The 57,671-nt window shown below is 59.6% G+C and carries 46 protein-coding genes and 3 pseudogenes (2 of these 49 cut by a window edge); 22 read left to right on the forward strand and 27 right to left on the reverse strand.

Annotation, left to right across the window (positions count from 1 at the left end; translation table 11 throughout):
* Nucleotides 1-1,795, reverse strand: the 5' portion of a protein-coding gene (locus tag CFII64_RS07215) for an acylase (RefSeq protein ID WP_020290130.1). 545 nt of this gene lie to the left of the window's left edge; 1,795 of the gene's 2,340 nt are visible here — the first part of the coding sequence; the start codon lies at nt 1,793-1,795; its stop codon lies beyond the left edge, outside the window.
* Nucleotides 1,796-2,018: 223 nt separating this feature from the next.
* Between CFII64_RS07215 and CFII64_RS07220 the strand changes: the two genes are divergently transcribed.
* Nucleotides 2,019-2,405 (forward strand): hypothetical protein, encoded by a 387-nt coding sequence (locus CFII64_RS07220; RefSeq protein ID WP_020290131.1) that lies wholly within the window; start codon nt 2,019-2,021, stop codon nt 2,403-2,405.
* A gap of 24 nt (nt 2,406-2,429) precedes the next feature.
* Here CFII64_RS07220 and CFII64_RS07225 read toward each other — a convergent pair whose 3' ends face one another.
* On the reverse strand, nt 2,430-2,618 hold the full coding sequence (locus CFII64_RS07225) for a hypothetical protein (protein ID WP_020290132.1): 189 nt from the start codon (nt 2,616-2,618) through the stop codon (nt 2,430-2,432).
* 209 nt (nt 2,619-2,827) lie between these two features.
* Here CFII64_RS07225 and CFII64_RS07230 point away from each other — a divergent pair, with 209 nt between their 5' ends.
* Complete coding sequence (locus CFII64_RS07230) at nt 2,828-4,636, forward strand: monovalent cation:proton antiporter-2 (CPA2) family protein (RefSeq protein WP_020290133.1); 1,809 nt, start codon at nt 2,828-2,830, stop codon at nt 4,634-4,636.
* 315 nt (nt 4,637-4,951) lie between these two features.
* Here the strand turns inward: CFII64_RS07230 and glp are convergent, their stop codons facing one another.
* Together glp and moaB are read right to left on the reverse strand one after the other, a co-directional pair.
* Nucleotides 4,952-6,154, reverse strand: coding sequence for a gephyrin-like molybdotransferase Glp (gene glp / locus CFII64_RS07235; protein WP_020290134.1), 1,203 nt, complete (start codon nt 6,152-6,154; stop codon nt 4,952-4,954).
* A gap of 6 nt (nt 6,155-6,160) precedes the next feature.
* Nucleotides 6,161-6,700, reverse strand: a complete 540-nt coding sequence (gene moaB / locus CFII64_RS07240) for a molybdenum cofactor biosynthesis protein B (RefSeq protein WP_020290135.1) — start codon at nt 6,698-6,700, stop codon at nt 6,161-6,163.
* A gap of 78 nt (nt 6,701-6,778) precedes the next feature.
* On the opposite strand from moaB, the gene mobA reads away from it, so the two are divergent.
* Nucleotides 6,779-7,372: a molybdenum cofactor guanylyltransferase MobA gene (mobA, locus tag CFII64_RS07245; RefSeq protein WP_020290136.1), complete on the forward strand. Its 594-nt coding sequence runs from the start codon at nt 6,779-6,781 to the stop codon at nt 7,370-7,372.
* 97 nt (nt 7,373-7,469) lie between these two features.
* Nucleotides 7,470-7,694, forward strand: coding sequence for a YgdI/YgdR family lipoprotein (locus tag CFII64_RS07250; protein WP_020290137.1), 225 nt, complete (start codon nt 7,470-7,472; stop codon nt 7,692-7,694).
* Nucleotides 7,695-7,757: 63 nt separating this feature from the next.
* On the opposite strand, the gene CFII64_RS07255 is transcribed toward CFII64_RS07250, so the two are convergent.
* The 5 genes from CFII64_RS07255 to CFII64_RS07275 form a co-directional block, all read right to left on the reverse strand.
* On the reverse strand, nt 7,758-8,648 hold the full coding sequence (locus CFII64_RS07255) for a pseudouridine synthase (RefSeq protein WP_020290138.1): 891 nt from the start codon (nt 8,646-8,648) through the stop codon (nt 7,758-7,760).
* Between the two features lie 74 nt (nt 8,649-8,722).
* The gene (sodC, locus tag CFII64_RS07260; RefSeq protein WP_020290139.1) at nt 8,723-9,244 is read right to left on the reverse strand and encodes a superoxide dismutase family protein; all 522 of its coding nucleotides are present in this window, start codon (nt 9,242-9,244) and stop codon (nt 8,723-8,725) included.
* 275 nt (nt 9,245-9,519) lie between these two features.
* On the reverse strand, nt 9,520-9,759 hold the full coding sequence (locus CFII64_RS07265; protein ID WP_020290140.1) for a glutaredoxin family protein: 240 nt from the start codon (nt 9,757-9,759) through the stop codon (nt 9,520-9,522).
* An 87-nt stretch (nt 9,760-9,846) separates the two neighbouring features.
* Complete coding sequence (locus CFII64_RS07270) at nt 9,847-10,467, reverse strand: hypothetical protein (RefSeq protein ID WP_020290141.1); 621 nt, start codon at nt 10,465-10,467, stop codon at nt 9,847-9,849.
* A gap of 114 nt (nt 10,468-10,581) precedes the next feature.
* The gene (locus CFII64_RS07275; RefSeq protein ID WP_020290142.1) at nt 10,582-11,790 is read right to left on the reverse strand and encodes an ammonium transporter; all 1,209 of its coding nucleotides are present in this window, start codon (nt 11,788-11,790) and stop codon (nt 10,582-10,584) included.
* 351 nt (nt 11,791-12,141) lie between these two features.
* Between CFII64_RS07275 and CFII64_RS07280 the strand changes: the two genes are divergently transcribed.
* From CFII64_RS07280 to CFII64_RS07315, 8 genes and pseudogenes are all read left to right on the forward strand, one after another.
* Nucleotides 12,142-12,456 (forward strand): YqjD family protein, encoded by a 315-nt coding sequence (locus tag CFII64_RS07280; RefSeq protein WP_020290143.1) that lies wholly within the window; start codon nt 12,142-12,144, stop codon nt 12,454-12,456.
* 5 nt (nt 12,457-12,461) lie between these two features.
* The gene (locus CFII64_RS07285; protein ID WP_020290144.1) at nt 12,462-12,851 is read left to right on the forward strand and encodes a phage holin family protein; all 390 of its coding nucleotides are present in this window, start codon (nt 12,462-12,464) and stop codon (nt 12,849-12,851) included.
* Nucleotides 12,848-13,189: a hypothetical protein gene (locus CFII64_RS07290; RefSeq protein WP_020290145.1), complete on the forward strand. Its 342-nt coding sequence runs from the start codon at nt 12,848-12,850 to the stop codon at nt 13,187-13,189. The genes CFII64_RS07285 and CFII64_RS07290 overlap by 4 nt, the downstream gene beginning before the upstream one ends.
* A 155-nt stretch (nt 13,190-13,344) precedes the next feature.
* Entirely contained in the window at nt 13,345-14,508 is a 1,164-nt protein-coding gene (locus tag CFII64_RS07295; protein ID WP_020290146.1) for an EAL domain-containing protein, read from the forward strand.
* A gap of 77 nt (nt 14,509-14,585) precedes the next feature.
* The gene (locus tag CFII64_RS07300) at nt 14,586-15,917 is read left to right on the forward strand and encodes a deoxyguanosinetriphosphate triphosphohydrolase (RefSeq protein ID WP_020290147.1); all 1,332 of its coding nucleotides are present in this window, start codon (nt 14,586-14,588) and stop codon (nt 15,915-15,917) included.
* A gap of 294 nt (nt 15,918-16,211) precedes the next feature.
* Nucleotides 16,212-16,610, forward strand: coding sequence for a response regulator (locus CFII64_RS07305; RefSeq protein ID WP_020290148.1), 399 nt, complete (start codon nt 16,212-16,214; stop codon nt 16,608-16,610).
* A 328-nt stretch (nt 16,611-16,938) separates the two neighbouring features.
* On the forward strand, nt 16,939-17,565 hold the full coding sequence (locus CFII64_RS07310) for a response regulator transcription factor (RefSeq protein WP_020290149.1): 627 nt from the start codon (nt 16,939-16,941) through the stop codon (nt 17,563-17,565).
* An 8-nt stretch (nt 17,566-17,573) separates the two neighbouring features.
* Nucleotides 17,574-21,256, forward strand: a pseudogene (locus CFII64_RS07315) (transporter substrate-binding domain-containing protein).
* Between the two features lie 72 nt (nt 21,257-21,328).
* Here CFII64_RS07315 and CFII64_RS07320 read toward each other — a convergent pair.
* On the reverse strand, nt 21,329-21,673 hold the full coding sequence (locus CFII64_RS07320; protein ID WP_020290150.1) for a YggL family protein: 345 nt from the start codon (nt 21,671-21,673) through the stop codon (nt 21,329-21,331).
* A 308-nt stretch (nt 21,674-21,981) separates the two neighbouring features.
* Between CFII64_RS07320 and dacB the strand changes: the two genes are divergently transcribed.
* Complete coding sequence (dacB, locus tag CFII64_RS07325) at nt 21,982-23,451, forward strand: D-alanyl-D-alanine carboxypeptidase/D-alanyl-D-alanine-endopeptidase (RefSeq protein WP_020290151.1); 1,470 nt, start codon at nt 21,982-21,984, stop codon at nt 23,449-23,451.
* A gap of 44 nt (nt 23,452-23,495) precedes the next feature.
* Here dacB and CFII64_RS07330 read toward each other — a convergent pair whose 3' ends face one another.
* Nucleotides 23,496-25,499, reverse strand: coding sequence for a diguanylate cyclase (locus tag CFII64_RS07330; RefSeq protein ID WP_020290152.1), 2,004 nt, complete (start codon nt 25,497-25,499; stop codon nt 23,496-23,498).
* 136 nt (nt 25,500-25,635) lie between these two features.
* Nucleotides 25,636-27,906 (reverse strand): bifunctional 23S rRNA (guanine(2069)-N(7))-methyltransferase RlmK/23S rRNA (guanine(2445)-N(2))-methyltransferase RlmL, encoded by a 2,271-nt coding sequence (rlmKL, locus tag CFII64_RS07335; RefSeq protein ID WP_020290153.1) that lies wholly within the window; start codon nt 27,904-27,906, stop codon nt 25,636-25,638.
* Nucleotides 27,907-28,503: 597 nt separating this feature from the next.
* On the opposite strand from rlmKL, the gene rmf reads away from it, so the two are divergent.
* The gene (gene rmf / locus CFII64_RS29250) at nt 28,504-28,719 is read left to right on the forward strand and encodes a ribosome modulation factor (protein WP_002553055.1); all 216 of its coding nucleotides are present in this window, start codon (nt 28,504-28,506) and stop codon (nt 28,717-28,719) included.
* 108 nt (nt 28,720-28,827) lie between these two features.
* Here the strand turns inward: rmf and CFII64_RS07340 are convergent, their stop codons facing one another.
* Nucleotides 28,828-29,859 carry a quinone-dependent dihydroorotate dehydrogenase gene (locus CFII64_RS07340; protein ID WP_020290154.1) on the reverse strand — a complete coding sequence of 344 codons (1,032 nt, stop codon included), beginning with the start codon at nt 29,857-29,859 and terminating at the stop codon, nt 28,828-28,830.
* A 305-nt stretch (nt 29,860-30,164) separates the two neighbouring features.
* On the opposite strand from CFII64_RS07340, the gene CFII64_RS07345 reads away from it, so the two are divergent.
* The 7 genes and pseudogenes from CFII64_RS07345 (at nt 30,165) to cobA (ending at nt 40,182) form a co-directional block, all read left to right on the forward strand.
* Entirely contained in the window at nt 30,165-31,376 is a 1,212-nt protein-coding gene (locus CFII64_RS07345; protein ID WP_020290155.1) for a CmpA/NrtA family ABC transporter substrate-binding protein, read from the forward strand.
* 11 nt (nt 31,377-31,387) lie between these two features.
* A complete protein-coding gene (locus CFII64_RS07350) occupies nt 31,388-31,963 on the forward strand; it encodes an ANTAR domain-containing response regulator (protein WP_020290156.1) in 576 nt (191 codons plus the stop codon).
* Between the two features lie 268 nt (nt 31,964-32,231).
* Complete coding sequence (locus CFII64_RS07355) at nt 32,232-33,443, forward strand: NarK/NasA family nitrate transporter (RefSeq protein WP_020290157.1); 1,212 nt, start codon at nt 32,232-32,234, stop codon at nt 33,441-33,443.
* An 8-nt stretch (nt 33,444-33,451) separates the two neighbouring features.
* Nucleotides 33,452-35,104, forward strand: a complete 1,653-nt coding sequence (locus CFII64_RS07360; protein WP_020290158.1) for a bifunctional protein-serine/threonine kinase/phosphatase — start codon at nt 33,452-33,454, stop codon at nt 35,102-35,104.
* 358 nt (nt 35,105-35,462) lie between these two features.
* Nucleotides 35,463-36,674: pseudogene (locus CFII64_RS07365) on the forward strand (NAD(P)/FAD-dependent oxidoreductase); the annotation flags it as partial.
* Between the two features lie 32 nt (nt 36,675-36,706).
* Nucleotides 36,707-39,439: a nitrate reductase gene (locus tag CFII64_RS07370; protein ID WP_020290160.1), complete on the forward strand. Its 2,733-nt coding sequence runs from the start codon at nt 36,707-36,709 to the stop codon at nt 39,437-39,439.
* A 12-nt stretch (nt 39,440-39,451) separates the two neighbouring features.
* Nucleotides 39,452-40,182 (forward strand): annotated as a pseudogene (gene cobA, locus CFII64_RS07375) (uroporphyrinogen-III C-methyltransferase).
* Between the two features lie 7 nt (nt 40,183-40,189).
* Here the strand turns inward: cobA and CFII64_RS07380 are convergent.
* From CFII64_RS07380 to ppsA, 10 genes are all read right to left on the reverse strand, one after another.
* The gene (locus CFII64_RS07380; protein WP_020290161.1) at nt 40,190-41,128 is read right to left on the reverse strand and encodes an AraC family transcriptional regulator; all 939 of its coding nucleotides are present in this window, start codon (nt 41,126-41,128) and stop codon (nt 40,190-40,192) included.
* Between the two features lie 10 nt (nt 41,129-41,138).
* The gene (locus tag CFII64_RS07385) at nt 41,139-41,972 is read right to left on the reverse strand and encodes an oxidoreductase (RefSeq protein WP_020290162.1); all 834 of its coding nucleotides are present in this window, start codon (nt 41,970-41,972) and stop codon (nt 41,139-41,141) included.
* A 206-nt stretch (nt 41,973-42,178) separates the two neighbouring features.
* Nucleotides 42,179-43,213 (reverse strand): OmpA family protein, encoded by a 1,035-nt coding sequence (locus CFII64_RS07390; protein WP_020290163.1) that lies wholly within the window; start codon nt 43,211-43,213, stop codon nt 42,179-42,181.
* Nucleotides 43,214-43,319: 106 nt separating this feature from the next.
* Nucleotides 43,320-43,910, reverse strand: coding sequence for an RNA polymerase sigma factor SigX (gene sigX, locus CFII64_RS07395; protein WP_080290634.1), 591 nt, complete (start codon nt 43,908-43,910; stop codon nt 43,320-43,322).
* Nucleotides 43,911-43,996: 86 nt separating this feature from the next.
* The gene (locus CFII64_RS07400; RefSeq protein ID WP_020290165.1) at nt 43,997-44,821 is read right to left on the reverse strand and encodes a mechanosensitive ion channel domain-containing protein; all 825 of its coding nucleotides are present in this window, start codon (nt 44,819-44,821) and stop codon (nt 43,997-43,999) included.
* Between the two features lie 2 nt (nt 44,822-44,823).
* Complete coding sequence (locus CFII64_RS07405) at nt 44,824-45,078, reverse strand: hypothetical protein (protein WP_020290166.1); 255 nt, start codon at nt 45,076-45,078, stop codon at nt 44,824-44,826.
* Between the two features lie 89 nt (nt 45,079-45,167).
* The gene (locus tag CFII64_RS07410) at nt 45,168-46,163 is read right to left on the reverse strand and encodes a zinc transporter ZntB (protein WP_020290167.1); all 996 of its coding nucleotides are present in this window, start codon (nt 46,161-46,163) and stop codon (nt 45,168-45,170) included.
* 11 nt (nt 46,164-46,174) lie between these two features.
* Nucleotides 46,175-46,663 carry a ribonuclease E activity regulator RraA gene (gene rraA, locus CFII64_RS07415; RefSeq protein WP_020290168.1) on the reverse strand — a complete coding sequence of 163 codons (489 nt, stop codon included), beginning with the start codon at nt 46,661-46,663 and terminating at the stop codon, nt 46,175-46,177.
* A gap of 95 nt (nt 46,664-46,758) precedes the next feature.
* Nucleotides 46,759-47,751 carry an alpha/beta fold hydrolase gene (locus CFII64_RS07420; RefSeq protein ID WP_020290169.1) on the reverse strand — a complete coding sequence of 331 codons (993 nt, stop codon included), beginning with the start codon at nt 47,749-47,751 and terminating at the stop codon, nt 46,759-46,761.
* Nucleotides 47,752-47,851: 100 nt separating this feature from the next.
* The gene (ppsA, locus tag CFII64_RS07425; protein WP_020290170.1) at nt 47,852-50,227 is read right to left on the reverse strand and encodes a phosphoenolpyruvate synthase; all 2,376 of its coding nucleotides are present in this window, start codon (nt 50,225-50,227) and stop codon (nt 47,852-47,854) included.
* Between the two features lie 180 nt (nt 50,228-50,407).
* On the opposite strand from ppsA, the gene CFII64_RS07435 reads away from it, so the two are divergent.
* Nucleotides 50,408-51,226, forward strand: coding sequence for a pyruvate, water dikinase regulatory protein (locus CFII64_RS07435; protein WP_020290172.1), 819 nt, complete (start codon nt 50,408-50,410; stop codon nt 51,224-51,226).
* 164 nt (nt 51,227-51,390) lie between these two features.
* Here CFII64_RS07435 and prpD read toward each other — a convergent pair whose 3' ends face one another.
* The 4 genes from prpD to prpC all read right to left on the reverse strand — a co-directional run.
* The gene (prpD, locus tag CFII64_RS07440; RefSeq protein WP_020290173.1) at nt 51,391-52,875 is read right to left on the reverse strand and encodes a 2-methylcitrate dehydratase; all 1,485 of its coding nucleotides are present in this window, start codon (nt 52,873-52,875) and stop codon (nt 51,391-51,393) included.
* A 95-nt stretch (nt 52,876-52,970) separates the two neighbouring features.
* Nucleotides 52,971-54,155 (reverse strand): 2-methylaconitate cis-trans isomerase PrpF, encoded by a 1,185-nt coding sequence (gene prpF, locus CFII64_RS07445; RefSeq protein WP_020290174.1) that lies wholly within the window; start codon nt 54,153-54,155, stop codon nt 52,971-52,973.
* A gap of 12 nt (nt 54,156-54,167) precedes the next feature.
* On the reverse strand, nt 54,168-56,759 hold the full coding sequence (gene acnD / locus CFII64_RS07450; RefSeq protein ID WP_020290175.1) for a Fe/S-dependent 2-methylisocitrate dehydratase AcnD: 2,592 nt from the start codon (nt 56,757-56,759) through the stop codon (nt 54,168-54,170).
* A 70-nt stretch (nt 56,760-56,829) separates the two neighbouring features.
* Nucleotides 56,830-57,671 carry the 3' portion of a 2-methylcitrate synthase gene (gene prpC, locus CFII64_RS07455; RefSeq protein WP_020290176.1) on the reverse strand. 286 nt of this gene lie beyond the right edge of the window, so the window shows 842 of its 1,128 coding nt (coding positions 287-1,128); its start codon lies beyond the right edge, outside the window — the gene reads right to left on this strand; the stop codon is at nt 56,830-56,832.

Here is a 57,671-nt window from a genome sequence, read left to right on the forward strand (position 1 = left end):
AGCCGATACCCGCCTCCAGATTGGCGCTGCGATCCCACTGGGCGAGACTGGCGCAAACCGCCTTGATCGTCACGATATCCGCCCCTGAATAACCGGCACAGAATTGCAGTACGTCGTCGAGCAAGGCACCGCCTTCGGCCTCGGCCATGTAAACCCGGTTATCCATGACCATCGCTTGCAGATCGGCAATGCCGACCTTGCCGGCCTGTCGCACCTCGCCCAGACGCGCTACGGCAAAACGGGCGCGCATGCCAAGCGGCACAGCATCACGGCTGATCAGCGGCGAAAAACCCGTCAGCGGTTGCACCGGATTGGTCATCCAGGCCGAGTCATTGGAGTTTTGCAGGTAATCGTTGCGCGCAAGGCTGGGCAATGCCGAGGCCGGGAAGATACCCGCTTGCGCCGCATCCCTGGCGTTGTCCCAGGCGCAAACACTGCGCGAGCCGTCGAGCACGATCATGTCCGGGCCGGCAGCCGGGTCACTGCATTGCGCCAGCTTCTGCGCGGTGACGTTGGGCACCACCGCGTAATTCATGTACAGCGCCTGCCCGCGATCATCCACCGCTACCGTGTTGACCCACGGGATGCCCTGGATTTTCTGCAACGAGGCTTGCAAGGCGGCAAGACTGGTCGCCTGATTCATCGAATACCACTGCTGCAAAACCCGATCATTGGTCTGGTTCGCGTCGCGCAAGCTGTAGGCATATTCGCGATTCCAGTCCAGCTTGCCCGGCCATTGCACGATGGGGCCGAACTCCGAGCGATATTGGTCTCGGGATTGCAGCGACGGTTTGCCGTCCTTGTCAGTCGCCGCCACATTGACTGTGCTCTTGAGCATGGCCCGGGATTGGCCATCCACCAGATAGCGGGTCGGATCCTTGGGATCCAGCTTGAGGCGATACAAGGTGAAATGCTTCGACGCATCCACGGTGTGGGTCCAGGCCAGGTGTTGACTGAAACCGATATTGATCAGCGGCAGGCCAGGCAGCGAGGCGCCCATGACGTCGAGCTTGCCGGGAATGGTCAGGTGCATCTGATAGAAGCGCATGCCGCCAACCCAGGGAAAGTGCGGGTTGGCCAACAGCATGCCGCGACCGTTGGCGGAAAGCTCGCTGCCGATGGCAACCGCATTGCTGCCGCGCTCGAAAGCAAAGCTCTGCATGTTGGCTTCGGCGACCTCGAATTCCTTGCCGGCAATGCTTGCCTGTTTCGCTGCGGCGCTGGGCGGAACCGCGCCAGCTACTGCTTCAGCAAATTGCCCGAGGCCACCTTCGACCAGCAGGCGACGGGTCAGTTTGACCAGATCCTGCGGCGTGATCGGCCGCAACCAGGCCGCCTGCAGACACTGGCCCTGCCCGTTCTGGTCGCGGACCTCAGCGAGATAGCGGTTGTAGCCCGCGACATAACCCTCAACCAACTGACGCACCTGCGGCGTCTGCGCCTGCCAGAAAGCGTCGACTGCCTGCGGGCTGTTCAAGCCTTGGAAAAACACATCGCTGGTCAGGTTATTGCGCTGTTCGAGGGTTTGCTTGTCCGGACCAAAAAAGCGCGAGCGCTCGCCATTGACCGTCACCACTTCATTGGCCAGCAGACACAGATTGTCCTGGGCATAGGCGTAACCAATCCCGAAGCCAAGGCCTCTTTCGTCTTTGGCGCGAATGTGCGGCACGCCAAATGCCGTGCGGCGTATCTCGGCGCTGGCATGCCCTGCGGGCGCCTGGGCATGCACGGTGAAACTCAGGCAGAACAACAGCCCTGAAACGCAAATCGTCGGCATCCGCTTGGAAATGATCACTCTGACTCCTGATGGCTTGGCTGACCGGCAGGCGCGAGCTCGCCGCCGCTTGTCGCTCCCATTAAACGAAGCCGGCCTGGAAAATTTAGCCGGACATGCCTGGGGCAAAGCGTGGCGTCATCTGCATTGCGGAAGTTTTTTGCATTTCAGTTGAGGATTTCTCGCGCTCATTCGTCTTATTAAGGAGATAGATCACAAGAAGGGCCTGAAAAGGATTTTGCGCATGTTTAATCGTCAAGCAACCACTACTCGAACGATGCTTCGCCAATCAGCCATCGCCGCACAGACACCAGTCAGGTCAGACGCAGAGCGGCCAGGCAATGAGCCCATTCGACAGCTGCTTAAAAGTTTCGGCCTGCGCACCAGTCTGGTCCGCCTGAAAGTCCTGGACGCTTTACTGACCGCCACTGGCGAAGGTCAGGCATTGGGCGTACGCGGCGTTCACAGCCAGATGCTGAAGCTGGATATCCCGTTGTCGTTTCTAAGCGTTCGCGAAGTGCTCAAGCGCCTGTGTGATGAAGGCGTCATCCTGCTCAACGCCGACAAAAGCTACAGCCTGCATCCGCGCGCCTGGCAATGGCTGAACGAGCCGGGCAAGCCAGCCGAATGATCGCTGCGCCCGCCCCACATGCCTTTAGCGTTTGACCTTGCGCCGCATGAAGCCATTGAGAACCACCACCATAATGGCGACGAAGATAGCGATGTATTGAAAGGTCTTTTCGGTGATCACGCCAATGGTCTGCAAATGCGACAGACCCAGCATGATCGCCAGCACGCTTAAAGCGATCAAAATGGAATACATCAAACGCTGTTTATTGGTCATTGCGGACTTCCTGAATTCTTCATGGACGTCATTCGTTGCCAAATGCGCGCCCATATTACGCCCATGCGCGCCGCGTTACATCGCCCAGCCACTTCCCTTGACGGATGTCACAGCACATCCAGACAACGAACCGTAGCCTGCACATGGTTTAATGGCGGTCTATTCAAGGTCGATCAGCTGACCTTTCGCTAGATGCCAAGGAGTTCACCATGCCCCATGAAGGCAGCCTGTTACAGGCCGCAGTCGTGTTTTTGCTCGCCGCGGTTTTGACCGTTCCACTGGCCAAACGGCTGCAACTGGGCGCAGTGCTCGGCTACCTGTTCGCCGGCGTCATCATAGGCCCGTCGGTGCTGGGGTTGATCGGCAACCCGGAAAGCGTCAGCCATATTTCCGAGCTCGGCGTGGTGCTGCTGCTGTTCATCATTGGCCTTGAGCTTTCGCCAAAACGTTTATGGGTGATGCGCAAGTCGGTCTTCGGCGTGGGCCTGGCCCAAGTGTTGCTGACTGGCCTGGTGATTGGCGGCGTCTCGTTGCTGGCGTTCGACCAGCCGCTGAATACCGCTGTGGTGCTGGGGCTTGGCCTGGCGCTATCGTCCACCGCATTCGGCCTGCAAAGCCTGGCTGAACGCAAGGAGCTGAATCTGCCCCATGGCCGACTGGCCTTCGCCATCCTGCTGTTTCAGGACATTGCCGCGATTCCCTTGATCGCCATGGTGCCCTTCCTCGCGGGCTCCGATCACAACCTCAGCGCCAGCGAAGGCCTGAATCACGGCCTGCGCGTGTTGGGCAGTATCGCGATTGTCGTGGTTGGCGGCCGCTATCTGCTGCGCCCGGTGTTTCGCATTGTCGCCAAGACCAAAATCCAGGAAGTGTCCACGGCGACCGCCTTGCTGGTGGTGATCGGCACCGCCTGGCTGATGGATCAGGTCGGGGTGTCCATGGCCTTGGGCGCGTTCCTCGCCGGGCTGCTGCTCGCCGACTCGGAATACCGTCACGAACTTGAATCCCAGATCGAGCCCTTCAAAGGTTTGCTGCTGGGGCTGTTTTTCATGAGCGTTGGCATGGGCGCCAACCTCAGCCTGTTGCTCAGCGAGCCTGCCATTGTCCTGGGGCTGACGCTGTTGCTGGTATGCATCAAGCTGCCGCTGCTGTTTCTGGTCGGCCGCCTGGCGGGTGGTCTGGGCAGACAAAGCGCCTTGCGCCTGGGCATTGTGCTTGCTGCTGGCGGTGAGTTCGCTTTCGTCGTGTTCAAGATCGGCAGCGATCAAGGCCTGTTCGATGCGCGGCTGTACGACATTCTGGTGCTGACCATCACCTTGTCCATGGCCATGACACCCTTGTTGCTGCTGGCCATTGCTCGCTGGCTCAAGCCGAAAAAAGTGGTTATCGAAGTTCCGGACGAATACAAGGACATCAATACCGACTCGCCTCGGGTGGTGATCGCCGGCATGGGCCGCATGGGCCAGATCGTGGCGCGTATCCTGCGCGCGCAGAACGTCCCGTTCGTGGCGCTGGATACCGCCGTGGAATCCATCGAATTCTCCCGCAGCTTCGGCAACGTGCCGGTGTTTTATGGCGACCCGCTGCGTCCTGAAATCCTGCGTGCCGCCAAGGTCGATCAGGCGGAATTTTTCGTCATTGCCACCGACGATCCGGACACCAACATCAAGACCGCCGAACTGGTGCGCAAGCTGTATCCGAATATGAAAATCATCGCCAGGGCGCGTAACCGCCAGCATGTGCATCGGCTTATCGATGTGGGCGCCCAGGCCGTTCGGGAAACCTTCTATTCAAGCCTGGAAATGAGCCGCCAGACCTTGCTCGGACTGGGCTTGAGCCAGGCCCAGGCCGACGCGCGCATCAATCGCTTCAAGCGCCATGACGAACAGGTGCTCGCCGCGCAGCATCTGGTGTATGACGATGCAGCCAAAGTGCTGCAAACGGCGCGGGAAGCGCGCAAGGAACTGGAACAATTGTTTGATGCGGATCGACGCGAGGAAGAGTTGGTCAAGGATTGATACCCTACCGCGTTGCGTAGCGTTCGGTAGGACCGGACTTGTCCGGGAAGGCGTCGGCGCAGACACCGGATTGGATCAGGCGAATGATGTCGGCCAATCCGCCGCCTTCGGGGACAAGTCCCCTCCTACCGGTTGGCGCAGATCAGGTAGGACCGGATTTGTCCGGGAAGGCGTCGGGGTTACCAAGGAATATCTTCCGCGCTTGCGCCGGCCTCTTCGGGGACAAGTCCCCTCCTACCGGTTGGCGCAGATCAGGTAGGACCGGACTTGTCCGGGAAGGCGTCGGGGTTGCCAAGGACTATCTTGCGCGCTATCTCAGCCCAAGACTTCACTCAATGGAATGAAATTGACCCACTCGCCTTCGCCAAAGGTGCGCTCTTCCAGGACTTCGATCAGCCCATCGGCCCAGGCGGCGCTGCGCAACACCCCTGAACTCTGGTTGCGATAAAACACCGCCCGGCCTTGCTCAAGACGGCCGCGCAGGTATTCGCGACGGTGACCCGGCCGGGTCCAGGCGAATCCCGCAGGCACGGGGAATTGCAACGGCGTGACATCTTGTACACCCTGGCGCCGCAGCAGGTAAGGCCGCGCCAACAGGGCGAAGGTGACCAGGGTCGAAGCGGGGTTGCCCGGCAGACCGATCACCGGCACACCCCGAAAATGGCCGAATGTCAGCGGTTTGCCGGGTTTGATCGCCAGCTTCCAGAGGGATAATTCGCCCTCCTCGCGCAACGCATGACCGAGAAAATCAGCCTCGCCCACCGAAACGCCACCGGTGGAGAGAATCAGGTCCACATCATTGAGCGCGCCCAGGGCCGTGCGGGTTTTTTCCAGGTCATCCGGAAGAATCCCGGCATCAATGACTTCGCACTCCAGACGTTTGAGCCAGCTGCACAACAGCACGCGATTGCTGTTGTAGATCTGCCCCGGCCCCAGTGGCTGGCCCGGTTCGATCAACTCGTCGCCGGTGGACAACACAGCCACGCGCACCCGACGGATCACATCGACTTCGCCCAAGCCGAGCGAAGCCGTCAGCCCAAGCTCAATAGGGCCAAGACGGGTTCCGGCGGCGAGCACCTTATCGCCCACCCGGGTTTCCTGGCCTTGGGGGCGAATGTTCTGCCCGTCGAGCAACGGTTCAATAAACGAAACCCGCTCATCGGCCTGCACCACTGCGTTTTCCTGCATCTCGACACAATCGGCGCCTTGCGGAACCGGAGCGCCAGTGAAGATCCGCGCACAAGTGCCGGGCGTCAGAGGTTCAGGGGCCTGGCCGGCGAAAATCCGTTGACTGACCTGCAGCGGTTCCCCGCGCCAATCAGCGAGACGCAGCGCGTACCCGTCCATGGCGCTGTTGGGCCATGGCGGCAGATCCAGCGTCGAAATCAGATCCTCCGCCAGCACACGACCCTGCGCGCTGGTCACCGGCACCCGTTCACGTTCAGTAATGGGCGTGGCCGCAGCCATTTCCAGCAGACGCGCAAGCGCGTCTTCGACCGGCATCAAAGGCTTGCTCATGGACGGCTACCCACGCGTAGCGCAGGGCTCGGCCTGCTTGAGGTGCGGCACGAAGTTGCACGGGCGAAAACGCGAATCCAGCTGCTGGGCGAGAATCCCGTCCCAACCGGTGCGCACCGCATTGGTCGAGCCCGGCAGACAGCACACCAACGTGCCATTGGCCAGGCCTGCGAGGGCGCGGGACTGGATCGTCGAAGTGCCGATATCGGGCACGGAAATCTGCCGGAACAGCTCGCCGAAACCGTCGACTTGCTTGTCCAGCAGGCAACCCACGGCTTCTGGTGTGCTGTCGCGACCGGTGAAACCGGTGCCGCCAGTGATCAGTACGACCTGCACCTCGTCATCGGCGATCCAGGTCGCCACCTGGGCGCGGATCTTGTACAGGTCATCCTTGAGCAGGACACGCTCGATCAGGTTGTGACCGGCCTCGGTAAGGCGGTCGACAAACATCTGGCCGGAGGTATCGGTCTCCCGGGAGCGGGTGTCGCTGACGGTCAGCACAGCGATGTTCAAGGGCACGAAAGGTGTGTCAGCCTTGGCTTTCATAGGCTCAATCCAGTTGTCTAGGAAACAGCCCGGTGTTATATCACAGCACTCCTTTTCACTGCCTCGGTTAAGTCTGCCATGTCCGGTTCCGCTCCTCTCCCGCCCTGCTCGATCCTGCTGCTGGCCGGCGGCCAGGGCCAGCGCATGGGCGGCCGCGATAAAGGCCTGGTCGAATGGCGCGGCGAACCACTGATCCAGCATCTTCATCGCCTGACCCGGCCCCTGACCGATGATCTGATCATTTCCTGCAATCGCAACATCGAACAGTACGCCCGCTATGCCGATCAATTAGTGCAAGACAATAACGCTGATTTCAACGGACCACTGGCGGGTATTCGTGCAGCGCTGGCCGTGGCCCGGCATGACGTTCTGCTGGTGCTGCCCTGCGATGTGCCACTGATTGATGGCGAGTTGTTGCGAACGCTGCGTGAGATGGCGTTTGCGCACCCTGATCAACCGGTAATGATTCGTGAAGGTGAACACTGGCAACCGTTGCTGTGTATGATTCCCACCCGTCATGCCGCCGCTTTCGAAGCGGCCTGGCAGGCGGGTGAACGAAGCCCCCGCCGGACCATGGAGCAGTTTCAGCCGGTTGCTGTGCAGTGCGCGGCCGGCGACCCCCGTCTGGCGAACTTCAACACCCCGGATCTGTTGACGCGGATCAGCGTTTAACGTTCTGCAGCCCGCAAGGGTTACTATTCATGGAACTTGCTGGCGGTACATACGTCTGAACGTCAGTTAACTAAAAGAATCCTCTGGAGACACAGTAATGAAACAACGGACCCTTCCCGCTGCCTTTCTGCTCGCATTGAGCCTCGCCTCCCTCGCTGGCTGCGCATCGCCCACTGTGATCACCTTGACTGACGGCCGTGAAATCCAGGCTGTCGATACCCCTAAATACGATGAAGAGTCGGGTTTCTACGAATTCAAGCAACTCGATGGCAAAGAAACCCGCGTCAACAAGGATCAGGTGCGTACCGTCAAAGACCTTTGATGGTGATGTGATCCAGTTGCTGAAAAACCCGCTGTTGCGGGTTTTTTTGCGTCTGGAGTATGGCTACCAGTCCAGCTTGATCTGACTTTCGAACGCCCGCGGCTCACCGCTCAGTGGATCGATGAAATGCAGGCCCTGCGCCAGAAGTTTCAGCGGTCGGGCGTAATCGTCCACGGCATCCTTGATGACCTCGGGATAAAACGGATCGTTGCAGATCCCGGCACCCAGCGCCGCCATGTGCACCCGCAACTGATGCTTCTTGCCGGTCACCGGATAAAGCCCATAGCGCCACAGATCGCCATTTTTCTCGCAGACTTCAATCCGGGTTTCGGTATTGCTGACGCCCGGACCTTCCTGCATGCGGAAGAACGGTTCGCCCTCGATGAGTCGGGTTTTGTGCAGCAAAGGAAAATCCACGCCCGGCAAGGCCGCAGCGATAGCTTCGTAGCGTTTGTCGATCTTGCGGGTGGGAAACAGCGACTGATAAGCCGAGCGCGTCTGTTTGTTGGCGGAAAACAGCACCAGCCCTGCGGTGTGCCGATCAATCCGATGCAGCGGCACCAGATCCGGATTGTCCAGACGCCGGATCAGGCGGCGCAACAGCGTTTGCTCGACATATTCCCCGGCTGGCGTCACCGGTAAAAAATGCGGTTTGTCCGCCACCACCAGATGCGCGTCGGCGTACAGAATCGCCTCCACAACCGGGATCGGCGTTTCGTTGGGCACTTCGCGAAAATAGTGAATCCGCAAGCCTTCCCGGTACGCCAGAGCGGGTGTAATCGGCGCGCCCTGAGCATCCAGCACCCGGTCCCGCGCCATGCGATCCAGCCATTGCTCACGACTGATGGCCTTGAAGTGTGCGCACAGACAGTCCAACACCGTCGCCCATGGGCCCGCAGGTAAATAAAGCGTGCTGGCCTGACTGTCTGCGGCAGAAAAAACGGGATCGGACATGCGCGGGCTCTTGGTTGACTGGCGCGGCATTATCGCTCAAGCCCGTCTCAGAACCCAGCGTGGCGACGCGTGGATCAGATCACCCCGCAAGCCATGCGCTCGCCCCCGCCACCCAAAGGCTTGGGGACATCCGCATGGTTATCGGCACCGGCATGGATCATCAGCGCGTGATCCTTGACCTGGGAAAGCTTCTTCAAGCGCGGCGCCAGCACCGGATAGGTCGCCATGCCGTCTGCGCTCACATAGATTGCCGGAAGATCGCCCAGATGCCCTTCGGCGTAAGGTCCAAGGTGCTTGCCGGTCTTGCCTGGATCGAAATGGCCGCCCGCTGCCTCGGCGGCCACCTTGACCCCGTCCTTCATGGCCGCTTCACAACTGGCGTTGGCATGCACATGAAAGCCATGCACGCCGGCGGGCAGTGATTTCAGGTTGGGCGTGAATAACAGGCCGTAGGGTGTTTCGCTGATGATGACCTCGCCGATCGGCTGAGGCGCATCGGTCGCGCTGACCAGGTTCATGGGCACCGAGCGGGTTTCGGCGAATGCACTGTTAAGGGATACAGCGCCAACCAAGCCAAGCCATAGATAAGATTTCATCAGTTCTCCAGGTCGTTCGAGACGTGTGGATGGCAGGAAAAACGCCGAGCGTTTCACTGCCAAGATGAAAGGTGTACTGCGTTTTATCCTGCTCTCTCACCCGTCAAAGGTTCTCGAAGCCTAGGGAACCTGACCCGTCAGGTCAAAGTCTGGCCGTCTGATTTAATCTCTTGCAACACTAAAGCAAGCCAACAATCCCTTGTAGGACCGCTTTAGCCGGGAGAGCGCCCTCCCGGCTAAAGCGGTCCTACAAGAGCATTCTGCCCTTTGAGCGCTCACTTGCGTAAAAACGTCACGATCTGCTCGGCATCGAACGGCCAGTCCAGCTCCGCGCCAGTATCGACGCGCCGCAGGACAGGAATGCGCAGAGCGTAATCATCAAACAGTCTTTCGTGCTCGCTGATGTCCACCAACTCAACCAGCAAACCATGCTCGACCAGCGGCAACAACTCGGCTTCAGCGACTTCGCATAAATGGCAACCCAAGGTACCGAATAGCTGGCATTCCGGAGGCATGGCAAGGCCCTCAAGCAAGAAAACGGACGGTTATTCTAGGCTCGCTGGACTTCAGGCGTCGAGCCACGCGAGTCACCCTCAAACGGCTTACAACGGTGCGGCCGGGGTACGCCAGTCCGGCGCCCGGAACGCCGCGTCGGCGCCGGACATTTTCATTGAAATACGATCCAGCAGGGACTCGGCGGTGTACTTGGTCGTGGTCGAACTGAAGGCAATCAACAGCAATCCTGCCACCAGCGCTGAGGACGGGATTCTACCCGGACGGATATTTTCCAGCCCGAGCAGAAACACCAAGGCCGCGAGTGAGCCCACCAGGGCGCCGGCAATCGCTTCGGGCAATGGATGGATGAAAGGCGCCACGCAAAAAATGCTGAACGCCCAACCCAGGATCAACCCCAGCGCCGCGGCCGGCCAGCGCAGCGCCAGGTGCAGCTGCCGAGCCAACAGACTCAAGCCGACGATGAGCACCAGGCAAGTATTCATCGCGTGGCCGCTGAATACGTAAATACCCAGACTTTCGATGGCCACACCCCAGCCCTTGAACAGGATCTTGCTGGTAATCACGATTGAATACGCCACCACCACCGTTGCTATCCACAACATCGCCGAGCGGTGCGAACGGGTCGTCCATAACCACGCGGTAATCACCAGTACGGCAGGCAGCATGACGGTGATGCCGCCGTAGGGCGTGAGGGTATGGAGATTCATCGTGAAATAGTCCCCGCAGTGGCGTGCCTGGACGCCTATAAGAGCAGAACGCCTTGCTTTTCTGCCAGCAGATTTTTAACCGTCATGACTCAACCCGCTGCCGACGATTGACGCTCAGTCCTGACTCACCGCACCGATCTTGTGAATCGACAGGTCGGCGCCGTAATACTCTTGTTCCTGGCTCAGGCGCAGACCAATGATCAGCTTGATTGCGCCGTAAACAGCAAAGCCGCCGAGCAACGCCACCAGCACACCGAGCCCGCTGCCGATAACCTGGCTGATCAAGCTCACGCCACCCAGCCCGCCGAGCGCTGTCTGGCCGAAGATGCCACAGGCGATACCGCCCCAGACACCGCACAGGCCATGTAACGGCCACACGCCCAACACGTCGTCGATTTTCCAGCGCACTTGCGCGGCGGTGAAACACCAGACGAACAAAGCGCCAGCGACGATGCCGGTGAGCAATGCGCCGATGGGATGCATCAGGTCCGAACCGGCGCAGATTGCCACCAACCCGGCCAAAGGGCCGTTATGCAAAAAGCCTGGGTCGTTGCGCCCGACAATCAATGCCGCGACCGTCCCGCCAACCATGGCCATCAATGAATTGACCGCCACCAGCCCGCTGACGCCTTGCAAGGTCTGGGCGCTCATGACGTTGAAGCCGAACCAGCCGACAATCAGAATCCACGATCCAAGCGCCAGAAACGGAATGCTCGAAGGTGGATAAGCCACCAGACGCCCTTCCCGATAACGCCCGTTGCGCGGTCCGAGCAGCAACACCGCCGCCAACGCCAACCAGCCGCCCATGGCATGAACCACGACAGAACCGGCGAAATCGTGGAAACTCGCGCCAAAGGACGAGGCCAGCCAACGTTGCAGGCCGAAATTGCCATTCCAGACTATGCCTTCAAAGAACGGATAGATGAACGCAACGATCAACACCGTGGCGCACAACTGCGGCGCAAACCGCGCACGCTCGGCGATGCCTCCGGAAATGATCGCCGGAATGGCCGCCGCGAACGTCAACAGAAAGAAGAATTTCACCAGCACGTAGCCGTGATCGGCACTGAGCACCGCCGCAGGCTGCAGAAAGCTGACGCCGTAGGAGATCCAGTAGCCTATAAAGAAATAGGCAAGGGTCGAGACGGCAAAGTCACTGAGGATTTTCGCCAGCGCGTTGACCTGGTTTTTCTGGCGGACGGTGCCCACTTCGAGGAACGCAAAGCCGGCATGCATGGCCAGAACCATGACCGCACCGAGCAGCAGAAACAGGGTATTGGAACTGTGAACCAATGTATCAACGGCGCTTTGTAAGTTATCCATCAAGGCAGGCCTGCAAGCCGGAAAGGCACCAAAACAGCGCGATACAGCAGATGGCGCACCGAAGTGGTTCAGCTGCGCACTATCGCCACAAGCCTCGCGACCCGCTTTGGCGCGTCAACGATATGCCTGACGCGCGGTTCAGGATTTTCCAGGGAGTTTTTAGAAAGAAAATACCGATTTCAGCCAGTTCCGCAGCCCTTGTGCTCTTAGTCGGCGCAATGATGCGGATGGCGCACCAGCAAGAAGCAAAAGCTGTACCAATCGCCGCATGCGGATCACGCTGCAATTGAAATGAACCTTCCGCAATTCGTCGGACTCGAAACATCCATACGCCACTGAACGGAGAACACTATGTCCCGCCAAACAGCACAGAATGCCCAGGAAATTTTGATGAACGACTTTCAAATCCTGGTCGCAGACACGGAAAAGCTGCTCAGCCATACCGCCTCACTGGCAGGCGAACAGGCAGACGAGTTGCGTGGGCAGATTCAGGAAAGCTTGTCGCGGGCTCGCGAGACTCTGAAAATTACTGAAGAGTCGCTGCGCGAGCGCGGCCAGGCTGCGGTAGTGGCTACCGAAGATTATGTCCAGACCAATCCATGGCAATCGGTCGGCATCGCTGCCGGCGTTGGTTTCCTGATCGGCCTGCTGGCTACAAGGCGCTAACGGCTATGGCTTTGGGAACGGAATCCGGTCCTGAACAGGACCAAACCTCATCGCCACGGCGATTGGGCGCGGCTTTCCTGGGTCTGCTGCACAGCCACGTCGAGCTGTTTGGCATAGAACTGCAGGAACAGAAAGCTCGCACCTTGAGCCTCCTTTTGTTCGCGGGCCTTGCTCTGGTTTTCGCGCTGCTGCTGTTGACCGGGCTTTCGGCTTTATTGCTGATCGTGCTGTGGGACAGCTATCGGCTGGCCGGCATCATCGGTCTGTGCGTGTTCTACACCCTGGCCGCGCTGTTTTGTGCGATGCGTTTAAAAGCCGCCATATTCGACGAGTCCTCGCCATTCAACGCGACCCTCGAAGAACTGGCCAATGACCGTGAGCGACTGATGCCATGAGCGTGCCCGAATCTCATCAAAAGCATACTCGCCGTGAACTGCAAAAAGCCCTGATCCGCCTGCGCATGGAAATGCACCGCCAGGAAATCCGCCAGGAATCGAGCCAACTGCTGCAGCCGCTGCGCCGCGTGCGTGGCATGACGCAGAACTGGCAAGGCACTCTGGGCATTAAACATGCGCCGCTCTGGGGTATGGGTGTTGTAACACTGCTGGGTTTTCTCAGTGGTAAAGGCGCCAAAAGCGGTCGCAGCGGTGGCTTCAGTCGGATTGTGAAGCTGGGCGTCAGCCTGCTCCCCGTCATCCGTCTCGCTCTGCAAGGCCCACCACGCAAACACTGATGGCATATTGACGCAAGGCTGCACCCGTTTGGCTGCATTCTTGCAACAGTCTGCAACAGCTACTGAAGCGTCCATTCACGGCTCTGCCCTGGATGGACGCTTTTTGTTTGACCGACAAAAAAATTTCCAGCATTGAACTCTACTAAGGAGGCCATGTGATCGATGGGCAACCACTTGCCAGCTTTCAGCCGTTCATCGATACCGCTACTGGCCGTATTGCTGGTGTTGAAGCCTTGGGCCGTTTGCGTCAAAGCGATAATCGACTGACGTCAGTTGGCCCGTTGTTCGCCGATCCGAGGATGCCCGGCACCGAGTTGCGGCGCCTGGACCGAATCATCCGCGACAATGCACTAAGCCGGCTCCATGAGGCCCCGGATGACTGGTTCCTGAGCCTGAACATTTCCCCACGATGGATCAGCCGCCTGAGACCCGATCAGGCGTTGCCCAGCCTCAAACAGTTGAAAAAGCACGGTATCGCGCCAGACAGAATCGTGTTCGAGATCACCGAACTGGGTGGCAACAGTCAACGCCTTGCGGAGGTCGTCAGCCGTTACCGTGAAGCGGGAGCAAGGATCGCCATTGATGATTTCGGTGCCGGTTATTCGCAACTGGATCGCGTGCTGGCCTTGCAACCGGACATCCTCAAGCTCGACATGCGCCTGTTCCAGGCTGCCGCGCGCGGCGGGCCGAGCAGTGATGTGGTCAAGGCACTGGCGCAAATGGCCGAGAAAACCGGTTGCTGGATCATCGCCGAAGGCGTTGAAACCGAGGCTGAACTGCATTTTGCGCTGGAGTGCGGCTCGCGCTATGTGCAAGGGTTCCTGTTCGCCCAGGGCGAGCATGATTTCTTCCGGGCCGATGCATTTGTCGCGCAATTCGCCGAATTACGGGATCGTTATGTGCTGCGCAAGGTGGCCGAACGCGCCAGGCTGATGAGCCTGCGTCAGCAACTGACCACCTTGATGTCGATCCTGCAGCGCTGGGACGAAAACCAGAGCCCCGTCAGCGATCTGCCAAAACTGCTCGACTACCCCTGGCTGCTGCGTTTCTATCAATGTGACCGCCACGGCACGCAACTCACGCCAAACCTCGAATGGCGCAACGGCGCCTGGCACTCGGACGCTAAATATCTGGGGCATAACTGGTCATGGCGCCCGTATTTCTACCACTTGCTGGCTGAAGGATGGCATGAGCGACGCCTGAGCCTGTCGAACACTTACCGCGACGCTACCAGCAATCAGTATTGCCTGACTGCAGGTCAGTTCTTCGACAATGGTCAACGCTTGCTGCTCATTGATGTGGATGCCGCAGGAATGTAGACCGATACCCACCTGCCGCTTGCTGTCAGCGTCGTGAAACGGGAAGCTAGGCGCACTTAATCTATGGAGTGCGAGCCTTGGACTGGCAAACCCTGCTCAACCGCGAACGTCTTGGCAAACCGCTGCACAGCCCCGAAGAATTGGGGCGCAGTCCTTTTCACAAGGATCACGACCGGATCATCTTCTCCGGGGCGTTTCGCCGCCTCGGGCGCAAGACCCAGGTGCATCCCGTATCGAGCAACGACCATATCCATACCCGCCTGACCCATTCGCTGGAAGTCAGCTGCGTCGGTCGCTCGCTGGGCATGCGTGTCGGTGAAACCTTGCGCAGCGCCCTGCCCGACTGGTGCGACCCGGGTGATCTGGGCATGGTCATCCAGTCGGCCTGCCTGGCCCACGATATCGGCAACCCGCCGTTTGGCCATTCTGGCGAAGATGCGATCCGCAACTGGTTCAATCAGGCAGCCGGGCGCGGCTGGCTGGATGCAATGAGCGCAGTCGAGCGCGATGACTTCCTTAATTTCGAGGGCAATGCCCAGGGTTTTCGGGTTCTGACCCAGCTGGAATATCACCAGTTCGATGGTGGCACGCGCCTGACCTACGCCACGCTGGGCACGTACCTGAAATACCCCTGGACCGCGCGACATGCCGACTCCCTGGGTTACAAAAAACACAAGTTCGGCTGCTACCAGAGCGAGCTGCCGATTCTGGAACAGATCGCCCACAAACTGGGCTTGCCGCAACTTGAGGAACAACGCTGGGCACGCCATCCGCTGGTGTACCTGATGGAAGCCGCCGATGACATCTGCTATGCCTTGATCGATCTGGAGGACGGGCTGGAGATGGATCTGCTGGACTATGCCGAAGTCGAGGGCTTGCTGTTGAGCCTGGTGGGCGATGATTTGCCGGACACCTATCGTCAGCTCGGCCCGGACGACTCGCGAAGACGCAAACTGGCCATTCTGCGCGGCAAGGCCATCGAACACCTGACCAACGCTGCGGCGCGGGCGTTCGTCGAGCAGCAGGACGCATTGCTGGCCGGCACGCTCAGTGGCGATCTGGTCGAACACATGCATGGCCCGGCAAAGCGCTGCGTGCTGGATGCCAAGGACATGGCGCGCAAGAAAATCTTCCAGGACAAGCGCAAGACCCTGCACGAGATCGGCGCCTACACCACGCTTGAGATTCTCCTCAACGCATTTTGCGGCGCGGCAGTGGAACAGTTCGGCGGACGCACGCCGTCGTTCAAGCATCGACGCATTCTCGATCTGATGGGCAACAGCGCACCCGATCCACATGCGCCACTGCATGCATCATTCCTGCGCATGATCGACTTCATTGCCGGGATGACCGACAGCTATGCCAGTGAAATGGCCAGGGAGATGACCGGGCGTTCGAGCCCCATGTAAGACGCCGAGGGATGCCATCCCACGCGTTGCCAAACGGCGGGATGGCATCTCCTCGGATCATTTCAGCACCAGCACGCGCAGGATGCGCATCAAAACTTCAGAATTGTCCTACACACATACCGGAAAGACCCTATCGCTTGGGTGCTGGCACTAACCAATAATCCCGCCACTTTGATTGCCACTACTGGCACATCTCCCATTGGTCCAATAGCCACCGCCGATGCCGTTCGAAGGCTGCCGGTCCGCCTCGATTCGCACCCGCGTTGCGCCAGCACGCTGCCGGAAGCTCCTCCCATGTTTAAACACAACTTGCGCATCCTGCTGGTGGAGGATCATCCGTTTCAACTGATCGCCACGCAGATACTGCTCAACAATCAAGGGTATTTCCTGCTTACCCCCGTCCTGACAGCTACCGAGGCACTGGAAGCCATGATGCGCACTCCCAAACCCTACGACCTGCTGCTCTGCGACCAGGGTCTGCCGGATTTCCAGGGCCTGGACCTGATTGAACGGGCCCACGAACGGGGCTTCGTCCGCCGCGCCATACTCCTCAGCGGACTGGGCAACAGCCAGTTGCACGCGCTTGAACAGATGGCAGTCGAACGCGGCCTTCCGTTGTTGGGCTGCCTGAGCAAACCCCTGCACGGCCCCGATCTGTGCCGCATGCTCGATGCCGACCTCCCCGACGCATGATTGAGCCACACGCCGAAAGCGACAGCAGATAAGAGATACAGTAGATGGCCAGGCAATCTTCCGGTAAATGCTGTAGTTAAACAGCTTTTAGTTTGCAGGAAATTTCCTAACCGAAATAAACAAGGCATTTTTTAATAACCGAATTAGCACGACAGGTTGTTGATAATTTAAACACTAACGCCACGAAAAATGGGCGCTGACGTACTCCAATACTTTAATTGTTGTAGGACATTTCCTATATATACCCTGCAGCGCAGTCTGTTCATGGGCCTGCTTGAACATCTGAGCTAAGGTGCGCGCTTTCTTCGCAGCTTGTATGGATTGAATCATGAACTCAGTTTTTATCATCGACGATCACCCGGTTATTCGCCTTGCCGTTCGAATGCTCCTGGAAAACGAAAATTATCAAGTGGTGGGTGAAACCGATAACGGTGTGGATGCCATGCAGATGGTCCGCGAATGCATGCCGGACCTGATCATCCTCGACATCAGCATCCCCAAGCTCGATGGCCTGGAAGTGCTGGCCCGGTTCAATGCGATGGGTCTGCATTCGAAAATTCTGGTCCTGACTTCGCAGACCCCCAGCCTCTTCGCCATCCGGTGCATGCAATCGGGTGCAGCAGGCTATGTCTGCAAACAGGAAGACCTCAGCGAACTCCTCAGCTCAGTGAAAGCCGTATTATCCGGCTACAATTACTTTCCGAGTCAGGCGCTCACCAAAGCCACCGGCGAAAACGGCCAACCCAGCGAAATCGAACTGTTCAAGTTGGTGAATGATCGCGAATTGATGGTATTGCAGCTGTTCGCTCAGGGCCGTACCAATAAAGAAATCGCCAAAGGAATGTTTCTCAGTAATAAGACCGTGAGCACTTACAAAACACGCCTGATGCAAAAGCTCAGGGTTAAAACCTTGGTAGAACTTATCGAGATGGCAAAACGCAACGAGCTCGTGTGAGGGACCGGATGTCCACGCGCATTAAACATTGTTTGATATGGGTCGCCTGTGTCTGCGTCAGCTGGAGCGCCCAGGCGATTCCGGCTGACGGTGAATCCTACCGCCTGCTGAGTCGCTCCAGTCCCGGACACATGGATGTCAATCTGGACAAGGCTCAGTGGCAGTGGGTACACGAAAAGCGAGAGCTGATCCTCGGTACTTCTGCCCCTGACTACCCACCCTTCGACCTGACCCAATCAGGTCGAGAGTACGAAGGGTTCACCGCCGACTACGCCGGAATCATCTCTGTGGCACTGGACCTGCCCGTCAAGGTTCAGCGCTTTGATTCCAGGGATTCGGCCATCACCGCCCTCAAGGAAGGCAAAATCGATCTGCTCGGCAGCGCAAACGGTTTTGAAGCAACAGATGGCAGTCTCAAGCTGTCGACACCTTATGCAGTGGATCAACCGGTTCTGGTGACGCGCGTCGGCGAGAAGCGCGCGCTGAACCAGGGCCTGGAGGGCATGCGCCTGAGCATGGTCTATCACTACCTGCCGGAATCCAGTGTGAAGGCGCTCTACCCGGGGGCGACCCTGAAAACCTATCCCTCCTTCCAGAGCGCCATCAACGCCGTGGCTTTCAATCAGGCCGACGTGTTTCTTGGCGACACCATTTCCACCCAGTACCTGATCAACAAGGGCTATCTGAATAACGTGCAGATGGCCAACTTCGGCAAGCATGAGGCCAATGGTTTCAGTTTTGCAGTACGCAACGACGGTACGCCCTTGCTGCACATCCTCAATCAAACCCTCAAGTCCATCAGCGTCGATGAGCGCATCGCGATCTCCCGACGCTGGGGGGCTGACGATCTGATGCTGACCGATCAGAAACTGCAACTGACCCAGCGTGAGGAACGCTGGATCGCACAACACCCTACGGTGCGCGTGATTATCAATGAATCCTATGCCCCGCTGACGTTCTTCGATGCCAATGGCAATTTCCGCGGCATCACCGCCGACCTGCTGGAACTGGTACGCCTGCGCACCGGACTTCGCTTCGAAGTCAGCCGTTCCCAAAGCCTGTCCGACATGCTGAACCGGGTCAGCCAGGGTCAGGCCGACATGATCGGAGCGCTGATCCCCAGTGAGGAGCGCGAAGACCAGCTGAGTTTCAGTCGTCCTTACGTCGACAACTCATTCGTGCTGGTGACGCGCAAATGGCCGGACAACCCACCCCGACTTGAGCAACTCAACGGCAAACGAGTGGCGATCAACGTGGGCAGCCCACTCACGGCTTACCTGCGGGACAACTTCCCGGAGATCGTCCCCATTGAAGTGGACAACCCTTCCCAGGCGCTGGACATGCTGGCCCAAGGGCGAGTCGAAGGCGCGATCACCTCATTGCTGATCGCCAATTATTTTCTTTCTTCAGGTGTATTCGAGGACCGCCTGCAAATGACGGCGACTGTTGGCAACGAGCCGGCACTGATCTCCATGGCCACCTCGCGCAAGGCCACTGAACTGAGCGCCATTCTCGACAAGGCGCTGTCGAGCATCGCCCCGCAGGATCTGGCAGTCATCAACAACCGCTGGCGCTCGTACACCCCGGCCGGAGGCAATTGGCACGACTATCAGCGCCAGATCTATCAGATCCTCATTGGGGCCGGTCTGCTGTTGCTCGGTTCACTGGCCTGGAATGCCTACACATGATCATGCGGCGCCAGATCAAACAGCGCGAACGGGCCGAGCGTGCACTGAGCGATCAATTCGAGTTCATGAGCGCCCTGGTCAACGGCACTCCGCATCCTATCTATGTGCGTGATCGCGAAGGGCTGCTGCGCATGTGCAACGACAGCTATCTGGAAGCATTCTCGGCGCGGCGCGAAGACATCCTCAACAAAACCGTCACCGAAGGCATTCTCAGTGATATCGACGAAGCCCACGAATATGCCGCCGACTACAAACGGGTGATGGCCAGCAGCACTCCGCTGATCCTCGACCGCACGCTGCATATCGGTGATCGACATCTGACGATCTATCACTGGATCCTGCCGTTCCGGGATTCGGTGGGTGAGGTGCAGGGCGTCATCGGTGGCTGGATCGACATCAGCGAGCGCCGCCAGCTGATCGAGGAACTTCGCACGGCCAAGGATCAGGCCGATGACGCCAATCGCGCCAAGAGCACCTTTCTGGCGACCATGAGCCATGAAATACGCACCCCGATGAACGCGGTAATCGGCATGCTCGAACTGGCCCTGCGCCGCGCTGACCAGGGTCAGCTGGATCGGCCGGCCATTGAGGTTGCCTACGGCTCGGCCAAGGATCTGCTGGAGCTTATCGGTGACATCCTGGATATCGCGCGCATCGAGTCTGGACGCTTGACCCTGAGTCCGGAGCGGGCAAATCTGCGCCAGCTGGTCGAGTCGGTATTTCGTGTCTTCGACGGTCTGGCCCGGCAAAAAAGCCTCGGCCTGTTGCTCGACCTGGACCCCGGCATCAACACGGATGTGCTGATCGATCCGCTGCGTTTCAAACAAATTCTGTCCAATCTCGTCAGCAACGCGATCAAGTTCACCGAGCAGGGTCAGGTGAAAATCAGCCTGCAGACCGATACCAGCCCGGACCCACAACAGCTGCGGCTGCACGTGCTGATCCAGGACAGCGGCATCGGCATCAGCGCAGAAGATCAGCAGCGGCTGTTCGAGCCTTTCGCCCAGGCCGAGAACACCGGTCAGCAGGCACGGACCGGCGCCGGACTAGGGCTGGTGATCTGCCGTCACCTGTGCGAAATGATGGGCGGCACCTTGACCCTCAGCAGTGAGCCCGGCGACGGCACACAGATCCACATGACCTTTGATCTGACGACCCTGGAGCCGCTGGAAATCGCCGCGCCGACCAAGGAAGCCCCACCACGGGAAACGGCTGCGCTGGACATTCTCATCGTCGACGATCATCCCGCCAATTGCATGCTGCTGTGTCAGCAGCTCGAATTTCTCGGTCATCACTGCTCGACTGCCGAACACGGTGCCCAAGGGCTTGAGCTCTGGTTGCCAGGACAGTTCGACCTGGTAATCGCTGACTGCAACATGCCGGTGATGAATGGCTACGACCTGACTCGCGCGATCCGTAACCACGAGCAGGACAAGGGGCGCCCGCGCTGCACGATATGGGGTTTCACCGCCAATGCTCAGCCGGAAGAGAAGCAGCGCTGTCGGGATGCGGGCATGGACGACTGCCTGTTCAAGCCCATCAGCCTCAAAGCGCTCAACGAGCGACTGGACAAGCTCCAGCCTCACGACCGTCAGCGCGCCGACTTATCAGCTCCCGAAGTGTTCGATATGGGCAGCGTCAGCCTGTTGACCGGTGATCGTCCTGATAGCGTTCGGCGACTGCTGGCGCAACTCCTGCTCAGTTGCGAGCAGGATCGCGAAGAACTCACACGCCTGCAAGCCGCGACGAATCAGGCAGATATTCGTCAGATGGCGCACAAGATCAAAGGCGCGGCGCGGATCATCCGGGCGGTTCGGGTCATCGACAGATGTGAGGCGCTGGAAGATGCCTACGGCGAGGACGAGCCCGTTGAGATCATTGAGGCGTGCCAGTCGGCCTTGGGCGCTGCGATGAGTGTTCTGGAGACAGCCTTGCGCAACGCGCTTCACCTGACAGATGAACCGGACCAGCGCAATGGGGAAAACGAGGACATCCACGACTAGACGCGGATCAACAAGCAGGAGGGAAATGCAGCAGATCAGGGAGGCAGGCACGTGGCCTGCCTCCCTGGAACATCAGGCTACCGGATTGATTGGCTTTTCCGGGTACCAGACGTCGATCAGCGGGCTGACGGTTACTTCGGTCAGTTCGCTGCGGCCCTTGAGCCAGGCTTCAACAGCAGCACGCTGCTCTTCGTTGACCGAGCCACGCTTGATGAGGCAAACCAGACCGAAGTCATCGCCGCCAACATAACCCAGACCATTGGCTTCCATGGCGTCCTTGAGGAATTCCTCGAGGAACGCGTCGATCGCCTTGTCATCCAGATCTTCCTTGAAGTCCAGGTTCAGCTCAAAACCCAACTCCTGGAATTCATCTACGCACAGCTTTTTGCGCAGACGCTGGGAACGGTTAGTGGCCATTGAACAAATCCTCATAAGTAATATCGGGCGGCACTTTAGCAGTTTGGACGGCCGATTGCCCGCCTAACACGCCCAAGGTCGGGGATTGCCGATAAACAGGCGTGTGCGGCCCGGCGTGATACCTGATAAAAAATAGCGGCCGAGACGCTCGCACCAGAACACAAGTCACCGCCGGTTGGGGCATAATGCCGTCTATTCGATCGTCAGGCGGCTTTTTTCAGCAACCGCCTGCGTCAGCTACTTATTTTGCCGAGGGAATCCATCCATGCCCTCTTATTTCCCCCCTCTTTGCAGTAGGGTTTTATTGAATGATCAAATCTTTGCGTCCTTTGTTTTTTTTCGCCCTGCTACTGCCCCTGGGGTTGCCTGCTCAGGCGGCGGTGATCAACACCACGCTGCCACCCAAGGTTCAGCAAGCCCTGAAAGCCAGCAAACTGGGCGACGATGCCCTGTCACTGGTGATGTTGCCGCTTAACGGCCCAGGCAATCCGACGGTTTTCAACGCCGACGTATCGGTTAATCCGGCGTCGACCATGAAGCTGATCACCACCTATGCAGCGTTGGAAATGCTCGGCCCGACCCATCAGTGGCGGACCGAGTTCTTCACCGATGGCACCCTGACCAACGGCGTGCTGCACGGCAATCTCTACCTTAAGGGCGGCGGTGACCCCAAGCTCAACATGGAAAAACTCTGGCTGCTGATGCGCGATCTGCGCGCCAACGGCGTCCAGCAGGTCACCGGTGATCTGGTCCTGGATCGCAGCCATTTCGTGCAACCGCAGCTGCCGGTGTTCGACGATGATGGCAACGACAAGAACAAGCCGTTCCTGGTCAAACCCGACTCATTGATGATCAATCTCAAGGCGCTGCGCTTCATCACCCGTAACGACGGTGGCAAGATCCTGGTTTCCGTGGAACCGCCGATCGCCAGCATCCGCGTGGAAAATCAGGTCAAGGCCGTTGCCTCCAAGCAATGCGCTGGCGACGTACGTTACAGCCCGATCCCGCAGGCGGACGGTTCGGTTGTCGTCACCGTCAGCGGGCAATTGGGCAATGGCTGCAACTCCCAGACCTACCTCTCACTGCTCGACCACCCAACCTACGCAGCAGGCGCTGTTCGGGCGATCTGGCAGGAACTGGGCGGCAGCATCCTCGGCAAGGACCGCGTCGACGTGGTGCCGGGCAGCGCTAAACTGCTGGCCAAGGCCTTCTCGCCAGACCTTACGGAAATCATTCGCGACATCAATAAATTCAGTAACAACACCATGGCCCAGCAGCTGTTCCTGAGCCTGGGTTCGGAATATCGCAATGAAGCCGATGGCGATGACGCCAAGGCCGCGCAACGGGTGATCCGCCAGTGGCTGGCGAAAAAAGGCATCACCGCTCCACACCTGGTCATGGAAAACGGTTCGGGCCTATCCCGCGCAGAACGCGTCAGCGCTCGTGAAATGGCGATCATCCTGCAGGCCGCATGGCGCAGCCCTTATGCCGCCGAGTTCATGAGTTCGATGCCGCTGGCCGGCATGGACGGCACCATGCGCAAGCGTCTCAAGCGCACGCCGCTGCTGGGCGAGGCGCATATCAAGACCGGTACGCTGAACACGGTTCGCGCCATTGCCGGCTTCAGCCGCGACAGCAATGGCAATACCTGGGCCGTAGTCGCCATCCTCAATGACCCGCGCCCATGGGGCGCATCGTCAGTGCTCGATGAAGTGCTGGTCGAGTTGTATCGCCAGCCGAAGCTGGTCAACAACACCGTTTCGATTCAGCAGCAGTAAGCAAAAGGGGCCTGTCCCAAGACCGGCCCCTTATTCATTGACCCTCACGGCAGCTCTGGCTCAACCCGATCACGCCCCGCCTGCTTGGCTGCGTAGACCCGCGAATCCACGCGCAGCAACAGCGCATCGTCGCCTTCCCCTTCGCGCCAGCCAGCCACGCCGAAACTCGCAGTAATGGTCCCAATGCCATCGACCGGCTGACTGCGCAGCTCACGCCACAAATCCAACGCCAGCTGATGCGCCTGAACGGCATCGATGCCGGGACAGAGCACCATGAATTCTTCCCCGCCCAGCCGACAGAACACCTCATTGCTACGCAGCCGCAGACTGATACGCTGGGAAATGGCCTGCAACGCCCAATCGCCCTTGGCATGCCCGAGCTGGTCATTGATCCTTTTGAAATGATCGATGTCGAGCATGATCACCGACAACTCTCCCCCGCTACCCTGGACCCGGCCCAGTTCGACCGCAAAGCGTTCCTGGAAATAACGACGATTAAAGATTCCGGTCAGCGAATCAGTGACCGCCAATCGGCGTAACTCCTCTTCGACGCGCTTGCGCTCGGTGATATCAATACACACCGCCAGATAGCCAACCCACTGGCCCTGCTCGTCTCGCACGGCCGTCACCAGCATATTGACTGACAATGTACTGCTGTCACGCCGCACGAAGGTCCATTCCCGAGACTGGTGGATGCTTTCCTGACTGGCTTCGACAAAGATCGCCTCGCCGGCTGAAACCTGGGTTCCATACCCGACACTCAGGCGCTGCGCGTGCTCTTCGAGCTCTGCCGTCAATTGCAGATCCTTGAGCGTGAAGCGCCCCACGACCTCGTCATTGCTGTAGCCGAGCATTTTCTGTGCGCCTACATTAAAGGTACTGATCACGCCATTCAGGTCGGTGGCAATGATTGCCACTTCGGTAGCGGCGTTGAGCACATTGCGCAGTTGACCGTGGGTGCCGCGCAATTGCTGTTCGCGCTGGCGCAACTCGGATGTGCGCTGATCCACCAGACGCAGGGCGCGCTGACGCTGCCCCACCAGACTGTAGAGCAACGCACTGAGCATCACGCTCAGCAGCGTGCCCAACAGGATCACGTTGACCCTTTGCGACTGGTTACTGTTGAGGAAAATCTCGGTTGGACGGATTTCCAGCAAATAGTCGCGATCCGCCAGATTCAACAGCGTGCTGACCCGCAAATCACTGTCGGCAGCCGCTGTGGTTGACTGATACAACAGTTCTGGTTCGTCAGGCGCGGCCAGATCGCGCAGCGTCACGGCAAGGTTTTCCTGAGTGGGCAGACCTTCGGTCATCAGGGCACTCAGGCTGATAACGGCCATCACAAAGCCGGATACATCGTCCGCCCGCGTCGAAAATCGGGCATCTGCGGCGAGTACCGGGGACAGCAACAGAATTCCAGTGGCGTTGAGCGGGTCCAGCCCGACCAGATGCACGCGCGGGGTCGCGACCATGGAACCCAGCTGGAGCGCCCGCTCCAGCGCTTGGTGGCGTAGCTGATCGGAGGCAATGTCGAAGCCCAGTGGCAATGGCAGCGTGCTACGTGACCGGGTGAAGAGCACCGGAAAATATTCCGCCCTTACCGCAGCTTTCTGCAGCCCGCCCGCGACTCCCAACTCCCGCACGCTGAAGCCGTCAAGGCCCTCGGTCACCGCTTGACGCTCGAAGGACTCCCGCTCGGACTCGACGACTCTCGGTGCCCATGAGTACGCCTGGGTCCCCATCAGCAACGGCGCGGCAAAGCCGTTGAATTCGGCGCGACTGATTTGATCGGAAAAGACAAAGAAGCGCCGCAGGCTGTCCAGGCGAGAAACCTGGCCATCAAGGCGTTCCTGAATACGACTGAAATGTTCGCTGGCGATCAAGCTGAAGCGCTGGACCAGTTGGCGTTTATAGAGTTCGAAATTGGCGAGGGCGAGGATGATCGTCAACACCAGCCCCAAAACCAGAGCCGTCATTGCAACGACCCAAGGGGAGGCCTGCTCGCTGATAAAGCCGAGAATCTTCGGGCGCACAGGGTTTGACGGCATACGCAAAACTCACGACGCCAGCACAGTAAACAGTCACGCTGGCTGTGGTTCTCTTATAGCTATTCGCCACTAGTTTGCCTAGCCTGAAATTGCAGTGCGTAACATGGATTCGTTACGCACTGCACATTGTTGCCAATCAGCGAGCCATGATCTTCCAGGCGCGATGGATCTTGCTGTTGCGGGCAAAGTCCGGATCCACGGTCTGGGCAGTGATTTCTTCCACGGCGTAACGCTCGCCGAGGTTTTCATCGAGGACGAACTTGCGGAAGTTGTTGGAGAAATACAGCACGCCGCCGGGTGCAAGACGCGCCATGGCCAGATCGAGCAATTGCACCTGATCACGCTGTACGTCGAAGATCCCTTCCATGCGCTTGGAGTTGGAGAACGTCGGCGGATCGATGAAGATCAGGTCGTATTCCTCACGGCACGCTTCCAGCCACGCCATCACATCACCCTGCTCCAGACGGTTCTTGTCAGAGAAGCCGTTGAGCGACAGGTTGCGACGTGCCCAGTCCAGATAGGTTTTCGACAAGTCAACGCTGGTGGTGCTGCGCGCGCCGCCCTTGGCCGCATGCACACTGGCCGTCGCGGTGTAGGCATACAGGTTGAGGAAACGCTTGCCCGCCGCTTCACGCTGGATACGCATGCGCATCGGGCGGTGGTCGAGGAACAGGCCGGTGTCCAGGTAGTCCGTGAGGTTCACCAGCAGCTTGACGCCACCTTCGCTGACTTCGCGGAACTGGCCCTGGGCACTTTGCCGCTCGTACTGCTTGGTGCCGCTCTGGCGTTCACGACGCTTGATCACCACGCGACTCTTGTCGATGTTCAACGCCTGGGGAATGGCCGCCAGCGCGTCGAACAGGCGCGCCGAGGCTTTCTCCGGATCGATGGACTTGGGCGCGGCGTATTCCTGAACGTGAACCCAGTCGTGATACAGGTCGATGGCCAGGGAGTACTCCGGCATGTCGGCATCGTAGACGCGATAGCAATCGATCCCTTCGCGACGGACCCATTTGCCCAGCAGCTTGAGGTTCTTCTGCAAGCGGTTGGCAAACATCTGCCCGCCTTCGCTCAAGCGCGGCTGCTCGACCACCACTGGAGCCGGTTTGATCGGGTTGCCGTTCTTGTTGTACTTCTCGTATTTGCCTGGAGCTTCCAGAGCGCTGGTGTCCTCGGGCTCGACCTGTTCACGCTCGATCTGGCGCTGCTCGGCAGTGCGCCGCTCGCCGGTGACGAACTGGTCAGGCAAGACCTTGATCAGCAGCAATTTGCACGGCAAAGCGCCGTTCCAGAATGCGTATTGCTTGTGGCTGCGAATCCCCATGCGTTTGCCCAGATCCGGAGCGCCGGTAAAGACGGCAGCCTCCCAGTTCAGACAGGCCTGGCGCAGACGTTCACCGAGGTTCTGGTAAAGATAAAGCAGGCTTGCCTCGTCACCCAGGCGCTCGCCGTACGGAGGGTTGCAGATCACCAGGCCTTTCTGGTTCTGGTCCGGGCGCGGCTCAAAGGTGGCGACTTCGCCTTGATAGACCTTGATCCAGTCACTCAGACCAGCACGCTCAATGTTGTTACGCCCCGGCTGGATCAGGCGCGGGTCAGCTTCATAGCCGCGAATCCACAGCGGCGGCTTGGCCAGACCGGCCTGGGCGCGGGCCAGCGCATCATCATGCAACTTGGTCCACAGCGCCGGGACGTGCCCGAGCCATGCAGAAAACCCCCAGCGTTCGCGCTTGAGGTTGGGCGCGATGTCGGCAGCCATCATGGCCGCCTCCACCAAAAAGGTGCCTACGCCGCACATCGGGTCAGCCAGCGCGCCACCTTCAGCAGCAATGCGCGGCCAGCCGGCACGGATCAGGATCGCTGCGGCGAGGTTTTCCTTGAGCGGAGCGGCACCCTGCTGCAAGCGATAGCCACGCTGGTGCAGGCTGTGACCGGACAAGTCCAGCGACAGGATGGCTTCGCCGCGATCCAGGCGCAAATGCACGCGCAGATCGGGATTGAGCTTGTCGACCGAAGGCCGCAGGCCATCCGGCGTACGCAATTTGTCGACAATGGCGTCCTTGACCTTCAAGGCGCCAAAGTGCGTGTTATCAATGCCCGAACCGTTACCGCTGAACTCCACCGCCAGCGAACCGTCGGCTTCAAGGTGATCCTGCCAGTCGATATCCAGCACGCCGTGATACAGGTCTTCGGCGTCTTTCATCGGAAAGCGCTTGAGCACCAGCAACACACGATTGGCCAGGCGCGACCACAGGCATAACCGGTAGGCGGTTTCCATGGTAGCGACGCCGCGGATGGCCGAGGTGTGTTCCCGGGTCTCCTCAAGGCCAAGCGCAGTGGCTTCCTCAGACAGCAGGCCTTCGAGGCCTTTCGGGCAAGTGAGGAAAAGTTCGTAACGTTCGGACATGAATATTCCAGGGCCGTAGCCATAAGCGGCGGGCAACGCATTGCCCTACCAGATTTAGAACAAGCGTCTTTCTTGGAGAACGCCTGCGTGGCACACACATTGTGCCGGTCCACCGCATGAGGTTATGACATCAATGCGGCAGTTTTTTACGTGGATCGCGCCTTTCAGCCAAAAAGCTCGCAATGGCCAAAAGACACTGGGCTGAAAGCCACCCATTCAGCATGACAACTGCCGTAATAAAAAGTCACATCGTGACCCTTCGTCGAAAAGCCTCTGAATGCATTCAGCCATCACCCGCGCTTGAGAACGGCTCTCAGCTTGCGCCGAAACCCTCGACATTGCGGGCTTGCAGAAAATATCAAGTTTGAAACACCTTCGGGCTTATTTCCCGCAGGTCAAAAATGTTACGTGCTTATGACAAAACGATCATTCACAGCGCCCAATCCATTGGTTAGAACTCATCTCAGGTTGTTACTGCAATGGTAACGACACCAAGCCCGCGACGCCGGCAGCGGGTACCAACGGCAGAAAACTTTCTGCCCGACCTCATCAAGAGGTCCCAGGGACATTACAGTCAACAAACGAGGGCAACACCCTATGAGAAGACTTAAGCGTGATCCGTTGGAAAGAGCATTTTTACGCGGATATCAGTACGGCGTTCATGGTAAATCCCGTGAGCTTTGCCCTTTTACTCTACCGTCAGTACGCCAAGCGTGGATCAATGGTTGGCGAGAAGGACGCGGCGACAACTGGGACGGTATGACCGGCACTGCGGGAATCCACAGACTCAACGAACTTCACGCGGTCGGGTAATCAGGTAACTTCCGACCAGTCCAGCAAATCTCTGAAAAAATGACCTAACCAGGCGCGTCCCATCCGGGCGCGGGGCGAAAGCCCAGGGGCTCCTCAGGAGCCCCTTTTTTATGCCTGACGTTTGGGCATTGCCGCGATGGCGTCCACCGACTGGCGAATCAGCGCCGGGCCTTTATAGATAAAGCCGGAGTAGATCTGCACCAGGCTGGCACCGGCGGCGATTTTCTCAGCCGCGTGCCTGCCTTCGGTGATGCCGCCCGCAGCGATGATCGGCAGACGCCCGGCCAGTTCGCCAGCGAGGATCTTCACCGTATGGGTGCTCTTCTCGCGTACCGGCGCACCTGACAACCCGCCCGCTTCGTCGCCATGTGGCAAGCCTTCGACGCCCTGGCGGCTGAGCGTGGTGTTGGTGGCGATGACGGCGTCCATGCCGGATTCGATCAGCGCCGCCGCAACCAGCACGGTTTCTTCATCGGTCATGTCCGGGGCAATCTTGATCGCCAATGGCACGCGCTTGCCATGCAACTGGGTCAGCGCCTGCTGACGGATGCTAAGGGCTTCCAGCAATTGCTTGAGCGAATCGCCGAACTGCAGACTGCGCAACCCCGGCGTGTTCGGCGAGCTGACATTGACCGTGACATAGCTGGCGTGGGCGTAGACCTTGTCCAGGCAAATCAGATAGTCATCCACGGCGCGCTCGACCGGCGTATCGAAATTCTTGCCGATGTTGATGCCCAGGATGCCGGTATATTTTGCGCCCTGAACCCGGCTGATCAGGTGATCGACGCCCAGGTTATTGAAGCCCATGCGATTGATGATCGCCTCGGCGTGCGGCAGACGGAAGATCCGAGGTTTCGGATTGCCCGGCTGCGGGCGCGGGGTGACCGTGCCGATTTCAACAAAGCCGAAACCCAGCTGGGCGAAGCCGTCGATGGCCGCGCCGTTCTTGTCCAGGCCTGCGGCCAGCCCGACCGGATTGGGAAACTCCAGGCCCATGACCGTCACCGGCAGGCGCGCCGGCGCCTTGCTCAGCAGGCGATTGAGCCCCAGGCGTCCGCCGGCACCAATCAGGTCCAGGGACAGGTCATGGGAGGTTTCCGGGGAAAGTTTGAACAGTAACTGGCGGGCCAGGTTATACATGGGCGGGCGCGACTCGTTGAAGCTGAATTCAGGGCGGCGATTATAGACGCCTGGGCGGGCGGGCGCGAGGCATGCGCTCAGCTTTTAACAGGACGCCATCGCGGCGGGCGCTCGGGCTGGCATATCGCTTGCTTGGAACAGTCATCAGCACTCGTTCCAACGGCGGAACGCGGCACAGACAATGGCGTCGTTTCGTCCTTGCTTTATGCAACGGCTTGAACGACGCTTTTTTTATGGAAGATCCCATCATCGGGCCAGCTGCACAGGCTCCCGAGACCGGCTTTTCCGGAAAGGAAGACACGTTTATGAATACCTCCACGAACGACCCGCTCGCCTGGGTGAATGGCAGCGATGCGCCAGAGATGAACAGCCTCGACCTGGGCTTCATGGCGTTATCCGACAGTGCATCGTTGGTGGTGGCCGCCACTCAGGGGTTCGCCCAGCCTTATGGCCTGACCCTCAATCTCAAGCGCCAGGCGTCCTGGGCCAACCTGCGTGACAAACTGGTCAGCGGCGAACTGCACGCGGCCCACAGCCTTTACGGCCTGATCTATGCCGTGCAACTGGGTATCGGTGGCGGCCCCGCGACGGACATGGCGGTGCTGATGGGCCTGAACCAGAACGGCCAGAGCATCAACCTGTCCCGCCCGCTCCAGGAAGCGGGCGTGATCACTCCTGAGGCACTGGACCGGCGCGCGCACCAAAGCGGCCCAAAGCTGACCTTCGCCCAGACTTTTCCTACCGGCAATCATGCGATGTGGTTGTATTACTGGCTCGCCAGCCAAGGCATTCATCCGCTTCACGACGTGACCAGCGTGGTCGTGCCGCCGCCGCAAATGGTTGCGCACCTGCAAGCCGGGCGTATCGACGGCTTCTGCGTCGGCGAACCCTGGGGCGCCAGTGCTGTGCAGCGACAGCTGGGTTTCACCTTTGCCACCAGCCAGGCGATCTGGCCGGATCACCCGGAAAAAGTCCTGGGTTGCACCCGCGAGTTTGTCGAGCAAAACCCCAACACGGCGCGCGCACTGGTCAAGGCCGTTCTGGAGGCCAGCCGTTTCATCGAAGAAAATCAGCAAAACCGCCGCAGCACCGCGCAGCTGCTCAGTGGCAAGGACTATCTGGACGCGCCGGCCAGCTGCATTGAGCCGCGTTTGCTCGGCGAATACAGCGATGGGTTGGGCAACCAGTGGCAGGATAACCACGCGCTGCGCTTTCATGGCGGTGGCGAGGTGAACCTGCCGTACCTGTCCGATGGCATGTGGTTCATGACCCAATTCCGCCGCTGGGGCTTGCTGCGCGAAGACCCGGACTATCTGTCGGTTGCCACCCGCGTTCACCAACTGGACCTGTATCGCCAGGCGGCGGGTGAAGTGGGCATTGAAGTCGCTGCTTCGACCATGCGCAGCAGCCAGTTGATCGACGGCAAAGTCTGGGATGGCAGCGATCCGGCGGGCTACGCGCGCAGCTTCAAGCTGCATGCGCTGGCCGACACCGCCCCCGCCGTTGTCAGTCGCTGAGGGCCGCAATCATGCTACGTATCCTGTTAATCAACGACACGCCGAAAAAAGTCGGACGCCTGAAAGCGGCGCTCTCCGAAGCGGGATTTGAAGTCATCGACGAGTCCGGACTGATCATCGACTTGCCTGCACGGGTGGAAGCGGTTCGCCCGGACGTAATCCTCATCGACACCGAATCCCCGGGCCGCGACGTCATGGAACAAGTGGTGCTGGTCAGCCGTGACCAGCCGCGCCCGATTGTGATGTTCACCGACGAGCATGACCCCGACGTGATGCGCCAGGCGATCAAATCCGGGGTCAGCGCTTATATCGTCGAGGGCATTCTGGCCCAGCGCCTGCAGCCGATCCTCGATGTCGCGATGGCACGATTTGAGAGCGATCAGGCTTTGCGTGCCCAACTTCAGGCACGCGACCAGCAATTGGCCGAACGCAAACGCATCGAATTGGCCAAAGGTCTGTTGATGAAAATGAAGGATTGCAAGGAAGAAGAGGCCTACACCCTGATGCGCCGCCAGGCCATGAGCAGGCAGCAGAAACTGATCCAGGTCGCCGAGCAGATCATCGCCATGAGCGAGCTGCTGGGGTGATGCGGGCCAACGAAAAAGCGTTCTTCGCTTCTCTGGCCCAGCTTTTGCTTAGCTAATCACACAGGTAGCCAACGGCGGTTGCCCCACCTACGACAAAGACGTCGCACACCTCTTTCGCCAACGCGAATCGGGTTGCGGCGTTTTTTGCGTTTTGGCCCCAGTGATTGGGGCCGGTGGAGCCGCCGAGGTTATGGATGCTCCACCTGCAGGTCTTCGCCCGCTGCGGTTCACGAACCGACAGACTTCCTTTATGCAGATGAGGTGTTCAATGAATACAAGTTTCTGGAAAGCCGGCCACAAACCGACTCTGTTCGCTGCCTTCCTGTATTTCGACCTGAGCTTCATGGTCTGGTACCTGCTTGGCCCCCTGGCTGTGCAGATCGCCGCCGACTTGCACCTGACCACACAGCAACGCGGCCTGATGGTGGCAACGCCGATTCTGGCCGGTGCGGTGCTGCGCTTCGTGATGGGTTTGCTGGCTGATCAGCTGTCGCCGAAAACCGCTGGCATCATCGGTCAGGTGATCGTCATCTGCGCTCTGTTCGGTGCCTGGAAACTGGGTATCCACAGTTATGAGCAGGCGCTGATTCTAGGTCTGTTCCTCGGCATGGCGGGCGCTTCATTCGCTGTCGCCCTGCCGCTGGCCTCGCAATGGTACCCGGCCGAGCATCAGGGCAAGGCCATGGGCATCGCCGGTGCAGGCAACTCCGGCACGGTTCTGGCGGCATTGATCGCGCCGGTTCTGGCCATGGCTTTCGGCTGGAGCAACGTGTTCGGCTTTGCCGTCATCCCCTTGGTATTGACGCTGATTGCCTTCTGCCTGATGGCCCGCAATGCACCAGAACGCGCCAAGCCCAAGTCCATGGCGGACTATCTCAAGGCATTGGGTGATCGTGACAGCTGGTGGTTCATGTTCTTCTACAGCGTCACCTTTGGCGGCTTCATCGGCCTGGCCAGCGCCCTGCCCGGCTACTTCAACGATCAGTATGGCCTGAGCCCGGTGACCGCCGGTTATTACACCGCAGCCTGCGTCTTTGGCGGCAGTCTGATGCGTCCATTGGGTGGCGCGCTGGCCGACCGGTTCGGCGGGATTCGCACCTTGTCCGGCATGTACGCCGTGGCCGCCATCTGCATCGCCGCTGTCGGCTTCAACCTGCCCAGCTCGTGGGCGGCACTGGCGCTGTTCGTCGCGGCCATGCTCGGTCTGGGCGCGGGTAACGGCGCGGTGTTCCAGCTGGTCCCACAACGTTTCCGCAAGGAAATCGGGGTCATGACCGGCCTGATCGGCATGGCTGGCGGCATTGGTGGCTTCCTGCTCGCAGCCGGCCTGGGTGCAATCAAGCAAAACACCGGTGACTACCAGCTCGGTCTGTGGCTGTTCGCCTTCCTTGGCGTGCTGGCCTGGTTCGGCCTGCTCAACGTCAAGCGTCGCTGGAGAACCACTTGGGGTTCGGCAGCGGTTACCGCCGCCCGCGTCTGAGGTGAGCGATGAGTCTGCAACTGAGTTTTGCCCAGTGCAGCGCCAGCGGCCCGCGACCGGAAAACCAGGACGCTCTGCGCCTGGTGACGCCGGTCCCGGCCCTCGCCGCCAGCAAGGGTTATCTGTTCGCGGTTGCCGATGGCGTCAGCCAGTGCGTCGATGGCGCACTGGCGTCGCAATCCACCTTGCAAGCCCTGGCGCTGGATTACTACTCGACACCGGAAACCTGGGGCATCGCCCAGTCGCTGGATCGCCTGCTGCTGGCGCAGAATCGCTGGTTGTTGGCCAATGGCTTACTGACCACGCTGAGCGCACTGGTGCTGCGCGGCCGGCGATTCACCCTGGCCCATGTCGGCGATTGTCGGGCTTATCGCTGGCATCGAGGGGAATTGCTGCGCATCAGCGAGGACCACGTCTGGGAACAACCGGACATGCAGCATGTGCTCAAGCGCGCGCTCGGGCTGGATCAGTACGTGGTCATGGATTACCTGGACGGCGAACTGCGCGAAGGTGAACGCCTGTTGCTGGTCAGCGATGGCGTGTGGGCCACGCTGGGCGATGCCAGCATTCGCTCGATTCTCACCGAACAAGACAATCTGGAAAACGCGGTGCAGACCTTGGTCAATGCTGCGCATCTGGCAGGCAGTCAGGATAACGCCAGCGCCCTGCTGATCCACATCGACAAGCTGGGCCAGGACGATCTCGGCGATACGCTGGTCCAGCTTCAGCAATGGCCGTTGCCGCCAGCGCTGAAAGCCGGTCAGCGCTTTGAAGGCTTTGAAGTGGTCAACCTGCTGGCGGAATCGCGGCAGTCATTGCTGTATCGGGTCTGCGACCCGCTCGGTCAGCGCTGGCTCCTGAAAACCCTGCCAGCCAATCGGCATGACGAAACCAACGCCGGGCAAAGCCTGTTGCTGGAAGAATGGTTTCTGCGGCGGGTGGCCGGGCGCTATTTTCCCGAACTGCATCCTGCCCCGGATCGTCAGCATCTGTATTACTTGATGCGCGAGCATGGTGGCCGCACGCTGGCCGAGCTGTTTGAGCTCAGCGGGCCCGTTTCCGTGGCGCATTGGCAGGATCTGGCGACCCGCCTGCTGCGCGCCGTGGGTTTGCTGCATCGGCGCAATATCATCCATCGCGACATCAAGCCGGAAAACCTGCTGCTGGATGATGACGGTGAATTACGCCTGCTGGACTTCGGGCTGGCGTATTGCCCCGGTCTGTCCGCACCCGCCGACGAACTGCCCGGCACCCCGAGTTTTATTGCGCCCGAGGCCTTCAACGGCGCAGAACCCGGGCCACAGCAGGACTTGTACGCCGTCGGCGTCACGCTTTATTACCTCCTGACCGGCCATTATCCGTACGGCGAAATAGAGGCGTTCCAGCATCGGCGGTTTGGCACCCCGGTTCCCGCCAGCCGCTATCGGCCGGATGTGCCGGACTGGCTGGATCACAGCCTGCAACAAGCCCTGCACGCCGAACCGGACTCACGCTACGAAACGGCGGAACAGTGGCTGCTGCAACTGGAACAAGCCGAACACCGGTCAGTGGCTCAGCATCGGCCGCTGCTGGAACGCGAGCCGCTCAAGGTGTGGCGCACGCTGGCGCTGGTGTCGCTGCTGGTGAACCTGATCATGATCATCTGGCTGCTGCGCCACTGAGCATTGCGCCCCGCTTCGGTGCGAGGCGCACCAAAGCGGGAACCTCCTCCACCCCGTTAGAGATTCCGTTGGAGCGAGGCTTGCCCGCGAAGGCGTCCATTCAGGTGACGATAATGGCAACAGAGACACCGATTCGCGGGCAAGCCTCGCTCCAACGCAGTCCGAGTCTAATCTGGCACAACCCATGCATATTCCCTCTCAAGCAACTCACATTCAGCCCTGACCTTCAACGACGAAGGCCCGGGCTTCCCGAGATAACGGGATCGGACAAAGGCGTCCTCGCTAGGTAACTAGCGGGACGCCTTTTTTGTTTGCACGGATTTTGTCGAGCGCGCCCATGGTGGATCTCGGAGGCAACATGAAAAAACTCAAACTGGTGATGATCGGCAATGGCATGGCCGGGGTGCGAACTCTGGAAGAGCTGCTCAAGCTGAGCGATGACCTGTACAACATCACCGTGTTCGGCGCCGAGCCGCACCCCAATTACAATCGCATCCTGCTTTCGCCCGTGCTGGCCGGCGAGCAGAAATTCGATGAAATCGTGCTCAACGATCTGGACTGGTACCTGAGCAACAACATCAAACTGCTGCTCAATCGCAGCGTTGTCAGAATCGACCGAATCAAAAGAATCGTCACCGCCGACGATGGCACTCAGGCCCATTACGACCGCCTGCTGATCGCCACCGGCTCCAAACCGTTCATTCCGCCGATTCCCGGCAACACCCTGGATGGCGTCATTGGCTATCGGGACATTGCCGACACGCAGCAGATGATTCACACCGCGCGCACCCATAAACATGCCGTCGTCATCGGCGGTGGTCTGTTGGGACTTGAAGCGGCCAACGGCCTGAAGCTGCGCGGCATGGACGTCACGGTAGTGCACATCGGCAAGTGGCTGCTGGAGCGCCAGCTGGACCAGACCTCGGCGCAATTGCTGCAGCACGCCCTTGAAGAGCGCGGGCTGAAATTCCGTCTTGGTGAACAAACAAAAGCGCTGCTCGACGACGGCGAAGGCCGGGTCAAGGCCGTGCAGTTCTCCAACGGCGATGTTGTGCCTGCGGACCTGGTGGTGATGGCCGCTGGGGTACGCCCCGCCATCGAGCTGGCCGAACAGGCGGGCATTCCCTGTGACCGAGGCATTCTGGTCAGCGACACCTTGCAGACTTTCGACCCACGCATCTACGCCATCGGCGAATGCGCCAGCCACCGGGGAACGGCCTACGGCCTGGTGGCGCCGCTGTTCGAACAAGCCAAGGTCTGCGCCAATCACCTCGCGCAACTGGGGTTTGCCAGCTACAAGGGTTCGGTGACCTCGACCAAATTGAAAGTCACCGGCATCGACCTGTTTTCCGCCGGCGACTTCATGGGTGGCGACGGCACCGAAAGCATCACCCTTCGCGACCCCATCAGCGGCAGCTACAAGAAACTGGTGATCAAGAATGACTTGCTGGTGGGCGCCTGCCTCTACGGCGACACGGCGGATGGCGGCTGGTACCTGCGGCAGATTCGCGAAGGACGCTGCATTGGCAACAGTCGCGATCACTTGATGTTTGGCGAACACAGCCTGGGCGCTGCCACCGACGTAACTCTGGGTGTTGCGTTATGCGCCTGACCGAGACCGGGGTCCAGACTCCATCCCTGACTCAGATCACCGCATCGACCTGCTGCTATTGCGGCGTGGGCTGCGGCGTCTTGATCGAGCACGACGAAGATAAAATCCTAGGCGTCAGCGGCGATCCACAACACCCGGCCAACTTCGGCAAACTGTGCAGCAAAGGTTCAAGCCTGCATTTGACTGGCGATCTCAGTGCCAGAGCCTTGTATCCGGAACTGCGTCTGGGCAAATCCCTGGCCCGCAGCGTCACTGATTGGGACACGGCGCTGGATCACGCCGCCGAAGTGTTCGCCCGAACCATCGCCGAACACGGCCCGGACAGCGTGGCGTTCTATATTTCCGGACAGTTGCTGACTGAAGACTATTACGCGTTCAACAAGCTGGCCCGCGCCTTGGTCGGCACCAACAATATCGACAGCAATTCGCGCCTGTGCATGTCCTCCGCAGTAGTGGGCTACAAACGCAGCCTCGGTGCGGATGCGCCGCCGTGCAGTTATGAGGACATCGAACTCAGCGATTGCGTGCTGATCGTCGGCAGCAACATGGCCTACGCCCACCCGATTCTGTTTCGGCGCCTGGAAGCCGCAAAAAGCAGCCGCCCGCAGATGAAAATCATCGTCATCGACCCGCGTCGCACCGACACCTGCGAGCTGGCCGATCTGCACCTGGCGATTCAGCCGGGAACCGATGTCGCGTTGTTTCACGGCATTCTGCATTTACTGCTTTGGGAAGGCTGGATCGACCGCGACTTCATCGACACGCACACCGAAGGCTATGCCGAGCTCAAGGCGCTGGTCCACGATTACCCGCCGCAACGGGTCGCCGAACTGTGCGGCGTCTCCGTCGAGCAATTGCAGACCTGTGCGCGCTGGGTCGGACAGGCGCCGAGCTTCCTGTCGCTGTGGTGCATGGGCCTGAATCAATCCACGTCCGGCAGCGCGAAAAACAGCGCACTGATCAATCTGCATCTGGCCACCGGGCAAATTGGCCGTCCCGGTGCCGGACCTTTCTCCCTGACCGGTCAGCCCAACGCCATGGGCGGCCGGGAAACCGGCAGCCTGTCGAACCTGCTGCCCGGCCACCGGGAAGCCGCCAACCCCGAGCATCGCGCCGAAGTCGCCGAATACTGGGGGATCGACAGCCTGCCGGAAACACCGGGGCTGTCAGCCATCGAGCTGTTTGAGCAGGTCCAGGCCGGCAAGATCAAAGCCTTGTGGATCGCCTGTACCAACCCCGCGCAATCCTTGCCGGATCAACACAAGGTTCAGCAAGCGCTGACCACCTGCCCGTTCGTGGTCCTGCAGGAAGCCTTTCGCACCACGGAAACGGCGCGCTTTGCCGACCTGCTGCTGCCCGCCGCCAGCTGGGGCGAAAAAGAAGGCACGGTGACCAACTCCGAACGGCGCATTTCCCATGTTCGCCGGGCGATTCCGGCACCCGGCGCAGCACGACCGGATTGGGCGATCACCGTGGATTTCGCCCGACGCCTGCAAGCCCGGCTGCAACCCGATGCGCCTGCACTGTTCGACTTTGCCCGGCCACAAGCGTTATTCGACGAGTACAAAGTCCTGACGGAGGGGCGCGATCTGGACCTGTCCGGCATCAGCTACGCGATCCTCGACCAGAGCGGCCCGCAGCAATGGCCGTTCCCCCAAGGCGCAACGCTCGGCACGCCAAGACTGTATGCGGACGGGATTTTCCCGACGCCGTCCGGCCGCGCCCGCTTCCTTGCCGAACCCTATCGCGCGCCCAGCGAGTTGCGTGACGCACGCTATCCGCTGACCCTCAACACCGGGCGCCTGCGTGACCAATGGCATGGCATGAGCCGCACAGGCACGGCGGCGCGCCTGTTTGGTCATGTCAGCGAAGCGGTTCTGGGCCTGCATCCTGATGAACTGAATCGCCACCGCCTGCAGCCCGGCGATCTGGTGAGCCTGACCAGTCGCCGCGGCAGCATCGTGGTGCCGGTCGGCAGCGACGATAGCCTGCGCGCCGGTCAGGCATTTTTGCCCATGCATTGGGGCGATCGCTTCCTCAAGGGCGGGGTCAACCTGCTGACCCAACCGGCATTCGATCCGCTGTCCAAGCAGCCGGAGCTGAAGCATTCGGGCGTACGCATCGACAAGATTGACCTGCCCTGGAAGCTCTTCGTCCTGATCGAAGGCGATGTGCAGACGTTGCTGACGGCGATACGGCCGCTGTGCGAAGCCTTCGATTACCTCAGCCTCGGCCTGGCCGGTCGTGAACGTCCGGGCCTGGTGATCAACGCGGCCAATGCCAAAGCACCGGAACCCGAGCTGTTGCAGGAAATCGACCGGATTCTCGGCCTGAACGAAGGGCCGGTCATGGCCTATGACGACCCAAAACGCTCCATCGGCAAGCGTGTGCGTCTGGAAAACGGGCGGATTACCGCCGTGCGCCTGGCGGGGGAAACCCTGGCTCGTCACTGGCTGCAAAGCCAATGGCTTGAAGGCAGCCTCAACGACAACTTGCGTCGCTGGTTGCTGGCGCCGCTCAGCACGCCGCCGGGCGCGGGCTCGACACCCACGCGCGGCAGGATTTTGTGCAACTGCATGAACGTCAGCGAAGGGGCAATCGTTACCGGCATTGCTCAGGGCCTGGACTTGGGTCAATTGAAGACACAACTCGGCTGCGGCAGCATGTGCGGCTCCTGCGTACCAGAAATCAAACGGCTGCTGACAGCAGTCGCGATCAATTAAGAGGTGAGCAGCATGAGTGCAAAAGTCTGGCTGGTGGGCGCAGGTCCCGGTGATCCGGAGTTACTCACTCTCAAGGCCGTGCGGGCGTTGCGCGAAGCCGATGTGGTGCTGATCGACGATCTGGTCAATACCGCCGTGCTCGAACACTGCCCGAACGCACGAATTATCCCGGTTGGAAAACGCGGCGGCTGCCTCGTCTGATGCTGCGTTACGTGCGCCAGGGCAAATGCGTGGTGCGCCTCAAGGGCGGCGATCCGTGTATTTTCGGGCGCGGAGGCGAAGAAGCCGACTGGTTGCGCGCGCGCAATGTCGAGGTCGAACTGGTCAATGGCATCACCGCAGGCTTGGCTGGCGCGACGCAGTGCGGCATCTCGCTGACGTTGCGCGGCATCAGTCGCGGCGTGACGCTGGTCACCGCGCATACCCAGGATGACAGCAGTCTGAACTGGCAGGCGCTGGCGCAGACCGGCACCACATTGGTGGTGTACATGGGCGTGGCGAAACTGGCGGAAATCCGCGACAGCCTGCTGGCTGGCGGCCTCGCCGCGCAAACGCCGGTGGCGATGATCGAAAATGCTTCCTTGCCGCAACAGCGCGAATGCCGCAGTTCCCTGGCCGACATGCAACGCGACGCCGCAAGCTTCCAATTGAAAAGCCCGGCGATCCTGGTGATCGGCGCGGTGGCCGCTGTCGATCAGGCAGAAATGACGGACTGGCTGCAAACCCAGGCCAGCGTTGGTTGATGGGTTGTCAGTGAGAGGACACGTAAATCGACGGTGAAGTGGGTGCGGGCAAGGCGTAACTGCGCCGGATGCGCGCCACTTCGCTGTGCGGCGTGAGACCGAAGAAACGCTTGAATTCACGACTGAACTGCGACGGGCTTTCATAGCCGACACTAAAGCCGGCGATTGCCGCAGTCATGTCGTTGCGCAGCATCAACAAGCGCGCCTGATGCAGGCGCGTGGATTTCAGGTACTGCATGGGCGATGTATCGGTGACCGCGCGAAAGTGCGAGTGGAAACTGGACGCACTCATGCCCGCCTCTTTCGCCAGGCCGTCCACATCGAGCGGTTCCTGATAACAGGCGTGAATACGCTGGATCGCCTTGGTGATCTTGCCGAATTGTCCCGGGCTGTTCAGGGCGGCGCGCAACGAGCCGCCCTGCTCGCCGCAGATGATCCGGTAGTAAATCTCCCGCAGCAGTGAAGCCCCCAGAATCCGCGCCTCAGTCGGATCACTCATGGCTTCGAGAAAGCGCAGCGTGGAATTGCGCAGTGAATCTTCCATGGGCGAAGAGTACATACCTCTGGGCTGCGCCTGAGTGCCGCCTTCGCCCTCATCGACTTGCAGCATCAATTGCGCAGCGAGGTTGAAATCCAGACGCAGATACACCGCCAGCATCGGCTCTGCAGCGCTGGCATCGGTTTCCATGGTGAACGGCACCGGCACCGAAACCACCAGGTAATGCTGGGCATCGTAAAGGTAGATTTCGTCGCCGAGATAACCGCGCTTGCGCCCCTGACAGAGGATCACGATACCCGGCTCATAGAGCACCGGGGTGCGCGTCAAAGGCCGATTGGAACGTAGAAAGCGCACATCATCCAGTGCCGACAGGTTGTAGCCTTCAGCAGGCGCCAGCCGTTCCATCAACTCAATCATGCGCGCTTTCGTATCGTGCTCTTGGCTCATTGCTACCTCTTCAGCCGTCGGTGGACCGGGTCAGCGATTCCCAGGCGTCGATTTGCTCCAGCCTGCGCTGCAATTCGCTCCTGACCAATTCCAGCGCATCGCTGCCCAGCAAAAGATGCGCAGGCGGTGTCGGGCTGGCGATCAACTGCAGAATGGCCAGCGCCGCTTTGCGGGGATCGCCCAACTGCTTGCCGCTTTTATCTTCGCGCGCCTGTCGAATCGGATCAAACGACGCATCATAGTCGGCAATCGCCCGAGGACTTCTGAGCATGGAGCGTCCCGCCCAGTCGGTACGAAACGAGCCCGGTGCCACAGCGGTGACGAAAACATTGAAGGGTTTGAGCTCCTTGCTCAGCGCGTCGGAAATGCCTTCGAGGGCGAATTTGCTCGCGCAGTAGTAGGCGATGCCCGGCATGGTGATAAACCCGCCCATGGAGGTGATGTTGATGATGTGACCGGTCCTGCGCTGCCTGAACCTAGGCACAAACGCCTTGGTGATCGCCACTGCGCCAAACACATTTACGTCGAACTGCCTGCGCATCTCTTCGATGGGCGATTCCTCGAAGATGCCTTCGTGGCCATAACCCGCGTTATTGACCACGACGTCTACAGGGCCAAAGTCAGCTTCTGCCTTGGCGACTACCGCGTCGATGGCAGAGAAATCGGTGACATCCAGCATCACGCCGTGCGCCCGACCCGACGCGCCGGCTTCGAACGCCTCCAGCGCCTGGCTATTGCGCACTGTGCCAATGACGCGATGCCCTGCGGCGATTGCTTCGGTGGCTAAAGCTAGACCGAAGCCGCTGCTGACTCCGGTGATGAAAATCGTTTTTGCAGCTGTCATGACAGGTCCTCGATCAGTGTTTGAGAAGGCCATGCTACGACTGAAGACCTCAAACCGGATGACCGTTTCCGCCATGGATATTGCCTATTCCTCCAGTTTCCGCCCCCGTGATTTATGGACCCCTGAAGCTCAAGGGTCAAATTCCGGGCAAAGAAAAGCCCGGCATAAGCCGGGCTCTTCTATTGAAGCGATTTAAAGCGGGCTAATTACTTAGCTTGGGCTTCAACTTCAGCTTCTACGCGACGGTTAACAGCGCGGCCAGCGTCAGTTGCGTTATCAGCAACTGGACGGGATTCGCCATAACCAACCGAGTTTACGCGGCTAGCGCCAACACCGTACTGGTTAACCAGAACCTGTTTAACGGCGTTTGCACGACGCTCAGACAGTTTTTGGTTGTAAGCGTCAGGACCGACGGAGTCAGTGTGACCTTCAACAGTGGTGGTAGTCGATGGGTACTGCTGCATGAAGTCAGCGAGGTTCTTGATGTCGCCGTAGCTGTTAGGCTTGACTACGGATTTGTCGAAATCGAACTTCACGTCCAGCTCAACACGAACCACTTCGGCAACTGCTGGGCAGCCATCAGCGTCAACAGTTACGTTGGCCGGGGTGTCCGGGCACTTGTCGACGTTGTCGCACACGCCGTCGTTGTCGCTGTCGGAGCACACTTCAGCTACTGGAGCTGGTGCTGCTTCAACTTTCTTCGAACCGCCACCGAAGTTTACGCCGATACCGACGCTTGGAGCCCACTCGGTGTCGCCTTGGTCGATGTTGTACTGAGCTTCAACGCCTGCACGGGCATAGAAGTTTTCGGTGAAGTAAAGCTTGGCACCGCCGCCAACGTTGGCGAAAGTGGAGCCGTTACGACCACCGCGGCCGTTCTGACCGATGCTCTGATCGGAGAAACCAGCCGAGACGTAAGGGCGCAGCATGTCGCCCGGATTGTTGAAGTGGTACAGAGCGTCAAGAGCGGTATCGGAGCCCTTGATGTTCTTGCCCGAGTCGCTACGAACGTTGTGCACTTCGTCGTAGCCCAGACGCAATTCAACATCGTCAGTCAGGAAGTAGCCAACAGAGCCGCCGAACAGGTTGCCGTTGTTTTTGAAGTCACGGGCGCTGTCGTACATTTCTTTCTTGGCGAAGCCTTCGATTTCGACTGCGCCTTGGCCTTGTGCCAGAGCGCCGAACGATGCAGCGGCAACAATAGTACCAATGGCCAAGCCCAAGGTGTTTTTCAGTTTCATCCGTTAAATCCCCATCTGGTGATTGTAAAGCAGTCCCACATATAAGGGACAACTCGTGGGCAAGTCTATCAGAACTTGCCCGATTGTTAGAGGTATTTGCACCGAGTTAAGTTTCGGTAACGCCTGCAAATTTCTCACGTAATTTATCAAGAGCCCGCTTGTAGCGCATTTTCGTTGCGCTCAAGCCCATGTGCATGATGTCTGCGATCTCCTGGAACTCCAGCTCTGCGACAAATCGCAGCACCAGAATCTCCCGATCGATCGGGTTCACATACACAAGCCAGCGATCGAGTCCACCCGGCTCCTCAGGTTTAGGCGCCTTGTCATCAGACGCTTCCTCAAGTGGATCCAGACTCAAAGCGTCCATCAAGCGACGCTTACGCCGTTCCTTTCTGTACTGCGTAATGCATTCGTTGTAAGTGATGCTGTAGAGCCAGGTTTTGAATTTCGATTTGCCCTCAAAATTCTTCAAGCCATACAACACCTTGAGCATCACTTCCTGACAGACATCATCTGCATCGCGATCGTTCCCTAAATAACGTGCACAAACGTTAAAAAGTGTCCTTTGATAGCGCCGCATCAACTCTTCGTAGGCCCGGGTCACGTGAAACAGCTCAACGTGCGCGCGCGCAACCAACTCCTCGTCAGAGAGCTCGCGGGGGTCGTAGCGCATCGGTAGCGGTTGGGGTTTATTCAAAACAAGTCGTGCCGACAGTCGGGTCAATGTCCGCCACTGTCCGGATTCCGGCGATTCGTGGCGGCATACATTAGCAGGTTAGCCGCCTAACGGCTGCTCACTCGCTGTTCGAGGAGGATCCGGTTGGACAATGAAACCAACTCTCCCTCATCGGTCAGCAGGGTGGTTTTCACCGTGCCGATCTCTTCGATCTGGCCTTCGACCTCGCCCACACGCACTTGTTGCCCTACCTGATACAACTCCCGCACATAAATTCCCGCCAGTATCTGGCCCGCGATTTCGCGACTTCCAAGGCCCATGGCCAGTGCAACTGCCAGACCAACGGTAATCAAACCAATCACAATGACATGGTTCAGGAGATCGGTCTTGACCTCCAACTGGCTGATCGCCACCGAAATACTGATGATGATGACCAGGCCCTGGGCAATTCTTCCCAGCCCGGCCGAGTAATCCAGCCCTACACCTTCAGCGGCTCCGCGCACCAGGCCGTTGACCAACTGCGCCAACAGCACTCCCACGAGCAACACCAAGGCAGCACCGAACACTTTCGGCAGGTACAAGGCCAACATGTCCAGTGTCGCGGAAACCCGCTCAAGTCCAAGCGACTCGGCCGCCGACACCAGGAAAATCAATAATACGAACCAGTAGACAATCTTGCCGATCAGCGTCGAGATCGGCACTTGAACGCCAGCGCGACTGATCAGTTTGGTCAAACCGGTACCGCCCATCAGGCGATCCAGGCCCAGCTTGGCCAGTAACTTGGACAGCAATGTATCGAGCAGCTTGGCAACAACAAAGCCCAGCAACACAACAACAAGGGCACCGAACAGGTTAGGGATGAAATTTGCAACTTTGGTCCACAATGCAGTCATTGCGGCAACCAGGCTCTGTGTCCAGAGATCCAATTCCATGTTCAGTCAGCCTTATCGACAGTGCGAGCGTTTACTTTAAGGTTATTGCGGCGCGACACCGGTGAAACATGGGCCGAGCCATTGTTCAGGGCAATCATCATGGCTTGCGACCAACGACCCAGAAGGCCGAACAGTACGCCTGCGCCGACCTGACGGTTGGCGGTCTTCAACACTCGCCCCAGGCACGCATCGTCATCCCGGCTGGAGGACGACGAATTGAGCATGTCGCGCAAAGATTCTTCAAACGGATCGTGCATCAGGCACCTCACGTAACGTCACTAAAAGACGCGACCAAATTTGCATGAGTCACACGCCTTTGGTCAGGCCCGGACAAATATCTGCGTTTTTACACCCAGCGCAGGCGTCTATACAGCCACCACTGGCCCAGCGCGACCGCGATTATCAACGCACAGGCCACCAGAAAACCGTAGGGACTGGCAGAGCCCGGTATGCCGCCAACGTTGATCCCCAGCAAGCCGGTCAGGAAGCTCATCGGCAGGAAAATACCGGTGATAATCCCGAAGCGATACATGGTTTTATTCATTCGCTCGCGCAGGCGCCGATCTTCGGATTCGAGCACCAGACCCACGCGTTCACGGGTCAATTCCAGTTCTTCGAGGTATCGGGTAAGGCTGTTGTTGAGCTCATTCCAGTAGTCGGCATCATCGTCGACAAACCATGGGAATTTGCTGCGCGTCAGCTGCGCGTAGATGTCTCTTTGCGGAGCGAGAAAACGCCGCAAGCCAGCGGCACGGCGACGGATATGCAACAACGTTCCGTGATCGGGCGTATACCGCTCGTCGGCATCTATCTTTTCTTCTTCTATATCGACCGATTCAGTCAGGTCGCCGACCAATGCCTGGACTTTATCGGTGAGGTACTGAGCCAGATACAGGATGAGTTCGGAGGCGGTTTTCGGCCCCTTGCCTTCATTCAGCTGCTCGATCAGTTCGTCAGTGGCGCGCAGCGGACGAAGGCGCAGGGAAATGACTTGCTGGGCCGCAGCGAAGATCCGCACCGAGACCATGTCCTCAGGCTCGGCCCCCGGATTCAGATTGACCCCGCGCAGGAACAGCAACAGGTTGTCGTCCGGCAGCGGTAGCAAACGTGGCCGGGTGTTTTCTTCAAGCAGCAGGTCGCAGGCGAACTCGCTCAAGCCGCTGGCGGTGCGCAACCAGGTATGGGTTTGCGGATGGCCACGATCCCAGTGCAGCCAGACACTTTCGTGCGGCTGCAACTGCAGGCAATCCAGTTCGGTCCGAGCGATGAAACGCGCCCCGCCACTACCATCCAATACGAGAGCATGTACCAGCCCCCACTGCGCGTTTTGCTCGTCGAACATTCGTACTTCGCTTATTCCGGCATTTTCAGAGGAGAAGGCGAAATGATCACGCCGTTATTGTCGGCATACACGTATTCACCCGGACGGAAGGTAACGCCGGCAAAAGTGACCGGGACATTGAGATCGCCGATGCCGCGCTTGTCGGTCTTTTTCGGGTGACTGGCCAGCGCCTGAACGCCGAGGTCGGTTTGCGCGATCACATCCACGTCGCGGATGCAGCCGTAGATGACCATGCCTTCCCAGCCGCTTCGGGCAGCCTTTTCGGCCAGCATGTCACCCAGCAAGGCGCAACGCAGGGATCCGCCGCCATCAATGACCAACACTTTGCCCTTGCCGTCCTGCTCGACCTGCTCGCGCACCAGCGAGTTATCTTCAAAGCACTTGAGGGTGACGATTTCGCCGCCGAAGGAATCACGGCCGCCAAAATTGCTGAACATCGGCTCAACGACCTGCACCAGTTCCGGGTAGGCGTCGCACAAATCGGGAGTGAGGTAATGCATGAAGTAACTCCTGTCAGTGAAGGGTTCATCAAGGGGCAAATGGATCTGCTGAGGCGTAGCTTAGCCGCAACCAGGCGACAGCGAAACGATCTGGCTCAATGCATTGCGGCGATCGGCTGCTCCGACAGCTCCTGTACAGGCACGCAGCGCTCGTGCAGCCAGTCCTTGACCAGCGGCCAGACCTCGCGCTGCGCGGCTTTGCTGACCAGCATCTGTACGTGGCCGAAATCCTCGGAGAAGCCCTGCTCACGACCCAGACAGGTAAATGTGCGCTGCGGCGAACCGATCTGCTCGTAAAGCTTGCGACACGCCCACACCGGGTCCTGGTGATCGCCCGCCGCCGCTACCACCCATAAAGGCACGCTGACCTCAGCCAGACCCGCCCACCAATCGCTGTGCTGGTCACCGAAGCGGCCAAACAAGCCATGCCAGCGCAGGCTTTCCAGCGCCAGGCCAATCGGCTCGTCTTCCGGGCCACGTTTGAAGCGTGGACCGGAAATGTGCTCGAAGCGCTTGAGCAGTAAACGACTGGACCATTGCAGTGGAGGGATTTTCAGCGGCCAGTACGTGCGGCTGATCTGACTGCCAAACAGCGCTACCGAAGCCGCGCTGTCCGGTCCCAGATACTGACCGCCCAGGGCTGCCGTCAGGGTTGTGCCGCCCAGCGAATGGCCGAGCCAGTGGGCGACCTGCCCGCTCTGCTCGGTGACAAATGCCGCGATGGCCGGCAGGTCGTAACGCGCATAGTCGGCAACCCGGTTGTGGCGATAGGCCTGATTGCGCGCAGACAAGCCATGTCCGCGCATTTCCGGGATCCACACATCAAAGCCGGCCCGTGCCAGATACGCGCCCAGGCCAATGCCTTTGGGCGAATACCAGAACCGCCGATTGGAAAAACTGCCGTGCAACAGGATCACCGGCACGCCGCGCGCATCGGGCTGCGCCACCAGCCCCAGGCGGGTCAAGGCGATTTCGACGCTGGCATCGGGGCTGTTGGCGGGTTTGAGGCGATAAACGTCCTCGATCAGATCGCCACGTCGCTCGGCGCTGATCAAGGCCACTGGGAAAAGGCTGCTGCTGCTTTGCATATTGCTCTGGTAATAAATGGGCCGGCCTTGGGTGGCCGTCCCGATTGAACATAAAAAAGCCCCGACCCACGTCAGCGGGTCGGGGCTTGACTCAGTGGGATCAGACCGGAGCCTGAGCCTCAGCCAGGAAGAACCAGGTTTCCAGCACGGAATCGGGGTTCAACGAGACGCTTTCGATACCTTGATCCATCAACCAGCGCGCCAGATCCGGGTGATCCGATGGGCCCTGGCCGCAAATGCCGATGTATTTGCCAGCCTTGTTACAGGCCTGGATCGCGTTGGACAGCAGCTTCTTGACCGCCGGATTGCGCTCATCGAACAGATGCGCGATGACGCCGGAGTCACGGTCCAGGCCCAGGGTCAGCTGAGTCAGGTCGTTGGAGCCAATGGAGAAGCCGTCGAAGTATTCGAGGAACTCTTCAGCCAGAATCGCGTTGGACGGCAGTTCGCACATCATGATGATGCGCAGGCCGTTTTCGCCGCGTTTCAGACCGTTTTCCGCCAGCAGGTCGATCACCTGGCTCGCTTCGCCCAGGGTGCGTACGAACGGCACCATGATTTCAACGTTGGTCAGGCCCATCTCTTCGCGGACACGCTTGAGCGCGCGGCATTCGAGCTCGAAGCAATCGCGGAAATTCTCGCTGATGTAACGCGAGGCGCCACGGAAACCCAGCATCGGGTTTTCTTCTTCCGGCTCGTAGAGCTTGCCGCCGATCAGGTTCGCGTACTCGTTGGACTTGAAGTCCGAGAGGCGCACGATGACCTTTTTCGGGGTGAACGCCGCAGCCAGGGTGCTGATGCCTTCGACCAGTTTTTCGACATAGAAACCGACCGGATCGTTGTAACCGGCGATGCGCTTGTCGACGCTGTCCTTGATTTCCTGCGGCAGACCGTCGTAGTTGAGCAGCGCTTTGGGATGCACGCCGATCATGCGGTTGATGATGAATTCCAGACGCGCCAGGCCGACACCGGCGTTGGGCAGCTGGGCGAAGTCGAATGCCCGATCCGGGTTACCGACGTTCATCATGATCTTGAACGGCAGATCAGGCATGGCATCGACCGAGTTGGTCTTGATGTCAAAGCCCAGTTCGCCTTCGAAGATGTAACCGGTGTCGCCTTCGGCGCAGGAAACCGTCACACCCTGGCCATCCACCAGCACCTGGGTGGCGTTGCCGCAACCGACCACCGCCGGAATACCCAGTTCACGGGCAATGATCGCCGCGTGGCAGGTACGCCCGCCCCGGTTGGTGACGATGGCGCTGGCGCGTTTCATGACCGGTTCCCAGTCCGGGTCGGTCATGTCCGAGACCAGAACGTCGCCGGGCTGGACCTTGTCCATTTCGGACACGTCTTTGATGATGCGGACCTTGCCGGCGCCGATGCGCTGGCCGATGGCACGGCCTTCAACCAGTACGGTGCCGGTTTCCTTGAGCAGGTAACGTTCCATGACGTTGGCCTGGGAACGGCTCTTCACGGTTTCCGGACGCGCCTGAACGATGTACAGCTTGCCGTCGTCACCGTCCTTGGCCCATTCGATGTCCATCGGGCACTTGTAGTGCTTCTCGATGATCATCGCCTGCTTGGCCAGCTCGGAAACTTCCTCGTCGCTCAGGCAGAAACGCGTGCGGTCGGCAGCGTCGACGTCGATGACCTTGACCGATTTGCCGGCCGAGGCTTCTTCGCCGTAGATCATCTTGATCGCCTTGCTGCCCAGATTGCGGCGCAGGATCGCCGGGCGACCGGCTTCAAGGGTGCCTTTGTGCACGTAGAATTCGTCCGGATTGACCGCGCCTTGCACAACGGTTTCACCCAGGCCGTAAGCGCCGGTGATGAACACCACGTCGCGGAAGCCCGATTCAGTGTCCAGGGTGAACATCACGCCTGCGGTGCCGGTTTCGGAGCGGACCATGCGCTGCACGCCGGCGGACAATGCCACCAGCTTGTGGTCGAAACCCTGATGCACGCGGTAGGAAATGGCGCGGTCGTTGAACAGCGAGGCGAACACTTCCTTGGCCGCTCGGATCACGTTCTCGACGCCACGGATATTCAGGAAGGTTTCTTGCTGACCGGCGAACGAAGCGTCGGGAAGGTCTTCGGCGGTGGCGGAAGAGCGCACGGCAACGGCCAGATTCGGATTGCCTGCCGACAACGTGGCGAAGGCAGTGCGAATTTCGGCGTTGAGTTTCTCGGGAAACTCGGCGTCCATGATCCACTGACGAATCTGCGCGCCGGTCTTGGCCAGCGCGTTGACATCGTCGACATCAAGAGCGTCCAGGGCTGCGTGGATCTGATCGTTCAGACCACTCAGCTCAAGGAAATCACGGTAGGCCTGAGCCGTAGTGGCAAAGCCACCAGGCACCGAAACGCCAGCACCTGCGAGGTTGCTGATCATTTCGCCGAGGGATGCGTTCTTGCCTCCGACATGCTCCACATCATGGACGCCGAGCTTTTCGAGGGAAACTACGTACTCTACCAAGGTGATCTCTCCACTAACTATGTTTGTTGTTGGGAAAAGCTCATGCACCCGGAACCTGTACTGCGCTTCCGGGCGTTTGTGGCCTGGGCCATGAAAATAAGTGAGAATGCGGACCACCCAGGCCCGCATGCGCGCCTATGATATCCAACAATCGTCACCAGCTTAAGGCCCAAGGCGCAAATGAAACGATCCGCTTTCTTTATCTCCGACGGCACCGGCATCACGGCCGAAACTCTGGGCCAGAGCCTGTTAGCGCAATTTGAGAACATTACGTTCAACAAGTTCACGAGGCCCTACATCGACAGCGTCGAGAAAGCGCGGGCGATGGTACAACAAATCAACGCCGCCGCCGAAAAGGACGATGTACGCCCGATCATCTTCGACACCATCGTCAATCAGGACATCCGCGAAATCCTCGCGACGTCCAACGGCTTCATGATCGACATTTTCTCGACCTTTCTCGCGCCACTGGAGCAGGAGCTTAGTTCACACTCTTCCTATTCGGTGGGCAAATCGCACTCCATCGGTCACAACTCCAACTACATGGAGCGGATCGAGGCGGTCAACTTCGCCCTCGACAACGACGACGGCGCACGCACTCATTATTACGACAAGGCCGACATCATTCTGGTGGGTGTCTCGCGCTGCGGCAAAACCCCGACTTGTCTGTACATGGCCATGCAATTCGGCATCCGCGCCGCCAATTACCCGCTCACCGAAGACGACATGGAGCGCCTGCAACTGCCCAACGCGCTCAAGGAACACCGTAACAAATTATTCGGCCTGACCATTGACCCAGATCGGTTAACCGCGATTCGCCACGAACGCAAACCCAACAGCCGCTACGCCAGCTACGCCCAGTGCGAGTTCGAAGTCCGGGAAGTGGAAAACCTGTTCCGCCGCGAGAACATCCCGAACATCAACTCCACGCATTTCTCGGTAGAAGAAATTTCGGCCAAGGTGCTGGTCGAGAAAGGTGTGGAACGGCGCTTCAAATAACAGGCCTTGAACTCCCCAGCCGCTTCGGGGACAAGTCCCCTCCTACCGGGCATCGCATAGTTCGGTAGGACCGGACTTGTCCGGGAAGGCGTCGGGTGGGCCGAGGAAAATCTTCGGCGCATGCACCGCACCCGTCGAAAACAATTCCTCTTATTGAGTCGCCCCTAAAGCTGCCACAACTCCATAAACCGATGCACCGGCAGCGCTTCCAGGCCTGCCTGATCCTTGCACACGGCGACCAGCTGTTCGCAGCGCTGCGGAGCGAAACGGGTGGCCAGGTTGTTTTTGAACTTCTCTTCCAGCAGCGGGATGCCATCGGCGCGACGCCGGCGGTGGCCGATGGGGTATTCGACTTCAACCTTGTCAGTGCTGGAACCATCCTTGAAAAACACCTGAATCGCGTTGGCAATCGAGCGCTTGTCTGCTTCCAGGTACTCACGGCTGTAGCGTGGATCTTCGACGATTTCCATCTTGTCCCGCAGCTGATCGATGACCGGATGGGCCGTATGAAACTCGTCTTCATAGTGCTCGGCGACCAGGGTGCCGAACACCAGCGGGACGGCAATCATGTATTGCAGGCAATGATCGCGATCAGCGGCGTTGGCCAGCGGCCCAACCTTGGAAATGATGCGAATCGCCGATTCATGGGTGGTGACAACAATTCGGTCTATTTCGGAAATGCGATTGCGCACCAGCAGGTGCAACGTGACTGCCGCTTCGCAGGCTGTTTGCGCGTGGAATTCGGCGGGAAAGCTGATCTTGAACAGCACGTTTTCCATCACATATGTGCCATAGGGCCGGGACAGGCTGAATGCGCGCTGATCCTCGGCCTTGAGCGCCAGGTCTTTATTGGTGTGACTGAACAGCACGTCGTAAAAGCCCCACTGCGGCGCGGTCAAAACCCCTGGAATGCCCATTTCGCCGCGCATGGCAATGTCCGCCAGACGCACCGCGCGACTGGTGGCGTCGCCCGCCGCCCAGGACTTTCGTGAACCGGCATTGGGCGCATGGCGATAAGTGCGCAATGCCTGACCGTCGACAAAGGCGTGGGACAGCGCCGCAAGCATCTGCTCGCGACTGGCGCCCATCAGCTTCGCGGCGACCGCGGTGGATGCCACTTTCACCAGCAACACGTGATCAAGTCCGACGCGGTTAAAGGAGTTTTCCAGAGCGATCACGCCCTGAATCTCGTGGGCCATGATCATCGCCTCAAGCACCGTCCGCATGCGCAGCGGCGCTTCGCCATCTGCCACATGCTTCTGGGACAGATGATCGGCCACCGCGAGAATCGCGCCGAGGTTGTCCGACGGATGCCCCCATTCCGCCGCCAGCCAGGTGTCGTTGTAATCCAGCCAGCGAATGGTGCAGCCGATATCCCAGGCAGCCTTGACCGGGTCGAGACGCAAACTCGTGCCGGGAACCCGAGCCCCAAAAGGCACCACGGTGCCTTCGACGATGGGGCCCAGATGCTTGGTGCATTCCGGAAAACGCAAGGCCAGCAAGCCGCAACCCAACGTATCCATGAGGCAATTGCGCGCGGTGTCCAGCGCCAGCGGGGACTCGACCCGGAAGGTCAGCACATAATCGGCGATGTCCTGCAGGACCTGGTCATAGTCCGGGCGGTTGTTCAGATCAACGTTGTTGCTCATTTCAACTCCTCTTTGTCCGAAGGATTTTCGCTGGCAGAACTGACGCTCTCCCGGATGAATCCGGTCCTACAGGTTGGCCGTGCTTCCTCTGTGGCTCAAACCCCGGGCACCCTAACCCAGCCTTCCATCAACACCCTGGCACTGCGACTCATGATGGCCTTGGTGACTTTCCATTCGCCGTTGCTTTGCACCGCTTCAGCACCGACCCGCAAGGTGCCGGAGGGATGGCCGAAACGCACCGCTTCACGCTTGACACCGCCAGCCGCCAGGTTGACCAACGTACCGGGAACCGCCGCAGCGGTGCCGATGGCGACAGCGGCGGTGCCCATCATGGCGTGGTGCAGTTTGCCCATGGACATGGCGCGCACCAGCAGATCGACGCTCTCGGCCGCCACCGGTTTGCCACTGGAGGCCACGTAATCGGCAGGCCCCGCAACAAAAGCCACCTTGGGCGTGTGCTGGCGCTGGGCGGCTTGGTCCAGATGCTCGATCAGGCCCATGCGCAGCGCGCCGTAAGCGCGGATGGTCTCGAACATCGCCAGCGCCTTGGGATCGCCGTTGATATCACCCTGCAACTCGCTGCCGGTGTAGCCGATGTCCTTGGCATTGATGAAAATCGTCGGAATCCCGGCATTGATCATGGTTGCCTTGAACGTGCCAATACCCGGCACCTCAAGGTCATCCACCAGATTGCCGGTAGGAAACATCGAGCCGCCCGCGCCCTCTTCGTCGGCTGCCGGGTCGATGAACTCCAGCTGCACCTCGGCGGCCGGAAACGTCACTCCGTCCAGCTCGAAATCACCGGTTTCCTGCACCGCGTCGTCGGTAATCGGCACATGAGCAATGATCGTCTTGCCGATATTGGCCTGCCAGATGCGCACCACCGCGACACCGTTTTGCGGGACACGACTGGCGTCCAGTAAACCATTGCTGATGGCGAACGGGCCGACCGCTGCCGACAGATTGCCGCAATTGCCGCTCCAGTCGACGAAAGGCTTGTCGATCGAAACCTGACCGAACAGGTAATCCACGTCGTGATCGGGCTTGCTGCTTTTCGACACGATCACCGTCTTGCTGGTGCTGGACGTCGCGCCGCCCATGCCGTCGATCTGCTTTTCATAGGGATCGGGGCTGCCGATCACCCGCAACAGCAAGGCGTCACGGGCCGCGCCGGGCACCTGCGCGTCGAGGGGCAAGTCCTGCAGTTTGAAAAACACGCCCTTGCTGGTGCCGCCCCGCATATAAGTAGCGGGGATTTTGATTTGTGCCGGGTGAGCCATGAATAAATACCCTTAAGCCGTGGTCGATTCGAGGAAATCCTGGGCAAAGCGCTGCAAGACGCCACCCGCTTCATAGATCGAGACTTCTTCAGCGGTGTCCAGGCGACAGGTGACCGGCACCTCGACCCGCTCGCCATTCTTGCGATTGATCACCAACGTCATGGTGCTCAACGGGATGCGCTCACCGAGTACGTCGAAGGTTTCGCTGCCGTCGATGTTCAAGGTATGCCGGTCAACCCCGCGTTTGAACTCCAGCGGCAGCACGCCCATGCCCACCAGATTGGTGCGGTGAATGCGCTCGAAACCTTCGGCGGCAATCGCTTCGACGCCCGCAAGACGCACGCCTTTGGCCGCCCAGTCACGGGACGAACCCTGACCATAATCGGCGCCGGCAATGATAATCAGCGGCTGTTTGCGCTCCATGTAGGTTTCAATGGCTTCCCACATGCGCGTGACCTGGCCTTCCGGCTCGATCCGCGCCAGTGAACCCTGTTTGACCTTGCCGTCGACCTGCACCATTTCGTTGAGCAGCTTCGGGTTGGCGAAAGTCGCCCGCTGGGCAGTCAGGTGATCGCCGCGATGGGTGGCGTAGGAATTGAAGTCTTCCTCCGGCAGGCCCATTTTCGCCAGGTATTCACCGGCGGCGCTGTCGAGCATGATCGCGTTGGACGGCGACAGGTGATCGGTGGTGATGTTGTCACCCAGCACCGCCAGCGGGCGCATGCCCTTGAGCGGTCGCGCGCCGGCCAGCGCACCTTCCCAGTACGGCGGACGGCGAATGTAAGTGCTTTGTGCGCGCCAGTCGTACAGCGGCGTGACCTTCTCGCCGTCGTCAGCCTTGATCTCGAACATCGGGATATAAACCTGGCGGAATTGATCCGGCTTGACGCTGGCCTTGACCACCGCGTCGATTTCTTCGTCGCTGGGCCAGATGTCTTTCAGGGTCAGCGGCTTGCCATTCAGATCGGTGCCCAGCACGTCCTTCTCGATATCGAAACGGATGGTACCGGCAATGGCGTAAGCGACCACCAGCGGCGGCGAGGCCAGAAATGCCTGCTTGGCGTACGGGTGAATGCGTCCGTCAAAGTTGCGGTTGCCGGACAACACGGCCGTCGCGTACAGGTCGCGATCAATGACTTCCTGCTGGATTTTCGGGTCCAGCGCGCCGCTCATGCCGTTGCAGGTGGTGCAGGCAAAACCGACGATGCCAAAGCCAAGCTTTTCCAGTTCCGGCAGCAAGTTTGCCTCTTCCAGATACAGCTGAACCGCCTTGGAACCCGGCGCCAGCGACGTCTTGACCCACGGCTTGCGGGTCAGGCCAGCGGCGTTGGCGTTGCGTGCCAGCAAAGCTGCGGCGATCACGTTGCGCGGATTGCTGGTGTTGGTGCAGCTGGTGATGGCAGCGATGATCACTGCACCGTCCGGCATCAGGCCCGGTTCGTTTTCGACGACACCGGAAATCCCTCGCGCCGCCAGCTCCGAAGTCGGCACCCGGCGATGGGGATTGGACGGCCCGGCGATGTTGCGCACCACGCTGGACAGGTCGAACGTGAGCACGCGCTCATACACGGCGGTTTTCAGGCTGTCGGCCCACAGGCCGGTTTGTCGGGCGTAGGTTTCCACCAGCTTGACCTGCTCAGGCTCGCGGCCGGTCAGCGTCAGGTACTCCAGGGTTTGCTGGTCGATGTAGAACATGGCGGCCGTCGCGCCAAACTCCGGGGTCATGTTGGAAATGGTCGCCCGGTCGCCCAGGGTCAGCGCGTTGGCGCCATCGCCGTAAAACTCCAGATAAGACGACACCACTTTCTCGCCACGCAAAAATTCAGTCACCGCGAGCACGATGTCGGTGGCGGTAATACCCGGCTGGCGCTTGCCCACCAGCTCGACGCCGATGATGTCCGGCAGGCGCATCCAGGAGGCGCGCCCGAGCATCACGCTCTCGGCTTCCAGCCCGCCGACGCCAATCGCGATGACGCCCAGCGCGTCGACATGGGGCGTATGGCTGTCGGTGCCGACCAGCGTATCCGGGAACGCCACGCCGTCCAGCGCATGCACCACCGGCGACATTCGTTCCAGGTTGATCTGGTGCATGATGCCGTTGCCGGGCGGGATCACGTCGACGTTCTTGAAGGCTTTCTTGGTCCAGTTGATGAAGTGAAAACGGTCTTCGTTGCGCCGGTCTTCAATGGCGCGGTTGCGCTCGAAGGCATCTTTCTCAAAGCCGCCGTGCTCTACCGCCAACGAGTGATCGACGATCAGCTGGGTCGGCACCACCGGGTTGACCAGCGCCGGATCGCCACCTTGCAAGGCAATCGCATCGCGCAAACCGGCCAGGTCGACCAAGGCGGTCTGGCCAAGGATGTCATGGCAGACCACCCGCGCCGGGAACCACGGGAAATCCAGGTCGCGGCGGCGTTCGATCAGCTGGGTCAAGGACGCATCAAGCGTTGCCGGATCGCAGCGCCGCACCAGGTTTTCAGCGAACACCCGGGAGGTGTACGGCAGCGTGTCATAAGCGCCGGGCTTGATTGCATCGACCGCCGCACGGGCGTCGAAGTAATCCAGGCGGGTGCCGGGCAGCGGTTTGCGATGTTCAATGTTCATGCGCGGGGACTCATCACGGAATTCGGTGGATGGACGGGGAGCTCATCGGCGGCTCCCCTGTCGCAGTCAATCAGCGCTGTTCAATGGGTACGAACGTGCGCTGCTCGACGCCGATGTACTCGGCGCTCGGACGGATAATGCGGTTGTTGGCACGCTGCTCGAAGACGTGCGCAGCCCAGCCGGTCAGGCGTGAGCAGACGAAGATCGGCGTGAACAGCTTGGTCGGAATGCCCATGAAGTGGTAAGCGGAGGCGTGGTAGAAGTCGGCGTTGGGGAAGAGCTTTTTCTGCTCCCACATAGTCTTGTCGATGGCTTCGGAAACCGGATACAACACGGTGTCGCCCGCCTCATCGGCGAGTTTTTTCGCCCAGCCCTTGATCACTTCGTTGCGCGGATCCGACTCTTTATAGATGGCATGGCCGAAACCCATGATCTTGTCTTTGCGTTCGAGCATCGCCAGGGTGCCTTTGACCGCTTCCTCAGCCGAGCTGAAACGCTCGATCATGGCCATGGCCGCTTCATTGGCGCCGCCATGCAAAGGCCCGCGCAAAGTGCCGATAGCGGCTGTGACGCAGGAATACAGGTCAGACAAGGTCGAAGCACAGACCCGCGCCGTGAAGGTCGACGCGTTGAATTCATGCTCGGCGTACAAAATCAGCGAAACGTCCATGACCTTGACGTGCAGCTCGCTGGGCTTGTTGCCCAATAACAGGTGCAGGAAGTGCCCGCCGATGGAGGTTTCGTCGGTAACGCAATTGATGCGCTCGCCGTCGTGGCTGAAACGATACCAGTAGCACATGATCGCCGGGAACGCGGCCAGTAGCCGATCCGTGGCGTCGCGTTGCTGATCGAAGCTCAGTTCAGGTTCCAGCGTGCCAAGCATCGACGCGCCGGTGCGCATCACATCCATCG

The organism is Pseudomonas sp. CFII64 (genome assembly GCF_000416235.1).
Lineage (GTDB): Bacteria > Pseudomonadota > Gammaproteobacteria > Pseudomonadales > Pseudomonadaceae > Aquipseudomonas.

Coding starts and splice junctions, on each gene's coding strand:
- CFII64_RS07220 (WP_020290131.1), top strand. CDS start 2,019: ATGTTTAATCGTCAAGCAACCACTACTCGAACGATGCTTCGCCAATCA.
- CFII64_RS07225 (WP_020290132.1), bottom strand. CDS start 2,618: ATGACCAATAAACAGCGTTTGATGTATTCCATTTTGATCGCTTTAAGC.
- CFII64_RS07230 (WP_020290133.1), top strand. CDS start 2,828: ATGCCCCATGAAGGCAGCCTGTTACAGGCCGCAGTCGTGTTTTTGCTC.
- glp (WP_020290134.1), bottom strand. CDS start 6,154: ATGAGCAAGCCTTTGATGCCGGTCGAAGACGCGCTTGCGCGTCTGCTG.
- moaB (WP_020290135.1), bottom strand. CDS start 6,700: ATGAAAGCCAAGGCTGACACACCTTTCGTGCCCTTGAACATCGCTGTG.
- mobA (WP_020290136.1), top strand. CDS start 6,779: ATGTCCGGTTCCGCTCCTCTCCCGCCCTGCTCGATCCTGCTGCTGGCC.
- CFII64_RS07250 (WP_020290137.1), top strand. CDS start 7,470: ATGAAACAACGGACCCTTCCCGCTGCCTTTCTGCTCGCATTGAGCCTC.
- CFII64_RS07255 (WP_020290138.1), bottom strand. CDS start 8,648: ATGTCCGATCCCGTTTTTTCTGCCGCAGACAGTCAGGCCAGCACGCTT.
- sodC (WP_020290139.1), bottom strand. CDS start 9,244: ATGAAATCTTATCTATGGCTTGGCTTGGTTGGCGCTGTATCCCTTAAC.
- CFII64_RS07265 (WP_020290140.1), bottom strand. CDS start 9,759: ATGCCTCCGGAATGCCAGCTATTCGGTACCTTGGGTTGCCATTTATGC.
- CFII64_RS07270 (WP_020290141.1), bottom strand. CDS start 10,467: ATGAATCTCCATACCCTCACGCCCTACGGCGGCATCACCGTCATGCTG.
- CFII64_RS07275 (WP_020290142.1), bottom strand. CDS start 11,790: ATGGATAACTTACAAAGCGCCGTTGATACATTGGTTCACAGTTCCAAT.
- CFII64_RS07280 (WP_020290143.1), top strand. CDS start 12,142: ATGTCCCGCCAAACAGCACAGAATGCCCAGGAAATTTTGATGAACGAC.
- CFII64_RS07285 (WP_020290144.1), top strand. CDS start 12,462: ATGGCTTTGGGAACGGAATCCGGTCCTGAACAGGACCAAACCTCATCG.
- CFII64_RS07290 (WP_020290145.1), top strand. CDS start 12,848: ATGAGCGTGCCCGAATCTCATCAAAAGCATACTCGCCGTGAACTGCAA.
- CFII64_RS07305 (WP_020290148.1), top strand. CDS start 16,212: ATGTTTAAACACAACTTGCGCATCCTGCTGGTGGAGGATCATCCGTTT.
- CFII64_RS07310 (WP_020290149.1), top strand. CDS start 16,939: ATGAACTCAGTTTTTATCATCGACGATCACCCGGTTATTCGCCTTGCC.
- CFII64_RS07320 (WP_020290150.1), bottom strand. CDS start 21,673: ATGGCCACTAACCGTTCCCAGCGTCTGCGCAAAAAGCTGTGCGTAGAT.
- dacB (WP_020290151.1), top strand. CDS start 21,982: ATGATCAAATCTTTGCGTCCTTTGTTTTTTTTCGCCCTGCTACTGCCC.
- CFII64_RS07330 (WP_020290152.1), bottom strand. CDS start 25,499: ATGCCGTCAAACCCTGTGCGCCCGAAGATTCTCGGCTTTATCAGCGAG.
- rlmKL (WP_020290153.1), bottom strand. CDS start 27,906: ATGTCCGAACGTTACGAACTTTTCCTCACTTGCCCGAAAGGCCTCGAA.
- rmf (WP_002553055.1), top strand. CDS start 28,504: ATGAGAAGACTTAAGCGTGATCCGTTGGAAAGAGCATTTTTACGCGGA.
- CFII64_RS07340 (WP_020290154.1), bottom strand. CDS start 29,859: ATGTATAACCTGGCCCGCCAGTTACTGTTCAAACTTTCCCCGGAAACC.
- CFII64_RS07345 (WP_020290155.1), top strand. CDS start 30,165: ATGAATACCTCCACGAACGACCCGCTCGCCTGGGTGAATGGCAGCGAT.
- CFII64_RS07350 (WP_020290156.1), top strand. CDS start 31,388: ATGCTACGTATCCTGTTAATCAACGACACGCCGAAAAAAGTCGGACGC.
- CFII64_RS07355 (WP_020290157.1), top strand. CDS start 32,232: ATGAATACAAGTTTCTGGAAAGCCGGCCACAAACCGACTCTGTTCGCT.
- CFII64_RS07360 (WP_020290158.1), top strand. CDS start 33,452: ATGAGTCTGCAACTGAGTTTTGCCCAGTGCAGCGCCAGCGGCCCGCGA.
- CFII64_RS07370 (WP_020290160.1), top strand. CDS start 36,707: ATGCGCCTGACCGAGACCGGGGTCCAGACTCCATCCCTGACTCAGATC.
- CFII64_RS07380 (WP_020290161.1), bottom strand. CDS start 41,128: ATGAGCCAAGAGCACGATACGAAAGCGCGCATGATTGAGTTGATGGAA.
- CFII64_RS07385 (WP_020290162.1), bottom strand. CDS start 41,972: ATGACAGCTGCAAAAACGATTTTCATCACCGGAGTCAGCAGCGGCTTC.
- CFII64_RS07390 (WP_020290163.1), bottom strand. CDS start 43,213: ATGAAACTGAAAAACACCTTGGGCTTGGCCATTGGTACTATTGTTGCC.
- CFII64_RS07400 (WP_020290165.1), bottom strand. CDS start 44,821: ATGGAATTGGATCTCTGGACACAGAGCCTGGTTGCCGCAATGACTGCA.
- CFII64_RS07405 (WP_020290166.1), bottom strand. CDS start 45,078: ATGCACGATCCGTTTGAAGAATCTTTGCGCGACATGCTCAATTCGTCG.
- CFII64_RS07410 (WP_020290167.1), bottom strand. CDS start 46,163: ATGTTCGACGAGCAAAACGCGCAGTGGGGGCTGGTACATGCTCTCGTA.
- rraA (WP_020290168.1), bottom strand. CDS start 46,663: ATGCATTACCTCACTCCCGATTTGTGCGACGCCTACCCGGAACTGGTG.
- CFII64_RS07420 (WP_020290169.1), bottom strand. CDS start 47,751: ATGCAAAGCAGCAGCAGCCTTTTCCCAGTGGCCTTGATCAGCGCCGAG.
- CFII64_RS07435 (WP_020290172.1), top strand. CDS start 50,408: ATGAAACGATCCGCTTTCTTTATCTCCGACGGCACCGGCATCACGGCC.
- prpD (WP_020290173.1), bottom strand. CDS start 52,875: ATGAGCAACAACGTTGATCTGAACAACCGCCCGGACTATGACCAGGTC.
- prpF (WP_020290174.1), bottom strand. CDS start 54,155: ATGGCTCACCCGGCACAAATCAAAATCCCCGCTACTTATATGCGGGGC.
- acnD (WP_020290175.1), bottom strand. CDS start 56,759: ATGAACATTGAACATCGCAAACCGCTGCCCGGCACCCGCCTGGATTAC.